Source organism: Pseudomonas sp. DCB_AW (genome assembly GCF_026240895.1).
In the GTDB taxonomy this organism is placed as follows: domain Bacteria; phylum Pseudomonadota; class Gammaproteobacteria; order Pseudomonadales; family Pseudomonadaceae; genus Aquipseudomonas; species Aquipseudomonas kermanshahensis.
The window spans coordinates 1-48,757 of the sequence record NZ_JAPFCE010000038.1 but is presented as its reverse complement, the minus strand read 5'-3'; the positions used below and the strand labels follow the sequence as shown (position 1 = coordinate 48,757).

The following is a 48,757-nucleotide window of genomic DNA, read 5'->3' as shown; positions in this document are numbered from 1 at the left end:
CCGGCCGCCCCCGCCGGCCACAGCGCAGCCCCCGGCTGCCCCCCCCCCCCCCCCCCCCGCGCCCCGCCCGGCCAAACGCCCGGGCCCGCGGCCGGCCGCGGCGCCGGGCCAGACCCGCCAGTAACGCCCGGTAGGCGCAGCCTTGCGCTGCGAAGAGGCCAGTGAAAGCACTGTAGATCTCCGCTGCCTTCACCGGCCTCTTCGCAGCACAAGGCTGCTCCTACACAAAGCTCAGCCGTGGCACGGCAGGTCAAGTCGCCTGGCACGCTGACTGTTGCGGTGCCGTTCTAGATCAGCACATGAGCCACTGTAGGAGCAGCCTTGTGCTGCGAAGAGGCCGGTGAAAACACAGTAGATCTTCGCTGCTTTTACCGGCCTCTTCGCAGCGCAAGGCTGCTCCTACACAAAGCGCGTATGACAAGGCAGCACGCTACATCCACCCCGCCAGCACAATCGGCAACCAGGCGAATGACAGCACCGTGGAACACATCACCAGGTTCGCCACCTGCTCCGGCGAGCGGTTGGCGCGCACGGCCATGAGGTAATTGAACACCGCCACCGGCATCGCCGATTGCACCATCAATACCGCACGCTCCAGGGTATCCACGCCCAAGGCCACGCCAACCGCCCACCCCACCGCCGCGCCCAGGCCGATACGCAAACCACCCAGCAGCATGCCGCTGCCCACATGGCGCAGGCGAATGCTGGCCAGCGAAACGCCCAGGGTCAGTAGCATCAGCGGGATGGTCATGCCGCCGAGCAGGTTCACCGTGTTGGCCAACCAACGCGGCAATTCGAAATCCAGAAAGATGATCGGCATCGCGCCCGCCAGGCTGATCACAATGGGGTTGCGGACCAGCGCCTTGAGCGAAGCTGCCGTGCCGGAAATGGCCATGCCGACCGTGAACTGCACGATCGACAGGGTCAGGAAAAACGCCACCGCCAGGGCCAGGCCGTGCTCGCCGAAGGCATACAGGCTGATCGGCAGGCCCATGTTGCCGGTGTTGGGGAACATGAACGCCGGCAGTAGCACACGCCAGTGTTGCCCCGAGGCACGGCTGACCAAAAGGCCTGCCAAGGCCATGCCCAACGTGCACAACAGGCAGGCCAGCGCCATGCTGGTGAATGCCGTTGGGTCCAGTTCCGTGCGGCTCAAGGTCGACAGCACCAGCGACGGTGTGCCGACCGTCATCACCAGCCTGGCGATAAACTCAGTGGGGTAGTCCAAGCCTTTGCGGGCCCAGGCAAAACCAATGCCGGCAACGATGAACACAGGTGCCAGAACGGCGAACAACGATGCCAGCATGAGCCTTACCTTCCTGGTGTGCGAAAGGCGTCAGTATGCCGCAGTCCTACGCTGCTTCAACCCGGAAACATAAATGGGTTGATACTGCTACGGGCAAAGCCTTGCCCTTCAAGCTCGGCATCCAGCTGCAAGGAGGCCAAGTCATCGGCGACAGGCTCCAGTGCCGGGTCGTGCTCGTAATAGAAGGCCTTCAGGTAGCTTTCGCAGTCACCGCAGCTTTCCGCCTTGACCGCACTGTCCTGACGCTCCAGCGACCAATAGTCCAGCTTACCGGTGTGCTCGCAGTTGCTGCACTTGACCCGCACCATGTGCCAGCGACTCTCGCACAGCCCGCAGTGCAGGTAGCGCAGCCCAGCACGCTTGCCAGTGAGGATGACGCTGGCCACCGGCGCGCTGGCGCACACTGGGCAGAACTGGCGATGCTCGCCCACCGCCGCATGCGCATGCGCTGGCAAGGCCGCAGCCAGTTGCACGAAGTACAGCCCCAGGGCGGCCCACAAAAACACCGCCTCGCCGCTGTTCACCTTGCCATATTGGCCCTGCAGCAAGTCTTGGGCGCAGGCTTCGCGCTGATCGGCGCTCAGCGCGGCGAGCCTGTCCAGGGCCGCGCATACCGGGTCGCTGGCTTCAGTGCGCAGGTCCTCGAGCAGATGCTCGAGCATTTGCTGCCAGTAACCTGAGTGCAACTGCGTCGATAATGGCGCCTCTGCGCCCAGCCGCTCAGTCAGTGCCTCAAGCTCGTTGGCCGGCACGGGAAAACGATCGAGCAAACGCTGCTGGGCCTGCGCGATGGTGGCGGCGAACTCCAGATAGTCGGCTTGCTCATGCCCCTGTGCCAAGTGACGCAAACGCGCCGCGCGCTTGGCGAAGTGCTGGTCCAGTTGCGGCAGCAACAAGGCGCTGATGGTGCCCACGCCCCCGGTGGGCTGCTCGACCGCCGTCAGTTTGATGCTGCTCATTTCTTCTCGCTCTTGCTGTTGATCTGCTGATACCAGCGATCGTGGTGCGACTTGGCCCAACTGCGTGAGACATAGCCGGTGATCATGCCGCGAATCGAACCTTTCACCCAGAACGCCAGGTACGCATGGCCGATGATCAGCAGGATCAGTGAGATGCCTGCCAGTGCATGGGCAAACAGGGCAATTCGGATCAGCGGGATGCTGAAGTAGTCGGCAAACCAGGGCCGCCAGATGATCACGCCACTGAGCATCAGCAAGGTGATCAGGCCCATGATCCCCCAGAACAGGACCTTCTGGCCGGCGTTGTATTTGCCGATGCGCAGCGGCTGGCTGTGGTCGCCTGCCAACACGCGCTTGACGTTGCGAAACCAGATGCCGTCTTCACGCTCGGGCAAGTTGTACTTGACGAAGCGCACGAACAGGAACATCAGCACCACGAACACCACCACCCCGAAAAACGGGTGAAGGATGCGCGCCAGCTGCGGTGTGCCAAACACGCCATTCAGCCAGTTCAACGACGGGAAAAACCACGACAGCCCCGACATCGCCACCAGGAAGAAACAGATGACCATGAACCAGTGGCTGGCCCGGTCGATGAAGCGCGTGCGCAGAATCAATCGGTCCTTGTTCATACCAGGGTCTCCTTGTCGTCTTCCTCGACTTCGTTGGGGCCAACGCCGATGTAGTGGAACACCGTGCCCGCCAGGGTGGCGAAGAATGCCGCGGCGGCCACCGGTTTGAGCCAGCCTTTCCAGCCCTCGATCGCACTGCTGATGCGCGGGTCTGGGTTGAGCTTGTGGTACAGCTGCGGCTTGTCGGCGTGTTGCAGCACGTAGAACACATGGGTGCCACCGACGGCCTGCGGGTCGTAAATGCCGGCACCGGCGAAGCCGCGGCCTTGCAGTTCACTCACGCGTTCTTCGGCCTGCACCAGCATGTCAGCCTTGCTGCCGAAGTTGATCGCGCCGGTCGGGCAGGTTTTCACGCAGGCCGGTTCCTGGCCGACGCTGACCCGATCAACGCACAACGTGCACTTGTAAGCCTTGTTGTCCTTCTTGCTGATGCGCGGTACATCGAACGGGCAACCGGCCACGCAGTAGCCGCAGCCGATGCAATGCTCGGACTGGAAATCGACGATACCGTTGGCGTACTGGATGATCGCCCCCGGTTGCGGGCACGCCTTGAGGCAGCCCGGGTCGGCGCAATGCATGCAGCCATCCTTGCGGATCAGCCATTCCAGCTTGCCGCTTTCGTCCTGGTGCTCGTCAAACCGCATCAGCGTCCAGGTGTCTGGCGTGAGGTCGGCCGGGTTGTCGTACACGCCGACGTTGTGGCCTACCTCGTCACGCAGGTCGTTCCATTCGTTGCAGGCCACTTGGCAGGCCTTGCAGCCGATGCAGATGCTGACGTCGATCAGCTTGGCCACCTCGGCCTGGTGATCGCGGGCTCGCGGCGCTGGGGTGAAGGCGTTGGTCGCCGAACGGCGAATGATGTCTTGGGATTGCAGGGACATGTGCGTCGCTCCGTCAGGCCTTTTCCACGTTCACCAGGAACGCCTTGTATTCCGGGGTGTTGGTGTTGGAGTCACCCACCCCCGGGGTCAGCGTGTTGGCCAGGAAGCCTTTGCGGGTGGCACCCTCGAAGCCCCAGTGGCACGGGATGCCGATGGTGTCGACCATCTGGCCGGCGACCTCTAGCCGCTGGACCCGCTTGGTCACTACCGCCTTGGCCTTGATGTAGCCGCGCTTGGTGCTGACCCGCACCAGGTCGCCCTGGACGATGCCTTTTTCCTTGGCCAGCACTTCGCCGATCTCGATGAACTGCTCGGGCTGGATGATCGCGTTGAGCCGCGAGTGCTTGGTCCAGTGGCGGAACAACTCGGTGATCGAGTAGGTGGTGGCCACGTAAGGGAACTCCTCACGGCTGCCCATCCGCGCACGGTCGCTTTCGTACAGGCGTGCGGTCGGGCTCTTGCTGACATTGGGGTGCAGCGGGTTGGACGCCAGTGGGCTTTCGATCGGTTCGTAATGCTCAGGGAACGGCCCATCGTTCATGGCGCCAACCGAGAACAACCGGCCTACGCCTTCGGGCAGCATGATGAACGGGTTGACGTTGCTGCCTGGCGCGGCGGTTACCGGATAGTCCGGGACATCGCTGCCGCTCCAGCGGCTGCCATCCCAGGCAATGATCTGGCGCTTGGGGTCCCAGGCGTTGCCCTGCGGATCGGCCGAGGCACGGTTGTAAAGAATGCGCCGATTCTGCGGCCAGGCCCACGCCCAACCTGGGGTGCAGCCCAGGCCGCTGTCAGCGTTGTCGCGGCGGGCCATCTGGTTGCCGGCCTCGGTCCAGGAGCCGGCGAACACCCAGTTGAAGCACGCGGTGCTGCCGTCATCGCGCAATTGGGCGAAGTTGTCCAGCAACTGGCCTTTACGCAGCACCAGGTCGCCCTTGTCATCATGCAGGTCCGCCAGGGCGTAGCCGTTGGACTCTTTGGCGACTTCTTCTGGCTCTGGATCGTAGGGGTTCTTGTAGTCCCATGCCATGTTCAACACAGGCTCGGGGCATACGCCGCCCTCGTCGCGGTACAGCTCGCGCAGCTTCATGAACAGGTGGCCGAGGATCTTGCCATCGTGCCAGGCCTCACCGGGCGGGGCCGCCCCGGCCCAGTGCCATTGCAGCCAGCGGCTGGAGTTGACGATCGAGCCGTTCTCCTCGGCAAAGCAGCTGGAAGGCAGGCGGAAGACCTCGGTCTGGATCGCCGCGGGGTCGACGTCGTTGGACTCTCCGTGGTTCTGCCAGAAGCTCGACGTCTCGGTCGCCAGCGGGTCGATGATCACCAGGAACTTGAGCTTGGCCAAGGCCTCGGCGGCCTTGTTCTTGTCCGGGAAGGCCGCGATCGGGTTGAAGCCCTGGGCAATGTAGCCGTTGACCTTGCCTTCATACATGCGGTTGGAATAGTTGAGTACGTCGTAGCTGTCGTCCCACTTGGGCAACCAGTCGAAGCCCCAGTTGTTCTCAGGGGTGGCCTTGTCGCCCCACAGGCTCTTCATCAGGCTGATGAAAAATTTGGGCGTGTGCTGATAATAGTTGACCTGCCCGGGCAGCTGGGCGCTGGGCGTGGTTTCTTTCAGGTAGGTCTCGACCGTGGTCTGGTTGTCGGACGGCAGGTTCATGTAACCCGGCAGGCGTTGCGACAACAGCCCCAGGTCGGTGTAGCCCTGGATGTTGGAGTGCCCGCGCAGGGCGTTGACGCCGCCACCGGCCATGCCGATATTGCCCAGCAGCAGTTGGATCATGCCCGAGCCGCGGATCATCTGGGCGCCCGTGGTGTGGTGGGTCCAGCCCAGGGCATAGAGGAAGGTGGCGGTCTTGTCCGGTGCGCTGGTACTGGCAAGGATCTCGCAAATCTGCAGGAAGTCGTCCTTTGGCGTACCGCACAGCTCGCTGACCCGCTCCGGCGTGTAGCGGCTCACATGCTGCTTGAGCAGGTTGTACACGCAGCGCGGGTGGCTGAGCGTCACGTCACGTTTGGCAAAGCCCTGCTCGTCGAGTTCATAGGCCCACGAGCTGCGATCGTAGCGCCGGGTGTTGGCGTCGTAGCCGCTGAACAGGCCGTCGTCGAAACTGTAGTCGCTGCGCACGATAAGGCTGGCATTGGTGTAGGCGCGCACGTACTCGTGCTGGATACGGTCATGGCTGATCAGGTAGTTGACCACCCCCATCAGGAAGGTGATGTCGGAGCCTGCGCGAATGGGCGAATACAGGTCGGCCACTGCAGCGCTACGGTTGAAGCGCGGGTCGACGACGATCACCTTGGCACCGTTGCGGATCTTCGCCTCGATCACCCACTTGAAGCCTACCGGGTGTGCCTCGGCGGGGTTGCCGCCCATGATCATCACGACGTTGGCGTTCTTGATGTCTACCCAGTTGTTGGTCATGGCGCCACGGCCAAAGGTGGGTGCCAGCGCCGACACCGTCGGGGCGTGGCAAACCCGCGCCTGGCTGTCGGTGCCGAGGATACCCAGGGCACGGGTAAAGCGCTGGTCGAGCGAGCCGGTTTCGCTGCTGGCCGCCGAAGAACACAGCATGCCGGTGGACAGCCAACGGTTGACGGTAACGCCCTTGGCGTTTTTCTCGATGAAGTTGGCATCGCGGTCAGCCTTCATCAAGCGGGCGATGCGCTCGATGGCATGGTCCCAGGTAATCCGCTGCCACGTTTCCGAGCCTGGCGCGCGGTACTCCGGGTACAGCAGGCGCTGTTCGCTGTGGATGTAGTCCACCAGCCCTGCCCCTTTCGGGCACAGCGAACCTCGGCTGACCGGGTGGTCCGGGTCGCCTTCGATGTGGAAGATGCGTGCCTTGGCGTTTTTCGCGCCGTCGCCCAGGCTGTACATGAGGATGCCGCAGCCTACCGAGCAGTAGGTGCAGTTGTTGCGGGTCTCTTTGGCGCGCAACAGCTTGTATTGGCGTGACTGGCTGGCATTGGCCACTGCCGGGGCAAAGCCCAGCGACACGGTGGTCGCTGCCGCCGCACCGGCCGTGCACAGTTTGAAAAATTGTCGTCTGCCAAGTGCCATGGGATCTCCTCATCTCGGCCCGGTTAAATACCGGGCACACAGGCGTTACTTATCAACGGGTGTTATCGGCTGATCGTTCTAATTCGGTGACGGGCACACGTCAGGGGCAATAGAAATCTACAGCGCGTTATTAAAACGCAACTTCTTTTGCAACTACTAAATGGACCGCAGCATCACACGTTTATCGAGGCGCCCCTTGCGGGCCGCGCCCGCCATTGTAGTGGCAGGATGCCGCAGGGACCAATTGAGCGGCTTGATTGCTTGATAAGTTCTGTCGATCAACAGGCTGATACGGTAATTAATTACATACCTGTATTGATCCAGATCAACAAATAGTCACTGCCAGCCACCAAAACAATGAATCAATACGACTAAAGTTATTTTTCTATACGAATTATTATTAAGCGGGCTAATTAAGCCTCTACGTCGCGACACCCTGCGGCGTCTCGTCGCAGGCCAATGCCCCTTGGGCAAAAGGTTGCAAGCACGTAGAATCGCGGTTCCTTTTCGCCCGTCGCCTTGAACGGTGGCAACCGGCAGCAATGACAGAGTCCGCGCCTGAACACATGACCGCCCATGTGAAATAGGCTCAACCGACCCCGCCCGGCCCAGCTCCCTTACGGCCCAGCGGTTGAGTCTTGCCCAGGTCGCATCCAGCCCAGGCACATCCGTGCAGCCTCTTGGCCCCCTTTCGGGCCCAGCTGGCGTGCGCGTCCGAAGAGGCGCTCATTCCGCTCATCTAACTTGAGGTACGTATGTCTCCGCGTTTGCTGGCCATGGCGCTGGCGCCCCTGCTCGGGCTGTTCATCATTGCCCTGGGCAACGGTTTCATGTCTTCCCTGACCACCCTGCGCCTGGGCGCGGCCGGTGAATCAGCCACCACCATCGGTATCGTGTCGTCCAGTTACTTCATTGGCTTGACCCTTGGCGCGATATTCAATGACCGGCTGATCCTGCGCATCGGCCATATCCGCGCCTACACCAGCTTCGCCTCGCTGATCGCCGCGACCATCCTGCTGCAAGGGCTGTTCTACGACACCACGTGGTGGTCGATCCTGCGCCTGATCAACGGCTGGGCTGCGGTGGGCGTGTTCCTCGTGATCGAGAGCTGGTTGCTGCTGGCCGGCGACGCGAAAATCCGTGGCCGCCTGCTGGCGCTGTACATGATTGCCTTCTACGGCGCCGGCGTTATTGCCCAGGCAGGCCTTGGCGAAATTACCCGCCTGGGCGACACCGCGCCGTTCATGCTCGCGGGTATGCTCGCGGCGCTGTCGGTGCTGCCGATCGTGATCCTGCCGCGGGTGTCGCCACTGCTGGACCAGGTCGAACCGCTGAAGCCCCGCCAACTGCTGGGGGTCGCGCCGTCGGGTTTGGTCGGCTGCTTCGGTTCGGGGGTGGCGATTGCCGGCATTTATGCGCTGCTGCCGCTGTACCTGCAACGTATTGGCCTGGACGTGGGCGAAGTCGGCAGCATGATGGCCTGGGTGATCCTGGGTGCGATGCTGCTGCAGTACCCGGTTGGGCGCTGGTCCGACCGCAAGGACCGCCAGGATGTGCTGATTGCCCTGGCCGGCCTGTGCGTGGTGCTGTCGTTGATTACGGTGTTCTTGCCGTCTGAATCGTCATTGCTGCCCGCAATGCTGTTCCTGCTGGGTGGCGGCGTGTTCGCCCTGTACCCGGTAGCGGTCAGCCACGCTGCCGACCGTGCACCGTCCGACGCGCTGGTGCCGATGATCCAGGGCTTGCTGCTGATCAACTCGCTGGGTTCGGCGCTGGCGCCGCTGGCGATTTCGCCGATGATGACGTCGTTTGGCGAGGCCGGGCTGTTCTGGGCCTTTGCAGTGGTCAACCTGGCCATGGTCAGCTTCTTCCTGTGGCGCCGAGGCAAGCGCCCGGCGGCCGAGCACCCGGCGCCGTTCGCGGCGTCCACCACCTTCTCGCCCACCGGTGCCGAGTTGCGAGTGACTGAAGACCTGATGCATGCCGCGCAGGAGCATCCGCCGCTGGAGCCGGTGCAAGGGACAGGGGCAGCGCAAGCCGAAACCCGATAACCCCACCCCGGTAGGAGCAGCCTTGTGCTGCGAAGAGGCCAGTGATAGCAGCGAGGATCTGCTGTGTGGTCACCGGCCTCTTCGCAGCACAAGGCTGCTCCTACACAGAAAACGCGTGTTCCCTGGCTCTGGGTGACCACCCGTCGCCCAGAGGGCACCGCGCCGCCCTGCTCCAGCCAAACGAATGACAGATCATCCGCACAGGAGATTCATCATGATCCGCATTCGCCCCCTTTCGCTGTGCCTGGCATTGGCCCTGGGCGCCATCACCGGCACCAGCTTCGCTGCCACCGAACCCACCAATACCGACAGCCGCCCACAAACCGACCAGTCTGGCGGCAAGACCGCAGGTGACGGAAGCAGCGTCAACAGCCCCGGCAGCGGCCAGGACAACGACAGCAGCAACACCGGCACCGATGCCGCAGACGGCGCCAGCGGCGGCTCCAACAGCACCGGCGAAGCCACAGGTTCCGGTGCCGGCTACGATGGCGGCACCGCTGAGGACCAGGACAGCCGTTGAGGCGCGGCTGGACTACACTGCGCTCCATTGCCCTGCCAAGGAGTTGCCATGAACGCCAAACCCTGGCTGCTCGCTGCCCTGCTGCCTTTCAGCGTACTGGCCGCCGGGCCGGGCTCTGGCGCATTGTCGATCAGTTCTTCCTCCTTCACCGACGGTGGCGTGATCGCTCTGCAACAGGTCGGGCCAGACCCGGCCTGCGGCGCAGGTGAAGAACGCACCCCGCAACTGAGCTGGGACAACCTGCCCGCCGGTACGCGCTCGCTGGCGCTGGTGATGTTCGACCCCGATGGCGGCAAAGGCCTCGGGGTGGTGCACTGGGTCGCCTACAACATCGACCCGGGCCTGGATGGCTTGAAAGAAGGCGTGGCCGGGCTGACCAGCCCTGCCGTGACGGTGGGGCGCAACTCCCGCGGTACCGCCAGCTACCGTGGCCCGTGCCCGCCCGCCGGGGACAACCCGCACCACTACGCGCTGACGTTGATTGCAACCGACCTCGAACCCGGCATCCTGCCAGCAGACCTGGACCGCAACGGGCTGCTGCAGTTGCTCCAAGACCATGCCTTGGGCGCACAAACCCTGGTGGGGCGCTACGGCCATTGAATGGGCCATTGCCCGCCATTACCGACAATGATCAACGTCACAGCATTTACCCATTGAACGGCGCGCCTGATCTGAAGTAAGCTCGGGCTCATTCACTGGAGAGCAACATGCCGAAACGCACCTGCAATCACGCCAACCACACCGGTCGCACCTTGCGCCCTGTGCTGGCCGTTGCCGGTTGCAAGGCCCCTGCCAGCTTTTATTTTGGGTATTGGTTTAGCCACTAGGCGCCGCTGATACCCACACGGCGCCCACTTTCGAGGGGCCGCCGAACATGAGAATACTCAAACCCCCGGTCGGCTCCCCGACCGGGGGTTTTGCTTTTCAGGCCTTTGAACATTACCGATTTACCTTGAGGACAGATTCATGAACTACGCCACTTATTACTGCGCAAACACCTATGCCTGGCGATTTAGCCAATCCCGTTCGGGCCAGCCTGCCGCCTCCGTTCGGTCCTTCAAGGGTGGCAACGCTGCAGCCAACACACCTACAACGATCTGTCGAACACCTCGATAGGGCCGACGACGCGGGCCAGAACCCGCCGTCCGCCCAGGGAAAAACGCCATGCAAGCCTCGAACCTCGCCCTGCCCCTGAACCAACCGCAAGCTGCCAATACGACCGTCAGCCAGCGCCTGCCCAGCCCCCACCTGCTCAAGCAGCAAATGCCGCTGTCCGCTGAGCTCACCCAGCAAGTCCACGCCCACCGCCAGGCCATACGTGCCATTCTCGAAGGCCGCGACCAACGCCTGTTGGTAGTGGTAGGCCCCTGCTCGATTCACGACCCTCGCTCGGCCCTGGAATACGCCGACCGCCTGGCCGCGCTGAGCCGCGAAGTGGATGACAAGCTGCTGCTGGTGATGCGCGCCTACGTCGAAAAACCCCGCACCACGGTGGGCTGGAAAGGCCTGGCCTACGACCCGCACCTCGATGGCAGCGATGACATGCACGCCGGTATCGCCCTGTCGCGCGGCCTGATGCTGAACATGATCGAGCGCGGCCTGCCCATTGCCACCGAGCTGCTGCAGCCGATGGCCGCGGGCTACTTCGACGACCTGCTGGGCTGGGCCGCGATCGGCGCACGCACCACCGAGTCGCAGGTGCACCGTGAAATGGTCAGTGGCCTGGAACTGCCTGTGGGCTTCAAGAATGGCACCGACGGCGGGATCGGCATCGCCTGCGACGCCATGCGCAGCGCCGCACACCCGCACCGCCATTTCGGCATGGATGCGCAGGGCTACCCGGCCATCATCGAGACCCTGGGCAACCCCGACACCCACCTGGTGTTGCGCGGCGGCCATAAAGGCCCGAACTACGATGCCACGAGCATCGCCCAGGCCCGGCAGGGGTTGGCCAAGGTGGGGTTGCAGGCGCGGATCATGGTCGATTGCAGCCATGCCAACAGCGGCAAGGACCCAGCGCAGCAGCCCGCGGTATTCGAGGACGTGCTGGCACAGCGCGTGGCCGGTGACCGTTCGATTGTCGGCGTGATGATCGAAGGGCACCTGTTCGATGGCTGCCAGTCCCTAGGCAAAGGCGCACTGAAGTACGGCGTGTCGATAACCGATGGCTGCCTGGGTTGGGCGTCAACTGAAACCCTGTTGCGCGAGGCGGCACAAAAACTGTAGGAAGCCGCTAGCAAGCCTTGCGAGACATTTCCCGAACAAGTGCGCTAGGCTTGCGTTTTTACCCTAAGGAGCAGTACCCATGGCACGTGCCACCGCCCGCCACATCCTGGTCAGCAGCGAAGACAAATGCAACGAACTGAAAGCCCAGATCGAAGCTGGTGCCGATTTCGCCGAAGTCGCCAAGGCCAATTCCACCTGCCCATCCAGCCGCCAAGGCGGCGACCTGGGCTCGTTCGGCCCGGGCCAGATGGTGCGTGAGTTCGATACCGTGGTCTTCAGCGCGCCGCTGAACGTTGTCCAGGGCCCGGTGAAAACCCAGTTCGGTTATCACCTGCTGGAAGTCACCAGCCGTCAGGACTGATACCAGGTTGTTCCTCTGGAACGACTCAGCCTCTGTAGGAACAGCCTTGCGCTGTGAAGTGGCCCGGCCGGGCAATTTCGTTGACCGTGCTGACGCCTTCGCAGCACAAGGCTGCTCCTACAAGGGCTTGTTTCGCCTGGGCTGGCTGGTTTTGTTTCTGTGCTTTTGCGCCAACACCCACGCTGCACCCACCCATGCGTTGACTGTCTACGGCGAAGCCCCCCGCTACAACCAAAGCTTCCACCATTTCGACTACACCAACCCCAACGCCCCCAAGGGCGGCATATTGCGCCGCTCGGCCATGGAGATTGGCCAGTTCGACCATATTCTGCCGTACATCGACAAAGGCACCGGCGTCAACGAAGTCGATGGTTGGCTGTACGCGCCATTGGCCGTGCGCTCATTCGATGAACCCTACACTGTCTACGGCCTGATTGCCCGGCGCATGGAACGTGGCCCGGACGATGCCTGGCTGCGCTTCGAGATCGACCCTCGCGCCACCTTCGCCGACGGCAAGCCGGTGCGCGCCGAAGACGTGCGCTTTACCTTCGAGCTGCTGATGAGCAAAGGCAGCCTCAAGTACCGCACCCAGTTCGCCGAGGTCGCTGGGGTTACCGTAGAGGGCCCGCATCGCGTGCGCTTCGACTTCAGGCAACCCCATGGCCGCACCCTGCCCTTGGACTTGGCCAGCCTGCCGGTGCTGCCCGAGCATGACTGGCAACAACGCGATTTCGCCAACGGCGCCGGCTTCGACAAACCGGTCGGCAGCGGCCCGTACCGCATCGGCCAGATCGACAATGGCCGCAGCATCAGCTTTGAACGTGACCCAACCTGGTGGGCCAAAGACCTCCCTGTCAGCCGTGGCCGCTACAATTTCGACACGCTGCGCATCGAATACTTCGGCGACACCGAAGTGGCGCGGCAGGTGCTAAAAGGGGGTGGCTACGATTACAACCGCGAGTTTTCCGCCACGGCCTACACCCTCGGCTACAACGGCGCGCAGCTGGACGACGGCCGCCTGCAGCGCGCGCACCTGGGCCCGGCCAAACCGCAGGTTGCCCAAGGTTATGTGTTCAACCTGGACAAGCCGCCGTTTCGCGACCGCCGCGTGCGCCAGGCGCTGGGCATGCTCTGGGACTACGAGTGGAGCAACCGGCAGATGATGCGCAACCTCTACATCCGCCAGCAGAGCGTGTTTTCCAACACCCCACTGGCCGCCCGCGCATTGCCCGACGCCAGCGAACTCGAACTGCTGGAGCCGTTGCGCGGCAAGGTGCCGGATGAGGTCTTCGACCGCGTGTTCACGGCCCCGGTCACCGATGGCACGGGCATCGTCCGCACGCAACAGCTGCAAGCGTTGGCTTTGTTGCAGCAAGCCGGCTGGCACCCCGAGGGCGACCGCCTGGTCAACGCCCAAGGCGAGCCATTGGAATTCACCTTCCTCAACGGCCAGGCCGGCCTGGAGCGCCTGCTGCTGCCGTGGAAGCGCAACCTGGCGCAGATCGGCGTCACCCTGAACATTCGCAATGTCGACTCGGCCCAATACGTCAACCGCCTGATGGCGCGTGACTACGACATGATCGTGACCGGCTACCCGGTCACGCTGTCGCCGGGGGCCGAGCTGTACAACTACTTCGGTTCGGCAGCGGCCCACGACCCCGGCTCGAACAACCTGATGGTGCTCCAGGACCCTGCAGTGGACAGCCTGATCGACGGCCTGGTACGCGCCAGCACGCAAGCCGACATGCTGCGCCATGCCAATGCCCTGGACCGCGTGCTGCAGTGGAACTACTACTGGATCCCCAACTACTACCCGCCCGGCAGCTCCACGGCCTGGTGGAACCGCTTTGGCTTGCCCAAGGTTCAGGCCACCTATGACGAAGGCCTCGACACCTGGTGGGAAGTCAGCCCTACCCCGCTGACCAACGCGCAGATGGCCGAACGCCTGAAGGCCTCACCATGACGGCCTATATTCTGCGGCGCCTGTTGCTGATCATTCCGACGCTGCTGGCGATCATGCTGGTCAATTTCGCGATCGTCCAGGCGGCGCCTGGTGGCCCGGTGGAGCAAGCGGTGGCGCGGCTGCAGGGTATCGGCGGCGGCGCACCAGGCGCCCGGGCCGAGGTGGCGCATGGCGAGTCACGGGCCACCCGCGGCCTGGACCCCAAGCTGATCGAGGCGATCAAACACCAATACGGTTTCGATAAATCAGCCCCCGAGCGCCTCTGGCTGATGCTGAGCCAGTACGCCCGCCTCGACTTCGGCCAGAGCTTCTTTCGTGGGGCCAAGGTCACCGACCTGATCCTCGACAAGCTGCCGGTCACCTTGTCGCTCGGCTTCTGGGCCACGCTCATCACCTACCTGGTTTCTATCCCCTTGGGCATCCGCAAGGCAGTGCGCCATGGCAGCCGCTTCGATGCCTGGAGCAGCGCACTGATCGTGATCGGCTACGCCCTGCCCTCGTTCCTGTTCGCCCTGTTGCTGATCGTGCTGTTCGCCGGCGGCACGTCGCTGAACTGGTTCCCGGTGCGCGGCCTGGTGTCGGAAAACTTCGACCAACTCAGCCTGCTGGGCAAGGTCGCCGACTATTTCTGGCACCTGGTGCTGCCGGTCGGCGCATTGGTGATCGGCGGCTTCGCCACCCTGACACTGCTGACCAAGAATGCATTCCTTGACGAGATCTCCCGCCAGTACGTGGTCACCGCCCGGGCCAAGGGGCTGAGCGAGCGGCGCGTGCTGTACGGCCACGTGTTGCGCAATGCCATGCTGCTGGTGGTGGCCGGGCTGCCCCAGGCACTGATCACGGTGTTTTTTGCAGGCTCGCTGCTCATCGAAGTGATCTTTTCCCTCGATGGCCTTGGCCGGATGAGTTACGAAGCCGCCGTGTCGCGTGACTACCCGGTGGTCTTCGGCACGCTGTTCATCTTTACCCTGGCGGGCTTGTTGATCCGTCTGATCGGCGATGTGTGCTACACCCTGCTCGACCCACGCATCGACTTCGACACGAGGGCCAACTGATGCTCTCACCCGTGTCGCGCCGCCGCCTGCAACGCTTTCGCCGCAACCGCCTCGGCTGGGTATCGCTGTGGCTGTTCGCAGCGCTATTGCTGCTGAGCCTGGGCGCAGAGTTGGTGGCCAACGACAAGCCCTTGCTGCTGGGTTACAAGGGCGAGCTGTATACCCCGGCGCTCAAGCGTTACACCGAACAGCAGTTCGGCGGCCAATTGCCGTTCCAGCCAGATTACCGCAGTGCCTACGTGCGCCAGTTGATCGAGGGCCAGGGCGGCTGGATGCTGTTCGCCCCCATCCCCTTCAGTGCCGACACCCCTAACTATGACCTGCAAGTGCCCACCCCCAGCCCACCCAGTACCAGCAATTGGCTGGGCACCGACGACCAGGGGCGCGATGTGCTGGCGCGGGTGCTGTACGGCACCCGAGTGTCGCTGCTGTTCGCCTTTGCCTTGACCGTGGTCAGCGTGCTGATCGGTTTGACTGCCGGGGCCTTGCAGGGTTACCACGGCGGCTGGGTCGACCTGCTGGGGCAGCGCCTGCTGGAAGTCTGGTCGGGGTTGCCGGTGCTGTACCTGTTGATCATCCTCAGCGGCTTCGTCGAGCCTGATTTCTGGTGGTTGTTGGGGATCATGGCGCTGTTCTCGTGGCTGGCCCTGGTCGATGTGGTGCGCGCCGAATTCTTGCGCGGGCGCAACCTGGAATACGTCAAAGCCGCGCGGGCGCTGGGCCTGCCAGACAGCCAGGTGATGCTGCGGCACATTCTGCCCAACGCCATGAACGCCACGCTGACCTATGTGCCGTTCATGTTGACCGGGGCCATTACCACCCTGACTGCGCTGGACTTCCTGGGCTTCGGCATGCCGGCTGGCAGCGCCTCGCTGGGCGAGCTGGTGACCCAGGGCAAGCAGCACCTGGAAGCGCCCTGGCTTGGCTTTACTGCGTTTTTCGCGTTGGCGGTGATTCTGTCGCTGCTGGTGTTCATCGGCGATGCGCTGCGCGAAGCGTTCGATCCACGTGGTTAATGCACGACCCCTGTAGGAGCAGCCTTGCGCTGCGAAGAGGCCAGTGAAAACCCTGTAAATCTTAGCTGCTTTCACCGGCCTCTTCGCAGCACAAGGCTGCCCCTACAAAAATACCCACAACCTGCACTGGGAGCATTCGCATGACCCTCAAAGGCAAGACTGCACTCGTCACCGGTTCTACCAGCGGTATCGGCCTTGGCATCGCCCAGGTGCTGGCCCGTGCCGGGGCCAACATCCTGCTCAACGGTTTTGGCGACCCGGCGCCGGCCATCGCCAGCATTACCAGCCACGGCGTGAAGGCTATCCACCACCCCGCCGACCTGTCGGATGTAGCGCAAATAGAGGCCCTGTTCGCTGTGGCCGATCATGAATTCGGCGGTGTCGACATTCTGGTCAACAACGCCGGTATCCAGCACGTGGCGCCGGTCGAACAATTTCCCGTGGAGAGCTGGGACAAGATCATCGCCCTCAACCTGTCGGCGGTGTTCCATGGCAGCCGCCTGGCCCTGCCCGGCATGCGCGCACGCAACTGGGGGCGGATCATCAACATCGCTTCGGTGCACGGGCTGGTCGGTTCGACCGGCAAGGCCGCCTACGTGGCGGCCAAGCATGGCGTGGTGGGCCTGACCAAGGTCGTGGGCCTGGAAACGGCCGCCAGCAATGTCACTTGCAACGCCATCTGCCCGGGCTGGGTGCTGACCCCACTGGTGCAAAAGCAGATCGACGACCGCGCCGCCAAGGGTGTAGACCCGCAGCAGGCACAACACGACCTGTTGGCCGAGAAGCAGCCTTCGTTGGCCTTCGTCACCCCCGAGCACCTGGGCGAGCTGGTACTATTTCTGTGCAGCGAGGCCGCAAGCCAGGTCCGTGGTGCCGCCTGGAATGTCGACGGTGGCTGGCTGGCCCAGTGAGGGCCGGCCACGACCTGGCAATGGTCTTGCACCCTTTTCAACTGCAAGGAGGCCTACATGCGCCCACTCCCACTGTCCGCGATCCTGACCTTGACCCTGGCTGCCGCCGCCCCGGCGATGGCTGCCAGCTTGAAGGATGTCGCGCCCTATCCCGAGGCGGAAAAAGGCTTCACCCGGCAGGTCATCCACCTGCCGGCCCAGGCTGACGAGTCGGCCTATAAACTGGAAATACTCGCGGGCAAGACGCTCAAGGTCGACTGCAACCGCCAACGCCTGGCGGGCAGCCTCGAAGAACGCACTCTCGAAGGCTGGGGCTACAGCTACTACCGCCTGGACAAGGTCGGCGGCCCTGCCAGCACCTTGATGGCCTGCCCGGATGGCAAGAAGACCGATGCGTTCGTGCCGGTGGTCGGCGAAGGCTTCATGCTGCGCTACAACAGCAAGTTGCCAGTGGTGGTGTATGTGCCCAAGGACGTCGAAGTGCGCTACCGCGTGTGGTCGGCCTCGCAAGACGTGCAGAAGGCTAAAGTGGAATAAGAAGCTCGCATCACGCTGACAGGTAGGAGCAGCCTTGTGCTGCGAAGAGGCCAGTAATAGCAGCGAAGATTTACTGTGTTTTCACTGGCCTCTTCGCAGCGCAAGGCTGCTCCTACCCCCCTCCCGCAACAACTGGAGGTTCGCCATGAACGACGTACTCTGGAGCCCCTCCACAGCGCAGATCGAGGCCAGCCGGATGGTTGCGTTTCGCCGCTGGGTCAACCTGCGCTACAACCTCGAATTAAACGACTACCAGGCACTGCACCGCTGGAGCATCGAGCAGCGCTCAGCCTTCTGGCAGAGCCTTGCCGAGTACTTTCACGTTAACTGGCACCAACCACCGAGCCACGTGCTGCGCGAAGGCCCGCAAATGCCCGATGCCCAGTGGTTCACTGGCGCCACCCTGAACTACGCCGAACACCTGCTGCGCCGGCGCGACGACCGCCCGGCATTGATCGCCGTACGCGAAGACGGCCAGCGCCGAGTGCTGAGCCATGCGCAGTTGGCCGCCGAGGTCGCGGGGCTGCAACGGGCATTCGAGGCCTCCGGTGTGAAGCCGGGCGACCGCATCGCTGCCATCATGCCCAACACCTGGGAAACCCTGGTAGCCATGCTGGCCTGCACCAGCCTCGGCGCAATCTGGTCCAGCGCTTCACCCGAGTTCGGCGTGCACGGCATCATCGACCGATTCGGCCAGATCAGCCCCAAATTGCTGATCGTCTGCGCCGGTTACCACTATGCCGGCAAGGTCATCGAACAGGTCGACAAGGTCAACCAGGTCTGCGCCCAATTACCAGGCCTTGAGCAACTGATCGTGGTACCCCATACCCGCAGCGGGACCCGCGCCGACGAATTCCACGCGTCCCGTGTCGACCTGTGGGAGGGCTTTTTCCAGCCCGGGGGCATGCCTCGATTCACCCCGCTGCCGTTCGATCATCCGCTGTGCATCCTCTACTCCAGCGGCACCACCGGCGTACCCAAGTGCATCGTCCACCGCGCCGGTGGGGTGCTGCTGCAGCACCTCAAGGAACACGGCCTGCACAATGACCTCAAGGCCGATGATGTGCTGTTCTACTACACCACCTGCGGCTGGATGATGTGGAACTGGCTGGCCAGCGGCCTGGCGGTAGGTGCCACACTGGTGCTGTATGACGGCTCGCCCTTCCACCCCGGGCCAGCGCGGCTGCTGGACTTGATCGATGCCGAGGGCATCCATGCCTTCGGCACCAGCGCCAAGTACCTGGCTGCACTCGAACAGGAAGGCCTTGAGCCTGCCGCCACGCACCGCCTGACCAGCTTGCGCCTGCTGCTGTCGACCGGCTCGCCACTGTCGCCGCACAGTTACGATTACGTTTACCGCAAGATCAAGGCCGATGTATGCCTGGCCTCCATGTCCGGTGGCACCGACATCGTCGCCTGCTTCGTGCTGGGCAACCCGACGCTGCCGGTGCATCGCGGCGAAATCCAGTGCAAGGGGCTGGGCATGGCGGTGGAGGTCTGGAACGCGCAAGGCCAGAGCGTGTATGACGAAAAAGGTGAACTGGTGTGCCTGCAGCCGTTTCCGTCCATGCCGCTAGGCTTCTGGCACGACCCCGATGGCAGCCGCTACCACGCGGCCTACTTCAGCCAGTTTCGGGGAGTCTGGGCCCAGGGCGACTACGCCGAGCAGCGTGCCAGCGGCGGCCTGATCATCCACGGCCGCTCCGATGCCGTGCTCAACCCTGGCGGGGTGCGCATTGGCACAGCAGAGATCTACCGCCAGGTGGAGAAAGTCGAAGAGGTGCTGGAAAGCGTCGCCATCGGCCAGGACTGGCAAGGCGATGTACGAGTGGTGCTGTTCGTGCGCCTGCGCGACGGCCTGCAGCTGGATGACGCCTTGCGCCAACGCATTCGCCAGGTGATACGCCAGTACACCACGCCGCGCCATGTGCCTGCGGTGATTGCCCAGGTCAACGACATACCGCGCACCATCAGCGGCAAGCTGGTGGAGCTGGCGGTACGTGATGTGGTTCATGGCCTGCCGGTGAAAAACACCGACGCCCTGGCCAACCCGGAGGCGCTGGAGCAGTTTCGCGACCACAACGCGCTGCACAATGAGGCATAATGGCGCCCTTTTTTTTACCCCGAAGCACAGGTGTCCCATGAAAGCTCAAGCCCGCCACATCCTGGTCAAGACCGCTGACGAAGCCGAAAAGCTCAAGCAGCGCATCGCCAATGGCGAGGCCTTCGACGTGCTGGCGAAAAAGTTTTCCACCTGCCCGTCGGGCAAGCGCGGCGGTGATCTGGGTGAGGTACGGCCCGGCCAGATGGTCGGCGCCATCGACCAGGTCATCTTCAAAAAGCCGCTGCGTGTGGTGCATGGACCGATCAAGAGCAAGTTCGGCTACCACCTGGTGCAAACCTTCTACCGCGACTGACAGCGTCAGGGTGGCAACAGGCCACCTAGCATTATTGCCAGTTGTTCAACGTCAGGCCTTTCCCTACAACTCAGGCAGGACCGAGGTGGTGCGCCTAAGCGCCGCGTCAGGTAGTGGTCCCCCTCTGAGGCCCCGGAGACCTGCCGATGCGTTATCACCGCCTGCTTGCCCCTGCCGCGTTGCCACTGCTCGTACTGCCGACGCTTGGCTACCCTGATTTACTGACCGTCTTGCCGGGCGACAGCCTGGGGGCGATCTCGCAAACCCAACAGGTCGATACCTTCACCATGAGCGGGGGCACGGTCCAGTCGCTGAACCAGGGCCAAGGGTTCGATAATTTCACAATGTCGGGCGGGCGCATTATCGGTGCGTTCGAGGATGGCGATCATGCAGTCTTTTCGGGCGGCCAGATAGGCCGAGTCGACTTGAAGCTCGCTGACAACGAATTCGAAATGTCCCAGGACACCGCCGTTGCAACCGAGATTGACGGCAACCTGGTGAGCGGCTTTGGCAATGACAAGATTCTGCTACGCGGGGGCTCGATTGGCGGCAATATCAGCACCAGTGGCGGCCAAGACCGCATTACCATCAGTGGTGGTTCGCTAAAGGGCAATGTACTCGCCAGCGCCGGCAACGACACCTTCACGTGGTCCGGCGGCAGCATCGGCGGCCGGGTCGATATGGGTATTGGCGATGACTCGGCGACAATCGACAGCCTCAATGGCAAGGCCTTGAACATCAGCATCGACGGCGGCGCTGGCAATGACACCCTGGTGTTCAAGCGCAGCCAGGTGACGCGCGGGGCGTTGTACGCCAACTGGGAATCCGTGGCGTTGACCAACGCCAGCCGATTCACCCTTGACGACACCCTCACCTTGGGCGACCTAGGCACCGACACGCTCCCCGCGACCGGTACAGGCAGCTTCAAAATCGATGCGAGCAGCGCGCTGATCGCACGCCAAGGCAGCATCGTGAGTATCCAGAACGGGAACAAGGTGTCGGTCGAAAACGCCGGCACGATAGACCTGTCACGGGGCAACGATGCCCAGGGGCGCCTGAGCATTCAAGGCGATTACACCGGCAACAACGGCACCCTGCGCGTGAACAGCGTGCTGGCCGGGGATGGCGCGGCCTCCGACCGCCTGGTCGTCAGCCGCGGGGTTATCGCTGGCCGCACTGGCCTGCTGGTCAATAACCTGGGTGGTGCAGGCGCGCTGACCACACAAAACGGTATCCAAGTGGTCGAAGCCCGCGACGGCGCGACCAGCAGGAACGACGCTTTCGTCCAGACCCAGACGCTTTCGGTCGGTGCCTATGACTATCGCTTGTTCAAGGGTGGCGTGACGGCCGGCAGCGAAAACAGCTGGTACCTGCGCTCTAACGTGGTCGCCCCGCCCGCTCCGGCCCCTGCACCGCAACCGGGGGAGCCACCCGTGATCGAACCGGCAGCGACCCCGCCTGTGGTTGCGGCGGCGCCCGGGCAAGCTGAGCTGCCTGCGCCCGTGCAGGGCAAGCCCTTGGCGCTGTACCGCCCCGAGGTCCCGGTGTACGCCGCTGCCCCCAGAGGCGCCGCGATCATCGCCCGCCAAGCCTTGGGTACCTTTCACCAGCGCCAGGGCGATCAGCAGTTGCTTACCGGCCAAGGCGGGCTCCCCGCCAGCTGGGGCCAGGCCTACGGCGGCACGCTGCGCCAGCAATGGACAGGCACGGTCAGCCCCAGCCTGGACGGCGACCTGTATGGCTTCAAGGTCGGCCAGGACGTGTATGCCAAGGTCAATGACAGCGGCTATCGCCAACAGGTCGGCGTGTATGTCAGCCACAGTCGCCTGGACGCCGACGTCAAAGGGTTTGCCCTGGCCGTACAAGACCGCAGCGTCGGTGACCTGAAGCTCGATGGCGACAGCGTCGGCGCTTACTGGACACTGGTCGGGCCGCAGCGCGGGTACCTCGATGCCGTACTGCAGTACACCGCCCTGGATGGCCGGGCGCGCTCGCACCGTGGTGACAAATTGAACATCAATGGCCATGCCTGGACAGCGTCGCTGGAGTCCGGCTACCCCATAGTCCTGTCGCAACGCTGGGCCGTGGAGCCGCAAGCCCAGTTGATCGCCCAGAAGGTCTCGCTGGACACCGCCCGTGACAGCGTCTCGCGCGTCAGCCATGACGCCCAGGTTGAACTGACCGCGCGCTTGGGTGCGCGCCTTGAAGGCACCTTCACGGGCACCCGTGGACGCCTGCTGCAACCCTATGCGCAGGTCAACTTGTGGCACGGCGACGGTGGCCGCGACACGCTGACGTTCGATGACCTCGACACGATCAAGACCGACTACCGCTACACCTCGGTGCAACTTGAAAGCGGTGTGGTCGCGCAAGTGAGTGAAGCGCTTAGCCTGCACGGCGGCGTGCAGTACAGCGCCAACCTGGACAGCCGCCAGCAGGAAGCCAGCGGCGTGAACCTGGGTGTGCGCTGGCAGTTCTAGCGGCGCGCTGCCAGCAGACCGAGGCCAGCGCAGCCCAGCAAGGAGGCGCTGACCCGGTTGAACATCCGACGCGGCCCAGGCTGGCTGAACCAGCGCTGCATATAGGCGCCAAGGCCCGCATAGATGGCGATGGCGGCCCACTCCAGCAGCAGGAACAGCACCCCCAGCCACAGGAACTGCTCACTGACCGGGGTAGCACCACCGACCGAAACGAACTGCGGCAGGAAGGCCGTGAAGATCAGGATCGCCTTCGGGTTGCCCGCTGCCACCCAGAACTCTTGCCGCGCCAGGCGCCAGGTGCCGCGTGGGTGATCACCCGCCACCACGGCTTCACCAACAGGGGCCCGCCACAACTGCCAGGCAATGTAGAACAGGTAGGCAGCACCAATCACCTTGATGGCGAGGAACAGGTATTCACTGGTATGCAGCACCACCGCCAGGCCCATGGCCGCCAGCGCAATCATGCCGCTGAAAGCAACAATGCGCCCGCCACCGGCCACGCAGGCCGTGCGCAGGCCGTAGCGGCTGGCATTGTGCAACGACAGCAGGTTGTTGGGCCCGGGCGCCATGTTGAGGGCGAAGCACGCGGGGATGAACAGCAGCAAACTGGCAAGATCCATTATTATTGTCCTCTGACATCAAGCGCTTATTTCGACCGCAGACGCGCACAGGGTCAAGTTACAGCCAGCCGAAAAAACTGTACGGGTCCCCTGCTACTGGTAAGCTTTTGCTCCTGTCGAGGACCCTTTTCATGCCCCGCTCACAAGCCCGCGTCTGGCGCGATACTGCCCTGCCCTTCGTCGAAAGCCGCCGCGCCTGCCATAGCCGCGCCTGCTACAAGGCGCATAGCCATCCGACCTTTTCCATGGGCGCAGTGGATGCCGGCTTCAGCCTGTTTACCGGCGCAAGCGGTGGTCAGCAACGCCTGACACCCGGCACCTTGGTGATGGTCCCGGCAAAGCGTGTGCATGCATGCAATCCGGCGCCAGGCCAGGCCTGGAGCTACCAGATGCTGCACGTAGATGCCGATTGGCTGTCGCAACTGCGCCTGGAGTCTGGGCTGAGCGGTGCGCAGGCGGGTGAACCAGCACGTATCAGCCATGTGCCCGCCTTGTACGGCCAGTTCTGCGCGCTGAATGCCTTGCTGTTCTCCAGTGCGAGCAACGGCGAGAAAGAGGCGGCGCTGATTGCCTTCATGGGGGACCAGGACTTCTGCGCGCACCCGACGCTGGAGGCGGCACCGGCGCTGGGCGCCTCCCTGCTCAGTGGCCTGGTCGAACGGATCGAGGCTGAGGACCCTGCGCAACTGAGCCTGACGTTGCTGGCCCAGGAAGCGGGATTGGGGCGTTATCAACTGATTCGGGCGTTTCGCGCAGCGACCGGCCTGACGCCCCATGCCTACCTGCTCAATGCCAGGGTCAATCGCAGCCGGCTTCTGTTGAACCAGGGCCTGGCGCTGGCAGAGGTCGCCTACCAGCTTGGGTTTGCCGACCAAAGCCACTTTCAGCGGGTGTTCAAGGCGCACGTGGGCGTGACGCCCGGGCAATACCGAGGCCATTGAGGCCCCGCGCAATAATCTTCAATACGGGCTCCAGGCTCGACGCCAGACTGCGGCTTTCCCTTGCCGGAGTCCTCCCGCCCATGGAGCAGTTCCTGATCGTCGCCCTCGCCCACTTCCTAGCCCTGCTGTCACCCGGCCCGGACTTTTTCCTGGTTGCCCGCACCTCCATCAGTGGCGGTTGGCGCACCGCCAGCGGCGCGTGCCTGGGTATCGCGTTGGCCAATGGCGCCTTCATCGCCATGGCCTTTACCGGCCTGTCGATTTTGCGCGAAGGCAGCACGTTGTTCATTGCTTTGCAGCTGGCCGGTGCGGCCTACCTCTTGTACATCGGCACACAATTCTTGCGCTACGCCGGGCATTCCAACCTGGCCGCAGTGGCCGGCAATGGCGCTGTACCAGGTGGGTGGCGCAGCCTGGCGATGGGCTTTTTGTCGGGCATTCTCAACCCCAAAAACGCGCTGTTCTACGCCAGCCTCGCCAGCATGGTCGCCAGCAGCAGTGTCGGCTGGAAGGTGGTGTATGCGGGCTGGATGTTCTGCATCGTGCTGCTCTGGGACCTGCTGGTCGCCGTGGCCATCGGCAACCAGCGCGTGTTGCAGCGCTTCGCCCGCGCCTTGCCCTGGCTGGAGCGGGCTTCGGGGGTCATGCTGATGGTGTTGGCCGGGGCGTTGCTTGTGCACCTTGCGCGGGGCTGACCAGTTCAAGGGTGGCCAGGTCGAGCAGGCTGAAATGGCCGCTGGCCCAGCCGCCGGTGTCCAGGTGCCAGACATTGCCCAGCTGTTTGACCTGCAGCACCGGTGTATGCCCGACCAACAAGGCACGGATGCCGTGCACAGGCCGGGTGTCGCCCTCCTTCAGCCGGCGCCGCGACCATTGGCAGACTTCGCGTACCTCGGGGTCGTCATCCAGTTCCAACCAGCTACGTAACACGGGCCAATCGGCGAAGGGGCTGTCGGCATGCAACAGACCGATCAGGCCCGCTGCACTTTCAACTTCCATACCGATCGGCAATTGCTCGAAGCGTTCGGCAAAGCGCCGCTGCTCAGCCTTGGGCAGCTCAAGAAACCAGCCACCACCGGCGGCGTGGTACATCTCCAGGTCGAGCCGGCCACCGCGCAGGTAGGTAACCGCCAGCGCCTCATGGTTACCCTGCACGGCATGAAACCAGGGCAGGTCTAGCCATGCCAGCGCCGCGTGGCTGAGCGGACCGCGGTCGACCAGGTCACCGACGCTGAACAGGCGGTCCACTGCGGGGTTGAACCCAACCGCTTGCAGGCACCGAACAAGGCGCCCGAAGTGCCCGTGGATATCACCCACCGCCAGGTCTCGACCCAGGGGGTTGGCGGCTACCCGCCGAAACCGACTCATTACAAACTTCCTCTGCGGGTGCTGTCATGGCAGGCGTAGAATAAAAGGACACGTCTTTCACCTTGGAGGTGCATCATGCGTACCGCCCTCGTGTGTGCCGTGCTCGTGGCGCTGTCATTGAACAGCATGGCACAAGGTGCTCCGGCTGCGCAGGTCGAGGTGCGATTCGACCATCCCGAAAAATTTCGCGATGCCAGCCTCGACAGTGCCGGCTACGAACGGGGTGCCGATGCCTATGTCATGAAGGCCCTGACCGAGTACCTGCAGAAGCTCGGCCAGCGTTACTTGCAAGCAGACCAGCAGCTGGTTATCGACATCCGTGACATCGACCTGGCCGGGCGCTTCGAGCCTTGGCACAGCAATGCCTACGATGTGCGCTTCATGCGCGAAATCACCTGGCCGACCATCGACCTCAGCTACACCCTCAGCCAGCCCGGCAAACCTGCCCAGCAAGCGCAGGAACGGGTCAGCGACAAGATGTACCTCAGCCGCCCGGGGCGCGTGACCAGCAGCAGCGACCGCCTGTATGCCGAAAAGGCCATGCTGAACGACTGGTTCCGCCAACGCTTCGCACCGTACGCGGCTTCCTGAAAAACCCTTCACTGGTACAGGTGTTGCGGCCAGGCGTATGCTCGGCCCTTGACTCGTACCAGGGAAGGAGCTGTTGATGAAGATCTGCGCCGTGCAACTGGCGTCGCTCAAAGGCGATATTCAGGGCAACCTTGCGCGTCACCTGTATTGCATCGAGCAGGCTGCGGCGCTGGGTGCTGAGCTGGTGGTGTTTCCTGAACTGTCACTGACCGGCTATGAGCCGACCTTGGCCCGCGAGCTCGCCCTGCCGTTATCCTCCCCACGGCTGGAGCCACTGCAGGCACTGTGCGACCAACATGCTCTCACAGTCGCCGTGGGCCTGCCCTTGCCAACGCCTGACGGCATTCGCATCGGCATGCCGATCCTGAGCCCAGGCATGCCCCGCCAGGCGTATGCCAAACGGTGCCTGCACGGCGATGAACTGCCCTACTTCGCCGCAGGCGATCAACCGTTGGTACTCGAGGTGGCCAAACACCGGGTAGCGCCAGCCATCTGCTACGAGTCGATGTTCATCGAACATGCTGCAGAGGCGCGGGCACAGGGTGCGCAGGTGTACCTGGCCAGTGTGGCGAAAACGGCCAAGGGCATTGGTGAGGGCTACGAGCATTACCCGGAGGTCGCTCGCACGCTGGGCCTTACCGTCTTGTTGGCCAACTGCGTGGGGCCTGCCGATACGTTCATCGGCGCAGGTGGGTCTGCGGCCTGGGATAGCCAGGGTCGGCTGCTGGCCAGCCTGGATGACACCTGCGAAGGGCTGATTCTGCTGGATACCACCCACTCCAGCGCGACCGCTGTGCCACTGAGGGTGCTGACTGCGTGAAGTATCTGTTGTTGACGCTGGCGAGCTACGCATCCACGCATTACCTGGTCGGGCTGTTGATCCAGGGTCAATTGGCCGAAATCGCCGAAGGCCTGCGCCATCGACCGGGTGCGCCCACCCCTGGCGAATACTTGCGAGAGGTCCGGCCCCATGCACGGCGGGCCCACAGGCAGTACACCTTGATGGCCGGATCAGCGCTGGCGCTGGTGGCCTGCCTGGTCGCCAGCTGGATCCTTTAGGTTTGCCTGACTCAGAGCGCCAATGCCAGGCTTTCTCTGCCTTCCAGCGCCAGCAGGTATTGCTTCGCCTGAAGCCCTCCGGCAAAGCCGGTGAGGTTGCCTGAAGCACCAATTACCCGGTGGCACGGCGCAATGATGGAGATCGGGTTACGGCCATTGGCCGCGCCTACTGCACGGACTGCGCTGGGGTTGCCGATCTGCCGGGCAATGTCGCCGTAACTGCGGGTTTCACCGAAAGGGATGGTCAGCAATGCAGCCCACACCTCGCGCTGAAACGGCGTACCGACAAAATCCAACGCTAGGTCAAAGCGTCGCCGCGTGCCGGCAAAGTACTCGCCCAGCTGGCGGGCGGTGTCCAGCAGGACTGGGCACCGGTCATCTCGGTGGAGCTCACCGAGCCGCACGCGGTTTTCCCGCTCCTCTTCCCAGAGCACGGCTGCCAGCCGATCGCCGCGGGCGACCAGCGTCAGCGTGCCAACGGGGGATTGCATGAAGGTGAAGGCGCTGGACATTGGGGGCTCCTGCAGGGTGCGAGATGGTCAGCGCACTCTACGCAGACGCAAGGCCACACGCACCCGCTTTCTTGCTCAACCAATCCCACAGCCGGCAATCCGCCTGGCTTCTGACAGGTTGACCTTGGGGATCAGTTCGGCCGGGATGCGCGACGCCGCCGACAGGTTGTAGACGTGAAAATGATCATTGACCACTTGCCGCGCCATCAATGTCAGTGACGGCAGGATGCGGCTGTCCCAATGCTGGTCCAGGCCGCACGGTGAATGTTGCCCTTCTTCGGTCTCGTAGAAGCGCCCCACCGTCTGGTCAAGGTCGACCCCCACCAGCAGCACCTCTTCGAACCCCAGGTGATAAGCCAGTTGCAGCGCCACGTAGGCGACTGTGCGGGCATCGAAAAAACCCTGCGACAAGTCTTTGCTGAAGGCGATCGACCGTGCCCGTTTGCTCCACAGTGCGCGGCTGCAGACGCAACTGTCACCGTGCCCGCGCACACCGTCGAGCAGGCCGGGTGTGTGCGCCTTGTGCAAGGCATAGCATTCGCTGGCAGCTGGTATGTCGGCACCCTCGAATTGCTCTGGCCACAGCGCGAGCCGTTGGCTGTCACTCAGGGCGGTGGCAAATAGATCAGGTTGCTGCAGGCCGAAGCTTTTGTCGGTGCACACGTAGAAAAACGGTTTCACGCCATGCTCTGCTGTCATGGCGACTGAACCGTTCATGGCAATGATGGGCAGGTGGGCAAAATCAGCCAGCGGGAAATGCCTGGCTGAAGCACCCGAGGCCAGAATCACCACGGGGCCTTGCTGGGTATTGCGACACGCCTCGAAACTGGAGAACGCCCCGCGTTCAGCACTGGGCTGCGACGGAAGTGTGTTCATCGTTTGCTACTTTGGACTGGACAGTACAAAACACGATACCGGTCCTTGTATGCACAACGGACGCTTTTACAAAAACCTTACACAAAGCGACTGCTGGGTCTAAATCTGTCCAAAAGTGGAAGTAATGACAGCGCCCTTCTCCACATAAGCGCAGTGTTTCTACAGACCCGTACTCCCGGTCGTTGTTCACCCGCCTGCAGGTCTGGCAGGCGCTTTGCCCCCATTGCACCGACGAACGGGCGTACTGGAAGCGGTGTCACGCACCGGGCTATTCGTCGCTTGCCCATGAGCCTGCTTGATGGTTACCAACTGCCCGACTAATACTTAGGTCTCTGCCTGGGGAGGCACGAAACATGCAACCAAGATTCGTTATCGTTCCGGCGGTACCCATCGAAAAGGAGTCTTTCCGCGTCGGTAGCCGTTACTACGCAGCCACCGTATGCGGCGGGTTCGACATTTACGACAACCTGGCGAAGGAGCGGCTCAAACCCAGTTACCCGAACAGGACCGATGCAGAAGTGCAATGCCAGCGGATGAACACAAAACTCGAAGCACGGTGAGGGGAAGTCGCCGAAGCGGGTGCGCTCAAATGACGTGTGAAGTACTTGCGGCCTCACCTCATGACCCTGGCCCGATTAATACCAGTCAGTTACGGCCAAGGGGGCCGCTGCGCGGCCCATCGCAGCCCCATTCACCGCCGATGACGCTTAACTGACTGGCAAGCCAGCTACCAACATTGGCGGTATGGGCGGCTCAGGTTACTGAGCTCATTCCAGGCACTCTCTTGCAGCCTGGCGCAGTTTGTCGCCCGAAAGGAAGCTGCCTTTGTAGAACGTGGCGCGGCTGCCGTCGCGCGACTCAACCACCTCGAGGACATCGTCAGAGGCCACTGCGCTTGGCGCGGTCAATCGATAGCCGTGGGCGATCGATTTCTGGTTGGCGAGGGGCGCCAGTGCTTGCCACTTGGGCATTACACAGGCGGCATATTGTGCCGGGGTTTTGGAGGTCAGCTTACTGGCTGTGGGGTTACCCGGTGTTGCGCAACCGGCAAGGCTGGCAGTCAACAAGGTGCAAACAAAGATACGAAATGTAGGCATTTGCAATTGACCATTAGGGATACGGGGCATTCTACCCAGCGTTGCAACTTGGTTCCAATCAACCAAGGTCGTGGTGCATTTTGCTTATGAGTGAACATTCTATTGAAGTTTCACTAAAGCGGGCACCTGTTAATTCTGCTAGTAGCCAAAGCCGTGAAGCGGGTAGAGAGTGGCCGTGCGGATACACATTATCTTGAAGCACCACAAGGAGCGCTCCACATGCCACCCACTCGCACGCTTTTTTTCTACCAGAGTGATAACCTGAGCACAGTGAAAACAGGTGAAGAAAGCCGCGGTATCTTTCGGGGTGTAGCAAACATCGCGCATGCAGAACTGCACACTGACAATGCACAAAGTGCCTTGTTGGCAACGGACGATAAAGGTTCAGTCTTGCAGGTGCAAAGTAACGAAGGCGGCAAGTCGGACACAGACCAGCCTTAGCATGAAAAGCTTCACTTGCATGTCCACTTGCTGGTTGTGTCATGATGCGCTGAACAGGTACTACCGTGCAGGATGCCCATGCCTCAGTTTGATTGGCTCGCGAACCACATGAACCATTGCAACGCCTTCGCTCAGTGGATTCATCAGCAATTCACGTATGAGTTCGACGGCATCGACCTCTCGCGATGGCAGCACGAGTTCGCAGAAGGCCAGGGCAATGGTGACTGGCAATGCCTGATTGCCCTGGAGCAAGGCCAGTTGTTGGGCGGAGCCGCTCTAGCAGCCCAAGACCTGCCTTCCCGTCCGGACCTCGGCCCTTGGCTTGCCTGCGTGTTCGTTGACCCGACAGCCAGAGGAGCCGGTATCGCCGAGGACCTGATTGAGCGCCTATGTGCCCATGCGCGCACTGCCGGCCTCGAAACCTTGTACCTGCACACCCATGATAAACAGGCTTACTATGCCAAGCGTGGCTGGACGGTGATTGAGCAGTTCGAAGCGTGGGGCAACCTGCAGTGGCTGATGTCACGCACGCTTCGCTGAACAGCCGGACAGGGTTGTAGACGCACACTTCAAGGAACGCACTCACGCTCATGGAACCGCTTCATACCATCAAAGCCGATCTCGTCAAAACCGCCGACCACCTGAATGAACTCAGCAAAGCCATGACCGGGCACGCCAAGTTCATGGAAGCGCGGGCGACCTCAGACAGCGAGATCGATGTACGCGCTCATATCAAGTCCATCGATGGGGTTGCCAGTGAGTTGAGGTCCGTCGCAGCAAAGATCAAGGATGAGACCTGACCCACGCCCAACCCACGGCAACCTTCAGAGCTCGCTACTTAGCGCAGGCGAACTGTTCGGTCACGGGAATCGCATCGCTTGCTATCCGCCGCGCCCTGCCCACGCCCCACGCCAAGGCACGGGTCATCGACTCGCCTGGACGCGAATCGAATGCTTCTTCGTGAATGGCCATGCCACTGGGGGCATAAACCCCGATGAACATCTGCGTATTGCCTGTTCGCGACAGTCGCACCTGGACATCGATGTAGCTGCCGTCACTTAACGTTTCGTCGTGAGTCCGATGGTGAAGCGTTGGGTCAGCCCAGCCCCAGAAAACGTCGCCGCGAATCCGCATGTCGCCCCTCCTACGACTTTAGTTGTATACCTAAAGCCACCATAGCCAAAGGCAAACGGCGCGCAACTGTACTCAGTCGAAATGTGAGCTGAATCGGACAACTGGCAATCACCTGTAAACAAAGCGTTATTCGTTTGTCTGCGCAGGCCATCACGTCGTGCCAAATCAAGCACCGACAGTCGACGCCAGAGGTCGCTTGCACGGTGAATTTATGGCAATCTGCCGCGAAATCAAAAACGCAAAATCATGGAAACTAAATTTCAAGAGCACGCTAATGCCAGAAATTTCAGCAGATAACGCCAGCCTTATTCACAGCATTGCTACAACAACCGCCATCATTGCCGCCTTAGTCTCGGCCTGCGCGGTCATCCTGGCGCACCTGACGTCCGAGGTGCAAAGTAGCGAGTCAGACAGGTCCATGGCCGAGGCCAGCCAACTGATCGCCACAGCTAACCAGTCCGCCGCCCAGTCCCAGTTGAAAATCGAAGAGCTCCTGCAACAGAACGCGGCGTTGACGGCACAACTGGACGCCGCGAAAAAAGAGCGCCAGGCCATTGAACATCGCCTGCGGCCCAGAAAGCTGACAGCGCAGGCACAGGCCGCGTTCCAGGCATTGGCGGCAGCGCTCGCCAAAGACAAAGTAGCCCCAACCGTACTGCTCAATATCGTCAGAAACGACGACGAAGCGTTGGCGTTCTCCAAGCAGATCGCCGTTGCCCTGACCAAAGCGGGCGTGCGGGTACAAATAAAGCAGTTGATGCTCACCAAAGAGGCCACGGGCGTTCAGGCAGTGCTGTATGACAGCCCGGGAAGCCAGCAAATCGAACGTGCGCTGAGGGCCGCTAATTTTGCAACGGACATCAGTCGATCGTCGCAAACACCGAAGATCAATATTGATGATGACGACAAGCCTGCTATTAGTGCGTTTATCAACGTGTTTCCAAAAGAGATGTCGTTAACGGACACTGCAGCGCCGCACGCAGACTAAAACTAACGATCATGACTGGCCACCCATCCAGCATGGACGCAAAGCCAGTAACTAACACGCCCGGCTCCGTAGTAGCGTTGCGCATTCTACGAACTTCCAGGTCCGTTAACCGCAAGCCCACGGACCTGGGCGATTCAGACCAGGAGGTCCAATGCGTGTTGAGGTGATAGACCAAGCGGCGATAGATTCGGCGCTGATTGCGTTTGCCCGCTATAAAATCGGAGAAACAAAAATCTTCGACCTAGAGCGTGCAATGAGCTTTGAAGTGGGTGAGGCTTTGTCCAAGAGCGGACTGGTGAGGTTCACCATTACACAGTCAGTGTCCGGGCGCTACCGCATCAGCGATGAAGGCGAAAACGCCATCACGGACGCTGGGCGGGCGCGCCTTAAGGTGATCCGAGGGTAAGCCCGCTTTCATTACTCAGAACAGCCAGCCTAACCAAATAGATTAGGCGCCGCCCGCCAGCACCTCAGCATTTATCGTGAAGCTCGGCGGGCCAAGCGCTGAAAAAGCCATTCATTCCAGGCCCCCCACGTAGCGCCAGAGAGTGCCCCAATACTCGATCAGCCCAAGGATCTTTACAACACTTGAAGGGCGTCAGTTCACTTCACGTGGATGTCTCTTAGCGCTGTGATCATTCTGTTTGGATAGATTACAACCGCGCAATCTAAACATCAGCATAAGAGCAATTACGAACGCACACCCATTACAACCTGAAGACAGTAGGAAGTAATTATATACAATTAAAACAATCAAGCGCTTGATGCAGATCAAAACCACACTACGCTAAGGAGGCTATGAAAAACATCGCTTCTAATTTTCAAGGAGAAGAAAATGCCAGCACAAAGTTTGGTTCTTGCTCGCAATGATTTCGAGAGCATAATCGATGACATGGCCGCTCACTTTAAAAGCGACAGCAGGGCTCAGAGTTACAGCACTGAGTCAAAAGTACTGAATGAATTGTATGGCGGCTTGGAGCCTGTGTCACTGGCCGTTAGCTCGCTGAGCGACAGTGGTAACGATCAAGTAATCAGCAAGTTTACGGGGGATTGCAAGGCCGATCTGAATACTGACAGCGCTGCCTTCCACAGCAAGACGTCGGACTATACGACTGCGCTGCAGTCCTCGCAGAACCAGGATGAATTTAGCCGAAGAATTGATGAAATGGCTGACAAAGCCAAAAGGGATAATGCCTCGGCCATTGACCGCTGGCGCGAAAAAGCCAAGCAGATCAACAAGGAAAACCCTGGGGCCGGCAATGCTATTCTTATCGCTTTCGAAAGCGTGTGCGCGTTGGCCAACAAAGTGTACAGTGCAATTGTTGATTTCTTCACCTCCATCGTCCAAAGCGTTGTTAAGTGGTTAGCTAACGCTTGGTCTTCGATTAAAAACTTCTTCTCTGATGTTTCGCACTTAATTTCAGGTTGGTTCTAGTTATCTACCGTTTGCCCTCGCGTATTTTTACGCGAGGGCAAACCTTTGCAAAATAGGCGGCCGTACCGCTTCTCAGGTAAACACGTTAAAAAAAGGCACCGGTGCTCTCCATCATCACCGGGCAGCCTACTCGACGAGCGGGCCCTTAACGCCATCAAGCAAGCCCTGCAGTTAGCAACGCTCCAAACGCATGGCGTGCAAGTCCGTGCCCCCTGCCAGACCTTTCGTGGTCCAACCAAGCAAAGGTGGGCTGTGGAGCTGCGATCCAAGTGTTACAATCCGCCCATTCAAATCAGCGCTCAAGCGCTGGACATCCGTGATCGCCGTCAGTACGACACCCGCCACACCTACGCAACCCTGTGCCTGATGCCTGGGATGAACCCTGCGTTCATCGCGAATCAGCTCGGCCATAGCGTTGAGATGTTGCTCTCTACCTACGCGAAATGGATCAGCTCCTCCTCGGACTGGAGGGAGCTGGAGAAGCTGCCGCCCCGCGTCGAATTGGCCCAAAATTGGCCCAAAACTGACACGAGGGCCTAAATACACCTCTGGAACCCCCGCAGGACAAGCACTTGATTTCTACCGCCAACATCACCATGCAGTTCGGCTCCAAGCCGCTGTTTGAAAACGTTTCCGTCAAATTCAACAACGGCAACCGCTACGGCCTCATCGGCGCCAACGGTTGCGGTAAGTCGACCTTCATGAAGATCCTCGGTGGCGACCTTGAGCCGTCCGGTGGCCAGGTCATGCTCGAGCCGAACACCCGCCTCGGCAAGCTGCGCCAGGACCAGTTCGCCTACGAGGAATTCACCGTGATCGATACGGTGATCATGGGCCACGGCCAGCTGTGGAAGGTCAAAGCCGAGCGCGATCGTATCTACTCGCTGCCAGAAATGACCGAGGAAGACGGCATGGCCGTCGCCGAGCTGGAAACCGAATTCGCCGAGATGGACGGTTACACCGCCGAATCGCGCGCCGGTGAACTGCTGTTGGGCCTGGGTATCCCGCTGGACCAGCACTTCGGCCCGATGAGCGAAGTGGCGCCGGGCTGGAAGCTGCGTGTGCTGCTGGCCCAGGCGTTGTTCTCGGACCCGGACGTGCTGCTGCTCGACGAACCGACCAACCACCTGGACATCAACACCATCCGCTGGCTGGAAACGATCCTCACGGCGCGCAACAGCACCATGATCATCATTTCCCACGACCGGCACTTCCTCAACAGCGTCTGCACTCACATGGCCGACCTGGACTACGGTGAGCTGCGCCTGTTCCCAGGCAACTACGACGAGTACATGACCGCCGCGACCCAGTCGCGCGAGCAGTTGCTGTCGGACAACGCCAAGAAGAAAGCCCAGATCGCCGAACTGCAGACCTTCGTCAGCCGCTTCTCGGCCAACGCCTCCAAGGCCAAGCAGGCCACCTCGCGCGCCAAGCAGATCGACAAGATCCAGCTGGCCGAGGTCAAGCCGTCGAGCCGGGTCAGCCCGTTCATCCGCTTCGAGCAGACCAAGAAGCTGCACCGTCAGGCCGTCGTGGTCGAGAAAATGGCCAAGGCCTTCGACGACAAGGTTCTGTTCAAGAACTTCGACATCACTGTCGAAGCTGGCGAGCGCGTCGCGATCATCGGCCCCAACGGTATCGGCAAGACCACCCTGCTGCGCACCCTGGTTGGCGAAATGACGCCGGATGCGGGCTCGGTGAAGTGGACCGACAGCGCCGAAGTGGGCTACTACGCCCAGGACCACGCCCACGACTTCGAGGACGACCTGAGCCTGTTCGACTGGATGGGCCAGTGGACCTCCGGTGAGCAGGTGATTCGCGGCACCCTCGGGCGCATGCTGTTCTCCAACGACGAGATCCTCAAGTCGGTGAAGGTGATTTCCGGTGGTGAGCAAGGCCGCATGCTGTTCGGCAAGCTGATCCTGCAAAAACCGAACGTGCTGGTGATGGACGAACCGACCAACCACCTGGACATGGAATCGATCGAAGCACTGAACCTGGCGCTGGAAAACTACCCAGGCACGCTGCTGTTCGTCAGCCATGACCGTGAGTTCGTGTCCTCGCTGGCCACCCGCATCATTGAGCTGTCGCCGGACGGTGTCGTGGACTTCAGCGGCACCTATGACGACTACCTGCGTAGCCAGGGCGTCGTGGTCTGATGTAGTGCGCTCCGCCTGGTCGCGTTGAGTCGACCAGGCGGATCCCATGAAGGGGCATTCACCCGGAATAATTCGTTAGCCTGCTTTCATTTCCTTCGCGCAACGGCCATGATGAAACAACGCCCAACCGCCCGCCCGCGAAAGAGCCCATGACCGCGCAACAGTCCGCCCCCGCCAGCAATACCTCCAATATCACCCTGCAGATCCTGTCGATCGTCTTCTACACGTTCATTGCCTTCCTCTGCATCGGCCTGCCGATTGCGGTGTTGCCCAGCTATGTGCATGACCAGTTGGGCTTCGGCGCGGTTGTCGCCGGGGTGACGATTGGCCTGCAATACCTGGCCACCCTGCTGAGCCGCCCCTTTGCCGGGCGGGTGGCGGACACGCTGGGCGGCAAGCAAGCGATTCGTTTCGGCTTGCTCGGCATTGCCAGTTGCGGGGTGCTGACGCTGTTGTCGGCCTGGACCCTGAGCGTGCCGTTACTGAGCCTGGCGCTATTGCTGGGCGGGCGCCTGCTGCTGGGCATCGCCCAAGGGCTGATCGGCGTGGCCACCTTGAGCTGGGGCATCAGCCAGGTTGGACCGGAGCACACCGCCCGGGTGATCTCGTGGAACGGTATCGCGTCTTACGGCGCCATCGCCATTGGTGCACCGGTCGGTGTGCTGGCGGTGGATGGCCTGGACTTCAGCGTGCTGGGGCCAACCTTGCTGGTGCTGGCGCTGCTGGCCATGCTGGTGCTGCGCAAACGCCCGGACGTGGTGGTGGTACGGGGCGAACGGCTGCCCTTCTGGTCTGCCTTCGGCCGCGTTGCGCCCTGTGGCCTGGGGCTGACATTGGCGTCGATCGGCTATGGCACGCTGACCACGTTCGTCACCCTCTATTACCTGGAACGCGGCTGGGCCGGTGCAGCCTGGTGCCTGAGCGCCTTCGGCGTGTGCTTTATCATTTCGCGGCTGTTGTTCGTCAATGCGGTCAACCGGTTTGGCGGCTACAACGTGGCAGTGGTGTGCATGGCCACCGAGGTGATTGGCCTGGGGCTGCTGTGGCTGGCACCCTCGCCGCCTTGGGCGTTGGCAGGTGCCGGGCTCACTGGGTTCGGCTTGTCGCTGGTGTACCCGGCACTGGGCGTAGAGGCCATCAAGCAGGTGCCTAGCAGCAGCCGCGGCGCTGGGTTGGGGGCTTACGCGGTGTTTTTCGACATGGCCTTGGCCATCGCCGGCCCGGTGATGGGCGCGGTGGCAGTGCACCTGGGCTATGCCTCTATCTTCTGCGTTGCCGCCCTGCTCGCCTTGGCAGGCGTCGGCTTAACGCTGCTTCTGGCGCGGCGAAGCCGACGCAGCTGAGCGCTCATCCGGTAGCGGTGCGCTGAGGGCCTGGCTGAAGAACGCTGCGGTGTCGCGTTGCAACGAGTGATGAATATGGCGGCGGTCAACGCCTTCGGCATCCTTGCACAGCGCCGGCATGCGGGCGTGTTGTTCTTCGTCGCAGCGCGCCATGAACACGAAATGCCCTGCGCCGGCCAGCAGACGGTAATCCGGCGTGACTGGCAGCTTGCGTGCTAACGCTTCGGCATTGCGGTCCACAGCCACCAGTTGGTCGCGGTCGCCGCTGTAGATCAGCACCGGGATGTGCACACTGGCCAGCGCATGGCGGCCAAACAGCAGGCTCAGCGGCGCCATCAGCATCGCCGCGCCCACCCGTGAATCGGCCTTCGGTGCCAGCTCGCTACGGTCGGCAATCAGCACGCCATGGGTCTTGCAGGCGTCGCCATCGCTAGGGCGCTCGAGGCAGTACTGGCGCAGGCGGTCCAGGTCGGGTTGCGCACCCGAGACGATCAGCGCCGTTTCGCCCCCGGCCGAATAGCCGATGACACCTACCTTGCCATCATTCAGGTAGGGCCCAAGCAGCGCGTCGTCACGGGCAGCCGTGATCGCGGCGCTGACTTGCAGCGGCCGGCCATACAGGTTGCTCAAGGTACCCAGGCGACTGTGATCGCGGGCGTTGTCCCCCGGGTGCACCACCGCCACGACCACAAAACCCTGCCGTGCCAGCGCAGTAGCCAAGTAATGCAAGGCCAGCGGGCTGCCGGTATTGCCGTGGGAGAGCACCAGTAAAGGGAACTGCCCCACGGCCACCGGCGCCTCTTCGGCGACGTCGAGCGGGTAGCCGTCGATGCGCATGTTATGGGGCACACCTGTCGCCGGGTAAAACGCCAGCGCTTGCATCGGGCGATCATCGACAGGGTCGGCCAGGGTCATGTGGTGCAGGCCGGCGACCCAAGGCGCGGCGTGGGCGTGCGCCAACAGGCCGCCGAGCAGGACCAGCGCCAACACGCTACGAGGGATGTTCATCGCCAGCCGTTCCGTGCAGGGTCAGAGATAGCGCCAGCATAGAGCCGCCGACGCCAAGGGCAGATGAAAACTGGATGAAACCCTGCATGCACGCAACGCCCGCGCCCAATGCAATTGCGCTTTTCCGAGAACCCATGGCATAGATGCAGGTCAATCGCTTTACCTGACCCTTTCGCGACCTTGAAGGAGCACCCTGCATGAGCAAGCACCCTTACGCCCCACCCAAGGTCTGGCGCAATGACGCAGCCTCCGGTGGCCAGTTCGCCAGCATCAACCGCCCGGTAGCCGGCCCGACCCATGACAAGGCGCTGCCAGTGGGCAAGCACCCCTTGCAGTTGTATTCGCTGGCCACGCCCAACGGCGTGAAGGTGAACATAGCCCTTGAAGAGCTGCTCGCCCTGGGCCACAGCGGCGCTGAATACGACGCCTGGTTGATCCGCATCGGCGAGGGTGACCAGTTTTCCAGCGGCTTCGTGCAGGTCAACCCCAACTCGAAGATCCCTGCCCTGCTCGACCGCAGTGTCGAGCCACCGGTACGGGTATTCGAGTCGGGCTCGATCCTGTTGTACCTGGCGGAAAAGTTCGGTGCGCTATTGCCCACGTCTGCCGCTGCACGTACCGAAAGCCTGAACTGGCTGTTCTGGCAGATGGGCGCGGCGCCGTACCTGGGCGGCGGCTTTGGCCACTTCTACGTGTACGCCCCGGAAAAGTTCGAATACGCCATCAACCGCTTCACCATGGAAGCCAAGCGCCAACTGGATGTGCTCGACCGCCGCCTGGCCGAAAGCCGTTATTTGGGCGGCGATGAATACAGCATCGCCGATATCGCCGTGTGGCCTTGGTATGGCGAGCTGGTGCGCGGCAATCTTTATGGCGCAGCAACGTTTCTGGCGGTGCACGAATACACCCACGTGCAGCGTTGGGCCGAAGAGATCGCCCAGCGGCCCGCCGTGCAACGTGGGTCACGGGTCAATCGCACCTGGGGCGATGAAGCCAGCCAAGTACCAGAACGGCACTCGGCGGCCGACCTGGATTGACCGTTCGGGGCCGCCTCGCGGCCCCGACAATGCTCGCCTGCATAAAACCATTTGCCCCTGCGCAAACCTGCGTCCGGCAATGCCTTCTTGTACACTCCTCGCACTAGCCCCCACCTGCAAAACTTTTTGGTGAACGCATGATCGAGGTAACCGAGGTTTCCATTGCCGAGCTGCGCGACGCACTCGAGTCGGGCCGCACGACGGCGGTCGAGCTGGTCAAGGCCTACCAGGCGCGCATCGACGCCTACGATGGCGCCGACACCGCTACCGCACTGAACGCCGTGGTGGTACGCAACCCAGACGCACTGAAGGAGGCTGAAGCCTCCGACGCCCGCCGCGCCAAGGGCCAGCCCCTGAGCCCGCTGGACGGCATCCCCTACACAGCCAAGGACAGCTACCTGGTCAAGGGCCTGACTGCGGCTTCCGGCAGCCCGGCCTTCAAAGACCTGGTCGCCCAGCGCGACGCCTTCACCATCGAGCGCCTACGCGCCGCCGGTGCTGTGTGCCTGGGCAAGACCAACATGCCGCCCATGGCCAACGGTGGCATGCAGCGTGGCGTCTATGGCCGCGCCGAAAGCCCGTACAACGCCGCCTACCTGACTGCGCCCTTCGCCTCTGGCTCGTCCAACGGTGCCGGCACCGCGACGGCCGCCAGCTTCAGTGCCTTTGGCCTGGCCGAGGAAACCTGGTCCAGTGGCCGTGGCCCTGCATCGAACAACGGCTTGTGCGCCTACACCCCTTCGCGTGGGGTGATCTCGGTGCGTGGCAACTGGCCGCTGACCCCGACCATGGACGTGGTGGTGCCTTATGCCCGCACCATGGCCGACCTGCTGGAAATCCTCGACGTGGTGGTTGCCGACGACGCCGACACACGCGGTGACCTGTGGCGCTTGCAGCCGTGGGTAACCATCCCGGCCGCCTCTTCGGTGCGCCCAGCGTCGTACCTGGACCTGGCTGTGGATGCCAGCGCGCTCAAGGGCAAACGCTTTGGCGTGCCGCGCATGTACATCAATGCCGATCCAGAAGCTGGCACCTCCGAGAAACCGGGTATCGGTGGCCCAACCGGCCAGCGCATCAACACCCGCGACAGCGTCATCGACCTGTGGCAACAAGCGCGCCAGGCGTTGGAGGCTGCAGGTGCCGAAGTGCTCGAAGTGGACTTCCCGCTGGTCTCCAACTGCGAAGGCGACCGCCCTGGCGCCCCGACCGTGTACAACCGCGGCATCGTCAGCAAGGCATTCCTCCATGACGAACTGTGGGAGCTGTCGGGCTGGGCCTTTGACGACTTCCTGCGGGCCAACGACGACCCCAAGCTCAACCGCCTGGCCGATGTCGATGGGCCGAAGATCTTCCCGCACGACCCCGGCACCCTGCCCAACCGTGAGGATGACCTGGCTGCGGGCATGGACGAATACGTCAACATGGCCAAGCGCGGCCTGAAGACCTGGGACCAGATCGAAACGCTGCCCGACGGGCTGCGCGGCCTGGAGAAAACCCGCAAGCTGGACCTGGAAGACTGGATGGACACCCTGGGCCTGGACGCGGTGCTGTTCCCCACCGTGGCCGATGTAGGGCCAGCGGATGCTGACGTCAACCCGGCTTCGGCCGACATTGCCTGGAGCAACGGCATTTGGGTGGCCAACGGCAACCTTGCGATCCGCCACCTGGGCGTACCGACCGTCACCGTGCCCATGGGTGTAATGGCTGACATCGGCATGCCGGTAGGGCTGACCTTCGCCGGCCGCGCCTATACCGACAACCACCTGTTGAGCTTCGCAGCGGCCTTCGAGGCCACTGGCTCGCGCCGCATGATTCCACCGCGTACGCCAGCACTGGGCAAGTAAACGCGCCCGTCACATCGCCATTTTCAACGTATTGTGTAAAAATGCACAAACCGTTGAATTTGGCGATGCATTCATGCCGCTCTCTCCCCCTGAAGAACGTCAGCTCACCCTCACCGTTCTCAAGGCCGCTATCCAGGCTTTGGGCAGCGTTGCCGCGCGCAACATGGAAATCCTCCTGCACGACCTTGACCACCCGGAACACTCCGTGGTGGCAATCGTCAACGGCCACCTCTCCGGCCGTGTGGTCGGCAGCCCAATCCTCGCCGCGCCGGAACAGGACCTAGGCTTCAAGGCCCTGATGCGGGCCACCGTGGAACAGCGCGGCTGTGCGCCTGTGGTCTTGCCGGATTACCCGACCACGCTCAAGGGCCGCACCCTGCGCAGCGCCACGGCCATTTTCCGCGACAGCACCGGCCACCCGTTCGCCAGCCTGTGCATCAATACCGACGTTACGGGGCTGGACGCTGCGATGAATTTTCTGCAGCAGCTACAGCCCCTGAGCGACTCGCCAGCGGTCAGCGAACCCGCCGACATGGCGCTGTTGATGAGCGAAATCATCCAGGGCGCGCTGCAACGCAGCGGCCAAGGCCGGATGACCAAGCAGGCCAAGGTCGACGCGGTGCGGGTGATGCAGGAGCGTGGCTTGTTCATCGTCAAAGGCGGCGTGGAAAAGGCTGCCAGCGCCCTTGGGGTGACCCGCTACACCGTTTACAACTACCTGGAGCAGTTGCGTGGCGAACAGCCGGCAGCGGCCCGTGAAGACTGACGCTTGGAGCTAACGATGACTTTGCATATACAGACGCCGCTGATCGAATCCCGCCCGCTTTCGCTGGCGTCAGGCTGTACCGTTTGGCTCAAGCTTGAGGCAGTGCAGCCTTGTGGCTCGTTCAAGCTGCGTGGCGTGGGCCATGCCTGCGAAGTCCACCATGCCAGGGGCGCGCGCCATTTTGTGTCGTCGTCCGGGGGCAATGCCGGGCTGGCGGTGGCGTATGCCGGCCGCAAACTGGGGGTGCCGGTGACCGTGGTGGTACCCGAGACCACCACCGAGCGCGCCAAGCAACTGCTGCGCCTTGAAGGCGCCAAGGTGGTGGTGCATGGCAGCTCCTGGCAGGAGGCCAACGAGCTGGCCCAGACCCTGCTCGGCAGCGGCGATGCGTTCATTCACCCCTTCGACGACCCATTGCTCTGGGCCGGACATGCCAGCCTGATCGACGAAGTTGCCGCGGCCGGGCTTAGGCCCGATGCGGTGGTGCTGTCGGTCGGCGGAGGCGGATTGCTCAGTGGCGTAGTCGAAGGGCTGAAACGCAATGGCTGGGATGATGTACCCGTGCTGGCGGTGGAAACTACCGGTGCCGCCTCGCTGCACGCAGCGGTGCAGGCTGGCCACCCGGTTGAACTTGAGCGCCTCGCCTCGGTGGCCACCTCCCTGGGTGCGAAGCGCGTTGCTGATCAGGCATTGGAATGCGCGCGTAACCATCCGCTGCACAACCATCTGGTCAGCGACCGTGCCGCGCTGGAAGCCTGCGAACGCTTCTTGCTCGATCATCGGGTATTGGTGGAGCCCGCGTGTGGGGCTGCATTGGCGGTAGCTTACGAAGCCGAGAAATTGGCCGAGTACAACAATGTGCTGATAGTGGTTTGCGGGGGCGCCACGGCGACACTGGCGCAGATTCAGGATTGGTTGAAGCAGGTCGATTGAGGTTGCCTGTTCCGGCCCTTTCGCGGGCAAGCCCGCTCCCACAGGAATAACTTTGCCCTGTAGGAGCAGGCTTGCCCGCGAAGGGGCCGGGGCAGTCAATCGAGCAAGGGAATGATGTTGGCGACTAACGCTTCTCCCTCTATTTCAATCACCGCCACCGTCACGGGCAATTTGAACCGTCGCGGCCCGGCGCTTCCGGGATTCAGGTACAGCAGCCCGTCCCGCCAGTCGATCAGCGGCTTGTGCGAATGCCCGGTGATCACCACCCGCACAGCCTCATCGAGCTTGGCCGGCACATCGGCGATGTCATGCACCAGGAGTGCCTGCCAGCCCCCCATGTCGAAGCGCAGTTGATCGGGCAAGTCCGCCGCCCAAGGCCATTTCAGGTCATTGTTGCCGCGCACTACCCGCACCGGCGCCAGGGCCTCCAGCACCTCCAGTACGTCCGGTTTGCCGATATCACCGGCATGCACGATCAGCGCACAACCGACCAGCGCATCCACCGCCTCTGGGCGCAATAAACCGTGGGTATCGGCGATTACGCCAATTTTCATGCCTGCGTTCCTGGTCCAATGGAGTGGAGAGAAAAACGCCCGTGAGATCAGGATAGTCACACAGGCCTGTTCTAATGAGCCTCACGCACCTGGGAAAATTCCAGCGAGCCTGACGAAAAGCGCATCTCGCCCTTTCGATCTGTAGCGAGTGAAGGCACAATGCGTGTCCTTTTTTTGGCCGGCCTTGCCGGGGGCCTTTAAATGATCAAGACGCCGTACTACCTCATCGATAAAACCAAGCTGCTGGGCAACATGGAGAAGATCGCGTATGTGCGCGAGAAGTCCGGTGCCAAGGCGCTGCTCGCCCTCAAATGTTTCGCGACCTGGTCGGTGTTCGACCTGATGCAGCAATACATGGACGGCACCACCTCTTCGTCGCTGTTCGAGCTCAAGCTCGGCCGCCAGAAATTCGCAGGCGAAACCCACGCCTACAGCGTTGCCTGGGCCGATGACGAAGTCGAGGAAATGCTCGAGAACTGCGACAAGATCATCTTCAACTCGATCGGCCAGCTGCAACGCTTCGCCGAACAGTCCGAAGGCAAGGTTCGCGGCCTGCGCGTCAACCCGCAAGTCAGCAGCTCCGACTACCTGCTCGCCGACCCGGCACGCCCGTTCAGCCGCCTCGGTGAGTGGGACCCGGAGAAGATCGAGAAGGTCATCGAGCAGATCTCCGGCTTCATGTTCCACAACAACTGTGAGAACGGTGACTTCAGCCTGTTCGACAAGATGCTCACGCACATCGAAGAGCGCTTCGGCCACCTGCTGCACAAGGTCGAGTGGGTCAGCCTCGGTGGCGGCATCCACTTCACCGGTGAAGACTATGCAGTCGATGCGTTTTGCGCGCGCCTTAAAGCCTTCTCGGAAACCTACGGCGTGCAGGTGTACCTGGAGCCGGGCGAAGCCGCCATCACCAACAGCGCCTCGCTGGAAGTGACCGTGCTCGACACCCTGTACAACGGCAAGCACCTGGCCGTGGTCGACAGCTCGATCGAAGCGCACCTGCTCGACCTGCTGATCTACCGCCTCAACGCCAAGATGGCCCCCAACGATGGCGAGCACACCTACATGGTCTGCGGCAAATCGTGCCTGGCCGGTGACATCTTCGGCGAGTACCAATTCGATCGTCCGTTGGCCATTGGCGACCGCCTGTCGTTCATCGACACGGCCGGCTACACCATGGTCAAGAAAAACTGGTTCAACGGTCTGAAAATGCCATCCATCGTGGTCAAGCAGCTCGACGGCAGTGTCGAGGTGGTGCGCGAGTTCGGTTTCGAAGACTACGTTTCCAGCCTGTCGTAAGACCGGCTTTCAGTAAGGAGCAAGGGATAAATTGAAGAAGAACGTTCTTATCATTGGTGCAGGAGGTGTCGCCAAGGTGGTGGCCCACAAGTGCGCGCAGCATAACGACGAACTCGGTCGTATTGCCATTGCGTCGCGGAACATCTCCAAATGCCAGGCCATCATCGACAGCGTCAAGGCCAAGGGTAGCCTAAAGGTACCCGCCGACATCCAGGCCTTCTCGCTCAACGCCCTCGATGTCGAGGCGACCAAAGCACTGATCCGCGAGACCGAATCGCAGATCGTGATCAACGTGGGCTCTGCCTTCCTCAACATGTCGGTGCTGCGTGCCTGCATCGATACCGGTGTCGCCTACCTGGACACCGCGATTCACGAAGAACCGGGCAAAATCTGCGAGACGCCGCCCTGGTACGGCAACTACGAGTGGAAACACCTCGAAGAGTGCCAAGAAAAGAACATTACCGCCATTCTCGGCGTCGGTTTCGACCCGGGTGTGGTGAACAGCTACGCAAAACTTGCGCAGCAGCAATACTTCGACAGCATTGATTCGATCGACATCCTCGACGTCAATGCCGGTTCGCATGGCAAGTACTTCGCCACCAACTTCGACCCGGAAATCAACTTCCGCGAGTTCACCGGGCAAGTATGGAGCTGGCAGAACAGCCAGTGGACCAGCAACACCATGTTCGAGGTCAAGCGTACCGACGACCTGCCCGTAGTAGGTTCGCAAAACCTGTACCTGACCGGCCACGATGAAGTTCACTCGATTTCGAAGAACCTCAACGTGCCGAACGTGCGCTTCTGGATGAGCTTCGGCGAGCACTACATCAATGTGTTCACCGTGCTGAAAAACCTCGGCCTGCTCTCCGAGCAACCGGTCAAGACCGCCGAAGGCCTGGAAGTGGTGCCATTGAAAGTGGTCAAGGCCGTGCTGCCAGACCCAGCCTCCCTGGCCCCGGGCTACACCGGCAAGACCTGCATCGGTGACCTGGTCAAGGGCACCAAGGACGGCCAGCCGCGCGAAGTGTTCATCTACAACGTGGCGGATCACGAAGAAGCCTTCGCCGAGACTGACAGCCAAGGTATTTCCTACACCGCCGGTGTACCGCCAGTGGCTGCCGCCCTGCTGGTCGCCCGTGGCGAGTGGGATGCCAAGCGCATGGTCAACGTCGAAGAACTGCCAGCCGAGCCGTTCCTCAAGGCGCTGGACGTGATGGGCCTGCCGACCCGCGTCAAAGATGAGAAAGGCGATCGTCCTTGGGACGCTGAAGCCTAAGCAACATAAAACAGGGCGCCTATCAGGCGCCCTGTTTTTTTGGGATGTGCCGGTGGTACCTGCGGCAGCGCCCGAACGACTCGACCCCTGCCGCCTGCTCGCGTACGCTTGCCGCTTTCCTTCCGTAGCAAGGCAAACGCGCCCATGGCAAACACAGACATCATCTACACCCCCGATCCGGACGCCGATTCCATTTCATCCGACGTCGCCGAATACAACGGTGTGTTGGTCTCCACCCAGATCCCCACCCGCGCCGATGGCAGCCTCGAGCTGGGCGACATCGTTGCGCAGAGCGAATGCACCCTGCAGGCGCTGAAAGTAGCCCTGGAAAAAGCCGGCAGCAGCATGGACCGCGTGCTGCACCTGACCATCTACCTCACCGACATGGCTGAACGTGCAGCGTTCAACGAGGTGTACCAGCGCTTCTTCAGCAAGCCATGGCCCGTGCGCGCCGCCGTTGGCGTGGCCTCGCTGGCGGTCGAAGGCATGCGCGTGGAAGTCACCGCGATGGCTGCCAAACGCTAATCCCGCCAGCTCACGCATGCCCTATTGTAGGAGCGGCCTTGCGTCGCGAAAGGGCTGCGAAGCGGCCCCAAATTCGGTGCAGTCACAAAGACAGCTGGGGCCGCTCCGCGACCCTTTCGCGACGCAAGGCCGCTCCTACATCTCCAGGTCGCGCCGCCTCTGGGCAGCGTAGGGATGCCACCAGCCCGTTTCACCGCTACAATGCCCGCCTAAACCGTGACCGCCCGAAACTATAACGACATGTCCCTTCCAAAGAATCACCTGGAACTGCTCAGCCCTGCCCGTGACGTGGCCATCGCTCGCGAAGCGATCCTGCACGGCGCTGATGCCATCTATATCGGCGGCCCGAGCTTCGGCGCGCGCCATAACGCCTGCAACGAAGTCAGCGAAATCGCCGAACTGGTCGAGTTCGCCCGTCGCTACCATGCACGCGTGTTCACCACCATCAACACCATCCTCCACGACAACGAGCTGGAGCCGGCGCGCAAGCTGATCCATCAGCTCTACGACGCGGGCGTCGACGCCTTGATCGTGCAGGACCTGGGGGTGATGGAACTGGACATCCCACCGATCGAGCTGCACGCCAGCACCCAGACCGACATCCGTACCCTGGAGCGCGCCAAGTTCCTCGATCAGGCGGGCTTCTCGCAGCTGGTACTGGCCCGTGAGCTGAACCTGCAGCAGATCCGCGCCATTGCCGCCGAAACCGACGCCGCCATCGAGTTCTTCATCCACGGTGCGCTGTGCGTAGCGTTCTCCGGCCAGTGCAACATCTCCCACGCCCAGACCGGGCGCAGCGCCAACCGTGGCGACTGCTCGCAAGCCTGCCGCCTGCCCTACACCCTGAAGGATGACCAGGGCCGCGTGGTGGCCTTCGAGAAGCACCTGTTGTCGATGAAGGACAACAACCAGACCGCCAACCTGCGCGACCTGGTCGACGCTGGCGTGCGCTCGTTCAAGATCGAGGGCCGCTACAAGGACATGGGCTATGTGAAGAACATCACTGCCCACTACCGCAAAGAGCTCGACGCCATCCTCGAAGACCGCCCGGGCCTGGCCCGCGCGTCAAGCGGCCGCACCGAGCACTTCTTCGTCCCCGACCCGGACAAGACCTTCCACCGCGGCAGCACCGACTACTTCGTCAGCGACCGCAAGATCGACATCGGCGCGTTCGACTCGCCAACGTTCACCGGCTTGCCGGTGGGCGTAGTGGAAAAGGTCAACAAACGCGACATGCTGGTCACCACTGACGTGCCACTGACCAACGGCGACGGCCTGAACGTGCTGGTCAAGCGCGAGGTGGTGGGGTTCCGCGCCAACATTGCCGAACCCCGTGGCGAGTTCGAGGAAGACGGCCAGAAGCGCTATCGCTACCGCGTCGAACCCAACGAAATGCCTGACGGCCTGTACAAACTGCGGCCAAATCACCCGCTGTCACGCAACCTCGACCACAACTGGCAACAGGCCTTGCAGCGCACGTCGGCCGAACGCCGAGTGGGTGTGGAATGGCACGCGGTGCTGCGCGAGCAGCGGCTGATGCTCACCGTCAGCAGCGAGGAAGGCGTCAGCGTGCAAGTGGCCCTGGACGGCCCGTTCGGCGTGGCCAACAAGCCGCAACAGGCGCTGGACCAACTGCACGACCTGTTGGGCCAACTGGGTACCACCCAGTACCACGCCAACGCCATCGAACTGGATGCCCCGCAGGCGTATTTCATCCCTAACTCGCAGCTCAAGGCCCTGCGCCGCGAAGCCATCGAGGCGCTGACCGCTGCTCGGGTCAAGGCGCATCCGCGCGGCGGTCGTAAAGCTGAAACCACGCCGCCTCCGGTGTACCCGGAGTCGCACCTGTCGTTCCTGGCCAACGTTTACAACCAGAAGGCGCGCGATTTCTACCACCGTCACGGCGTGCAGCTGATCGACGCGGCCTACGAGGCCCATGAAGAGCACGGCGAAGTGCCGGTGATGATCACCAAGCACTGCCTGCGCTTCTCGTTCAACCTGTGCCCCAAGCAGGCCAAGGGCGTGACCGGCGTGCGCACCAAGGTGGCGCCGATGCAGCTGATTCAGGGCGACGAAGTGTTGACCCTGAAATTCGACTGCAAACCGTGTGAAATGCATGTGGTCGGCAAGATGAAAAGCCACATCATCGACCTGCCGACCCCCGGCAGCGCGGTGGCCCAAGTAGTTGGCCATATCAGCCCGGAAGACCTGCTCAAGACCATCCCGCGCGCACCGCATTGATCGCCCCCTTGTAGGAGCAGCCTTGTGCTGCGAAGAGGCCGGCGGCAGCATCCGAAATCTTAAGTGCTGCCACCGCCCTCCCTTGTAGGAGCAGCCTTGTGCTGCGAAGAGGCCGGCAGCAGCATCCGAGATCTTAAGTGCTGCCACCGCCCTCCCTTGTAGGAGCAGCCTTGTGCTGCGAAGAGGCCGGCAGCAGCATCCGAGATCTTAAGTGCTGCCACCGCCCTCCCTTGTAGGAGCAGCCTTGTGCTGCGAAGAGGCCGGCAGCAGCATCCGAGATCTTAAGTGCTGCCACCGCCCTCCCTTGTAGGAGCAGCCTTGTGCTGCGAAG

General features: G+C 62.2%; 48 protein-coding genes. 35 read left to right on the top strand and 13 right to left on the bottom strand.

The features are described from left to right. Positions 1-430 precede the first annotated feature (430 nt). The 5 genes from OO306_RS19145 to fdnG are packed head-to-tail and all read right to left on the bottom strand — an operon-like array spanning position 431 to position 6,842. A complete protein-coding gene (locus OO306_RS19145) occupies positions 431-1,306 on the bottom strand; it encodes an AEC family transporter (protein ID WP_265969614.1) in 876 nt (291 codons plus the stop codon). Positions 1,307-1,362: 56 nt separating this feature from the next. Beyond that, positions 1,363-2,265 carry a formate dehydrogenase accessory protein FdhE gene (gene fdhE / locus OO306_RS19140; RefSeq protein WP_099454003.1) on the bottom strand — a complete coding sequence of 301 codons (903 nt, stop codon included), beginning with the start codon at positions 2,263-2,265 and terminating at the stop codon, positions 1,363-1,365. Beyond that, positions 2,262-2,897, bottom strand: a complete 636-nt coding sequence (locus tag OO306_RS19135) for a formate dehydrogenase subunit gamma (protein WP_265969613.1) — start codon at positions 2,895-2,897, stop codon at positions 2,262-2,264. Before OO306_RS19135 ends, fdhE begins: the two co-directional genes overlap by 4 nt. Next, positions 2,894-3,778, bottom strand: coding sequence for a formate dehydrogenase subunit beta (gene fdxH / locus OO306_RS19130; RefSeq protein ID WP_027596742.1), 885 nt, complete (start codon positions 3,776-3,778; stop codon positions 2,894-2,896). The genes OO306_RS19135 and fdxH overlap by 4 nt, the downstream gene beginning before the upstream one ends. 13 nt (positions 3,779-3,791) lie before the next feature. After that, positions 3,792-6,842 carry a formate dehydrogenase-N subunit alpha gene (fdnG, locus tag OO306_RS19125; RefSeq protein WP_265969612.1) on the bottom strand — a complete coding sequence of 1,017 codons (3,051 nt, stop codon included), beginning with the start codon at positions 6,840-6,842 and terminating at the stop codon, positions 3,792-3,794. A 755-nt stretch (positions 6,843-7,597) separates the two neighbouring features. Between fdnG and OO306_RS19120 the strand changes: the two genes are divergently transcribed. The 13 genes from OO306_RS19120 to OO306_RS19060 all read left to right on the top strand — a co-directional run bounded on the left by OO306_RS19120 (position 7,598) and on the right by OO306_RS19060 (position 22,379). Next, positions 7,598-8,893, top strand: a complete 1,296-nt coding sequence (locus OO306_RS19120; RefSeq protein ID WP_027596740.1) for an MFS transporter — start codon at positions 7,598-7,600, stop codon at positions 8,891-8,893. Between the two features lie 214 nt (positions 8,894-9,107). Further along, on the top strand, positions 9,108-9,413 hold the full coding sequence (locus OO306_RS19115) for a hypothetical protein (RefSeq protein WP_027594870.1): 306 nt from the start codon (positions 9,108-9,110) through the stop codon (positions 9,411-9,413). A gap of 48 nt (positions 9,414-9,461) precedes the next feature. Next, positions 9,462-10,013, top strand: a complete 552-nt coding sequence (locus OO306_RS19110; protein WP_027594869.1) for a YbhB/YbcL family Raf kinase inhibitor-like protein — start codon at positions 9,462-9,464, stop codon at positions 10,011-10,013. 564 nt (positions 10,014-10,577) lie between these two features. Beyond that, positions 10,578-11,639 carry a 3-deoxy-7-phosphoheptulonate synthase gene (locus OO306_RS19105; RefSeq protein WP_099429472.1) on the top strand — a complete coding sequence of 354 codons (1,062 nt, stop codon included), beginning with the start codon at positions 10,578-10,580 and terminating at the stop codon, positions 11,637-11,639. A gap of 79 nt (positions 11,640-11,718) precedes the next feature. Beyond that, complete coding sequence (locus tag OO306_RS19100) at positions 11,719-12,000, top strand: peptidylprolyl isomerase (protein WP_027594867.1); 282 nt, start codon at positions 11,719-11,721, stop codon at positions 11,998-12,000. Between the two features lie 127 nt (positions 12,001-12,127). Then, positions 12,128-13,963, top strand: a complete 1,836-nt coding sequence (locus tag OO306_RS19095; protein ID WP_265969615.1) for an extracellular solute-binding protein — start codon at positions 12,128-12,130, stop codon at positions 13,961-13,963. Continuing rightward, the gene (locus OO306_RS19090; RefSeq protein WP_265969611.1) at positions 13,960-15,018 is read left to right on the top strand and encodes a microcin C ABC transporter permease YejB; all 1,059 of its coding nucleotides are present in this window, start codon (positions 13,960-13,962) and stop codon (positions 15,016-15,018) included. Before OO306_RS19095 ends, OO306_RS19090 begins: the two co-directional genes overlap by 4 nt. After that, positions 15,018-16,034 carry an ABC transporter permease gene (locus OO306_RS19085; protein WP_265969610.1) on the top strand — a complete coding sequence of 339 codons (1,017 nt, stop codon included), beginning with the start codon at positions 15,018-15,020 and terminating at the stop codon, positions 16,032-16,034. Before OO306_RS19090 ends, OO306_RS19085 begins: the two co-directional genes overlap by 1 nt. 140 nt (positions 16,035-16,174) lie before the next feature. After that, on the top strand, positions 16,175-16,945 hold the full coding sequence (hbdH, locus tag OO306_RS19080) for a 3-hydroxybutyrate dehydrogenase (RefSeq protein WP_265969609.1): 771 nt from the start codon (positions 16,175-16,177) through the stop codon (positions 16,943-16,945). 57 nt (positions 16,946-17,002) lie between these two features. Then, the gene (gene eco / locus OO306_RS19075; protein WP_027594862.1) at positions 17,003-17,482 is read left to right on the top strand and encodes a serine protease inhibitor ecotin; all 480 of its coding nucleotides are present in this window, start codon (positions 17,003-17,005) and stop codon (positions 17,480-17,482) included. Between the two features lie 145 nt (positions 17,483-17,627). Then, positions 17,628-19,586: an acetoacetate--CoA ligase gene (locus tag OO306_RS19070; protein WP_265969608.1), complete on the top strand. Its 1,959-nt coding sequence runs from the start codon at positions 17,628-17,630 to the stop codon at positions 19,584-19,586. A 37-nt stretch (positions 19,587-19,623) separates the two neighbouring features. Continuing rightward, the gene (locus OO306_RS19065; RefSeq protein WP_009686637.1) at positions 19,624-19,899 is read left to right on the top strand and encodes a peptidylprolyl isomerase; all 276 of its coding nucleotides are present in this window, start codon (positions 19,624-19,626) and stop codon (positions 19,897-19,899) included. A 146-nt stretch (positions 19,900-20,045) separates the two neighbouring features. Next, positions 20,046-22,379, top strand: coding sequence for an autotransporter outer membrane beta-barrel domain-containing protein (locus OO306_RS19060; protein ID WP_265969607.1), 2,334 nt, complete (start codon positions 20,046-20,048; stop codon positions 22,377-22,379). Here OO306_RS19060 and OO306_RS19055 read toward each other — a convergent pair. After that, positions 22,376-22,999: a LysE family translocator gene (locus OO306_RS19055; protein WP_027594859.1), complete on the bottom strand. Its 624-nt coding sequence runs from the start codon at positions 22,997-22,999 to the stop codon at positions 22,376-22,378. The genes OO306_RS19060 and OO306_RS19055 overlap by 4 nt on opposite strands. A gap of 131 nt (positions 23,000-23,130) precedes the next feature. Here OO306_RS19055 and OO306_RS19050 point away from each other — a divergent pair, with 131 nt between their 5' ends. Together OO306_RS19050 and OO306_RS19045 are read left to right on the top strand one after the other, a co-directional pair. Next, complete coding sequence (locus OO306_RS19050; protein ID WP_265969606.1) at positions 23,131-23,940, top strand: AraC family transcriptional regulator; 810 nt, start codon at positions 23,131-23,133, stop codon at positions 23,938-23,940. An 80-nt stretch (positions 23,941-24,020) separates the two neighbouring features. Then, a complete protein-coding gene (locus tag OO306_RS19045) occupies positions 24,021-24,635 on the top strand; it encodes a LysE family translocator (protein WP_099429479.1) in 615 nt (204 codons plus the stop codon). On the opposite strand, the gene OO306_RS19040 is transcribed toward OO306_RS19045, so the two are convergent. After that, the gene (locus OO306_RS19040) at positions 24,583-25,308 is read right to left on the bottom strand and encodes a metallophosphoesterase (RefSeq protein ID WP_265969605.1); all 726 of its coding nucleotides are present in this window, start codon (positions 25,306-25,308) and stop codon (positions 24,583-24,585) included. The two genes, OO306_RS19045 and OO306_RS19040, sit on opposite strands and share 53 nt — an antisense overlap. 75 nt (positions 25,309-25,383) lie before the next feature. On the opposite strand from OO306_RS19040, the gene OO306_RS19035 reads away from it, so the two are divergent. From OO306_RS19035 to OO306_RS19025, 3 genes are all read left to right on the top strand, one after another. Beyond that, a complete protein-coding gene (locus OO306_RS19035) occupies positions 25,384-25,899 on the top strand; it encodes a DUF3016 domain-containing protein (protein WP_265969604.1) in 516 nt (171 codons plus the stop codon). Positions 25,900-25,975: 76 nt separating this feature from the next. Further along, positions 25,976-26,719: a carbon-nitrogen hydrolase family protein gene (locus OO306_RS19030; protein WP_265969603.1), complete on the top strand. Its 744-nt coding sequence runs from the start codon at positions 25,976-25,978 to the stop codon at positions 26,717-26,719. Then, positions 26,716-26,958 (top strand): hypothetical protein, encoded by a 243-nt coding sequence (locus tag OO306_RS19025; protein ID WP_027594853.1) that lies wholly within the window; start codon positions 26,716-26,718, stop codon positions 26,956-26,958. The genes OO306_RS19030 and OO306_RS19025 overlap by 4 nt, the downstream gene beginning before the upstream one ends. An 11-nt stretch (positions 26,959-26,969) precedes the next feature. On the opposite strand, the gene OO306_RS19020 is transcribed toward OO306_RS19025, so the two are convergent. Together OO306_RS19020 and OO306_RS19015 are read right to left on the bottom strand one after the other, a co-directional pair. After that, positions 26,970-27,470, bottom strand: coding sequence for a methylated-DNA--[protein]-cysteine S-methyltransferase (locus OO306_RS19020; RefSeq protein WP_265969602.1), 501 nt, complete (start codon positions 27,468-27,470; stop codon positions 26,970-26,972). Positions 27,471-27,545: 75 nt separating this feature from the next. Next, complete coding sequence (locus tag OO306_RS19015; protein WP_265969601.1) at positions 27,546-28,346, bottom strand: lipopolysaccharide biosynthesis protein; 801 nt, start codon at positions 28,344-28,346, stop codon at positions 27,546-27,548. A 353-nt stretch (positions 28,347-28,699) separates the two neighbouring features. Between OO306_RS19015 and OO306_RS19010 the strand changes: the two genes are divergently transcribed. Then, positions 28,700-28,906 (top strand): hypothetical protein, encoded by a 207-nt coding sequence (locus tag OO306_RS19010; RefSeq protein WP_027594850.1) that lies wholly within the window; start codon positions 28,700-28,702, stop codon positions 28,904-28,906. A 207-nt stretch (positions 28,907-29,113) separates the two neighbouring features. Here OO306_RS19010 and OO306_RS19005 read toward each other — a convergent pair whose 3' ends face one another. Beyond that, entirely contained in the window at positions 29,114-29,473 is a 360-nt protein-coding gene (locus tag OO306_RS19005; protein ID WP_099429483.1) for a hypothetical protein, read from the bottom strand. A 189-nt stretch (positions 29,474-29,662) separates the two neighbouring features. Here OO306_RS19005 and OO306_RS19000 point away from each other — a divergent pair, with 189 nt between their 5' ends. The 3 genes from OO306_RS19000 to OO306_RS18990 all read left to right on the top strand — a co-directional run bounded on the left by OO306_RS19000 (position 29,663) and on the right by OO306_RS18990 (position 30,684). Then, positions 29,663-29,884 (top strand): hypothetical protein, encoded by a 222-nt coding sequence (locus OO306_RS19000; protein WP_085273402.1) that lies wholly within the window; start codon positions 29,663-29,665, stop codon positions 29,882-29,884. Between the two features lie 78 nt (positions 29,885-29,962). Continuing rightward, positions 29,963-30,424, top strand: a complete 462-nt coding sequence (locus tag OO306_RS18995; RefSeq protein ID WP_238211879.1) for a GNAT family N-acetyltransferase — start codon at positions 29,963-29,965, stop codon at positions 30,422-30,424. Positions 30,425-30,474: 50 nt separating this feature from the next. Then, positions 30,475-30,684: a hypothetical protein gene (locus OO306_RS18990; protein ID WP_027594847.1), complete on the top strand. Its 210-nt coding sequence runs from the start codon at positions 30,475-30,477 to the stop codon at positions 30,682-30,684. 34 nt (positions 30,685-30,718) lie between these two features. Here the strand turns inward: OO306_RS18990 and OO306_RS18985 are convergent, their stop codons facing one another. Beyond that, a complete protein-coding gene (locus OO306_RS18985; RefSeq protein ID WP_027594846.1) occupies positions 30,719-31,018 on the bottom strand; it encodes a hypothetical protein in 300 nt (99 codons plus the stop codon). 211 nt (positions 31,019-31,229) lie between these two features. On the opposite strand from OO306_RS18985, the gene OO306_RS18980 reads away from it, so the two are divergent. The 5 genes from OO306_RS18980 (at position 31,230) to OO306_RS18960 (ending at position 36,943) form a co-directional block, all read left to right on the top strand. Continuing rightward, entirely contained in the window at positions 31,230-32,006 is a 777-nt protein-coding gene (locus OO306_RS18980) for a hypothetical protein (protein ID WP_256577423.1), read from the top strand. Between the two features lie 151 nt (positions 32,007-32,157). Further along, complete coding sequence (locus OO306_RS18975) at positions 32,158-32,412, top strand: hypothetical protein (RefSeq protein WP_027594844.1); 255 nt, start codon at positions 32,158-32,160, stop codon at positions 32,410-32,412. 429 nt (positions 32,413-32,841) lie between these two features. Continuing rightward, positions 32,842-33,441 carry a hypothetical protein gene (locus tag OO306_RS18970; protein ID WP_265969600.1) on the top strand — a complete coding sequence of 200 codons (600 nt, stop codon included), beginning with the start codon at positions 32,842-32,844 and terminating at the stop codon, positions 33,439-33,441. A 572-nt stretch (positions 33,442-34,013) separates the two neighbouring features. Further along, complete coding sequence (locus tag OO306_RS18965; RefSeq protein ID WP_027594842.1) at positions 34,014-35,600, top strand: ABC-F family ATPase; 1,587 nt, start codon at positions 34,014-34,016, stop codon at positions 35,598-35,600. Positions 35,601-35,749: 149 nt separating this feature from the next. Continuing rightward, the gene (locus OO306_RS18960) at positions 35,750-36,943 is read left to right on the top strand and encodes an MFS transporter (RefSeq protein ID WP_265969599.1); all 1,194 of its coding nucleotides are present in this window, start codon (positions 35,750-35,752) and stop codon (positions 36,941-36,943) included. Here OO306_RS18960 and OO306_RS18955 read toward each other — a convergent pair. Then, on the bottom strand, positions 36,905-37,951 hold the full coding sequence (locus OO306_RS18955) for a dienelactone hydrolase (protein ID WP_265969598.1): 1,047 nt from the start codon (positions 37,949-37,951) through the stop codon (positions 36,905-36,907). The two genes, OO306_RS18960 and OO306_RS18955, sit on opposite strands and share 39 nt — an antisense overlap. A gap of 197 nt (positions 37,952-38,148) precedes the next feature. Here OO306_RS18955 and yghU point away from each other — a divergent pair, with 197 nt between their 5' ends. The 4 genes from yghU to OO306_RS18935 all read left to right on the top strand — a co-directional run bounded on the left by yghU (position 38,149) and on the right by OO306_RS18935 (position 42,531). Next, complete coding sequence (yghU, locus tag OO306_RS18950; protein WP_099429495.1) at positions 38,149-38,988, top strand: glutathione-dependent disulfide-bond oxidoreductase; 840 nt, start codon at positions 38,149-38,151, stop codon at positions 38,986-38,988. Between the two features lie 137 nt (positions 38,989-39,125). Continuing rightward, the gene (locus OO306_RS18945; protein WP_265969597.1) at positions 39,126-40,832 is read left to right on the top strand and encodes an amidase; all 1,707 of its coding nucleotides are present in this window, start codon (positions 39,126-39,128) and stop codon (positions 40,830-40,832) included. A gap of 73 nt (positions 40,833-40,905) precedes the next feature. After that, entirely contained in the window at positions 40,906-41,598 is a 693-nt protein-coding gene (locus tag OO306_RS18940) for a transcriptional regulator (RefSeq protein WP_027594837.1), read from the top strand. A gap of 15 nt (positions 41,599-41,613) precedes the next feature. Continuing rightward, a complete protein-coding gene (locus tag OO306_RS18935) occupies positions 41,614-42,531 on the top strand; it encodes a pyridoxal-phosphate dependent enzyme (protein WP_265969596.1) in 918 nt (305 codons plus the stop codon). 95 nt (positions 42,532-42,626) lie between these two features. Here the strand turns inward: OO306_RS18935 and OO306_RS18930 are convergent, their stop codons facing one another. Further along, positions 42,627-43,085, bottom strand: a complete 459-nt coding sequence (locus OO306_RS18930; RefSeq protein ID WP_265969595.1) for a metallophosphoesterase family protein — start codon at positions 43,083-43,085, stop codon at positions 42,627-42,629. Positions 43,086-43,286: 201 nt separating this feature from the next. Here OO306_RS18930 and OO306_RS18925 point away from each other — a divergent pair, with 201 nt between their 5' ends. The 4 genes from OO306_RS18925 to OO306_RS18910 all read left to right on the top strand — a co-directional run bounded on the left by OO306_RS18925 (position 43,287) and on the right by OO306_RS18910 (position 48,426). After that, positions 43,287-44,384, top strand: coding sequence for a carboxynorspermidine decarboxylase (locus OO306_RS18925; protein ID WP_027594834.1), 1,098 nt, complete (start codon positions 43,287-43,289; stop codon positions 44,382-44,384). 31 nt (positions 44,385-44,415) lie between these two features. After that, positions 44,416-45,660, top strand: a complete 1,245-nt coding sequence (locus OO306_RS18920) for a saccharopine dehydrogenase family protein (protein WP_027594833.1) — start codon at positions 44,416-44,418, stop codon at positions 45,658-45,660. Positions 45,661-45,804: 144 nt separating this feature from the next. Further along, positions 45,805-46,185, top strand: coding sequence for a RidA family protein (locus tag OO306_RS18915; RefSeq protein WP_265969594.1), 381 nt, complete (start codon positions 45,805-45,807; stop codon positions 46,183-46,185). A 240-nt stretch (positions 46,186-46,425) separates the two neighbouring features. Next, on the top strand, positions 46,426-48,426 hold the full coding sequence (locus tag OO306_RS18910; RefSeq protein ID WP_265969593.1) for a U32 family peptidase: 2,001 nt from the start codon (positions 46,426-46,428) through the stop codon (positions 48,424-48,426). The last annotated feature ends 331 nt before the right edge of the window (positions 48,427-48,757 follow it).

Excerpts from the sequence above, each read along its gene's own strand:
- OO306_RS19100 (WP_027594867.1), top strand. The coding sequence starts at position 11,719 with ATGGCACGTGCCACCGCCCGCCACATCCTGGTCAGCAGCGAAGACAAA.
- fdnG (WP_265969612.1), bottom strand. The coding sequence starts at position 6,842 with ATGGCACTTGGCAGACGACAATTTTTCAAACTGTGCACGGCCGGTGCG.
- OO306_RS18980 (WP_256577423.1), top strand. The coding sequence starts at position 31,230 with ATGGCAATCTGCCGCGAAATCAAAAACGCAAAATCATGGAAACTAAAT.
- OO306_RS19145 (WP_265969614.1), bottom strand. The coding sequence starts at position 1,306 with ATGCTGGCATCGTTGTTCGCCGTTCTGGCACCTGTGTTCATCGTTGCC.
- fdxH (WP_027596742.1), bottom strand. The coding sequence starts at position 3,778 with ATGTCCCTGCAATCCCAAGACATCATTCGCCGTTCGGCGACCAACGCC.
- OO306_RS18945 (WP_265969597.1), top strand. The coding sequence starts at position 39,126 with ATGATCGAGGTAACCGAGGTTTCCATTGCCGAGCTGCGCGACGCACTC.
- OO306_RS19085 (WP_265969610.1), top strand. The coding sequence starts at position 15,018 with ATGCTCTCACCCGTGTCGCGCCGCCGCCTGCAACGCTTTCGCCGCAAC.
- OO306_RS19005 (WP_099429483.1), bottom strand. The coding sequence starts at position 29,473 with ATGCCCCGTATCCCTAATGGTCAATTGCAAATGCCTACATTTCGTATC.
- OO306_RS18995 (WP_238211879.1), top strand. The coding sequence starts at position 29,963 with ATGCCTCAGTTTGATTGGCTCGCGAACCACATGAACCATTGCAACGCC.
- yghU (WP_099429495.1), top strand. The coding sequence starts at position 38,149 with ATGAGCAAGCACCCTTACGCCCCACCCAAGGTCTGGCGCAATGACGCA.
- OO306_RS19135 (WP_265969613.1), bottom strand. The coding sequence starts at position 2,897 with ATGAACAAGGACCGATTGATTCTGCGCACGCGCTTCATCGACCGGGCC.
- OO306_RS19060 (WP_265969607.1), top strand. The coding sequence starts at position 20,046 with ATGCGTTATCACCGCCTGCTTGCCCCTGCCGCGTTGCCACTGCTCGTA.
- eco (WP_027594862.1), top strand. The coding sequence starts at position 17,003 with ATGCGCCCACTCCCACTGTCCGCGATCCTGACCTTGACCCTGGCTGCC.
- OO306_RS18990 (WP_027594847.1), top strand. The coding sequence starts at position 30,475 with ATGGAACCGCTTCATACCATCAAAGCCGATCTCGTCAAAACCGCCGAC.
- OO306_RS18940 (WP_027594837.1), top strand. The coding sequence starts at position 40,906 with ATGCCGCTCTCTCCCCCTGAAGAACGTCAGCTCACCCTCACCGTTCTC.
- OO306_RS19015 (WP_265969601.1), bottom strand. The coding sequence starts at position 28,346 with ATGAACACACTTCCGTCGCAGCCCAGTGCTGAACGCGGGGCGTTCTCC.
- OO306_RS18935 (WP_265969596.1), top strand. The coding sequence starts at position 41,614 with ATGACTTTGCATATACAGACGCCGCTGATCGAATCCCGCCCGCTTTCG.
- OO306_RS18930 (WP_265969595.1), bottom strand. The coding sequence starts at position 43,085 with ATGAAAATTGGCGTAATCGCCGATACCCACGGTTTATTGCGCCCAGAG.
- OO306_RS19020 (WP_265969602.1), bottom strand. The coding sequence starts at position 27,470 with ATGTCCAGCGCCTTCACCTTCATGCAATCCCCCGTTGGCACGCTGACG.
- OO306_RS19050 (WP_265969606.1), top strand. The coding sequence starts at position 23,131 with ATGCCCCGCTCACAAGCCCGCGTCTGGCGCGATACTGCCCTGCCCTTC.
- OO306_RS19030 (WP_265969603.1), top strand. The coding sequence starts at position 25,976 with ATGAAGATCTGCGCCGTGCAACTGGCGTCGCTCAAAGGCGATATTCAG.
- OO306_RS19055 (WP_027594859.1), bottom strand. The coding sequence starts at position 22,999 with ATGGATCTTGCCAGTTTGCTGCTGTTCATCCCCGCGTGCTTCGCCCTC.
- OO306_RS19010 (WP_027594850.1), top strand. The coding sequence starts at position 28,700 with ATGCAACCAAGATTCGTTATCGTTCCGGCGGTACCCATCGAAAAGGAG.
- OO306_RS18960 (WP_265969599.1), top strand. The coding sequence starts at position 35,750 with ATGACCGCGCAACAGTCCGCCCCCGCCAGCAATACCTCCAATATCACC.
- OO306_RS18985 (WP_027594846.1), bottom strand. The coding sequence starts at position 31,018 with ATGCGGATTCGCGGCGACGTTTTCTGGGGCTGGGCTGACCCAACGCTT.
- OO306_RS18955 (WP_265969598.1), bottom strand. The coding sequence starts at position 37,951 with ATGAACATCCCTCGTAGCGTGTTGGCGCTGGTCCTGCTCGGCGGCCTG.
- OO306_RS18970 (WP_265969600.1), top strand. The coding sequence starts at position 32,842 with ATGCCAGCACAAAGTTTGGTTCTTGCTCGCAATGATTTCGAGAGCATA.
- OO306_RS18910 (WP_265969593.1), top strand. The coding sequence starts at position 46,426 with ATGTCCCTTCCAAAGAATCACCTGGAACTGCTCAGCCCTGCCCGTGAC.
- OO306_RS19105 (WP_099429472.1), top strand. The coding sequence starts at position 10,578 with ATGCAAGCCTCGAACCTCGCCCTGCCCCTGAACCAACCGCAAGCTGCC.
- hbdH (WP_265969609.1), top strand. The coding sequence starts at position 16,175 with ATGACCCTCAAAGGCAAGACTGCACTCGTCACCGGTTCTACCAGCGGT.
- OO306_RS19065 (WP_009686637.1), top strand. The coding sequence starts at position 19,624 with ATGAAAGCTCAAGCCCGCCACATCCTGGTCAAGACCGCTGACGAAGCC.
- fdhE (WP_099454003.1), bottom strand. The coding sequence starts at position 2,265 with ATGAGCAGCATCAAACTGACGGCGGTCGAGCAGCCCACCGGGGGCGTG.
- OO306_RS18975 (WP_027594844.1), top strand. The coding sequence starts at position 32,158 with ATGCGTGTTGAGGTGATAGACCAAGCGGCGATAGATTCGGCGCTGATT.
- OO306_RS19070 (WP_265969608.1), top strand. The coding sequence starts at position 17,628 with ATGAACGACGTACTCTGGAGCCCCTCCACAGCGCAGATCGAGGCCAGC.
- OO306_RS19035 (WP_265969604.1), top strand. The coding sequence starts at position 25,384 with ATGCGTACCGCCCTCGTGTGTGCCGTGCTCGTGGCGCTGTCATTGAAC.
- OO306_RS19040 (WP_265969605.1), bottom strand. The coding sequence starts at position 25,308 with ATGAGTCGGTTTCGGCGGGTAGCCGCCAACCCCCTGGGTCGAGACCTG.
- OO306_RS19120 (WP_027596740.1), top strand. The coding sequence starts at position 7,598 with ATGTCTCCGCGTTTGCTGGCCATGGCGCTGGCGCCCCTGCTCGGGCTG.
- OO306_RS19115 (WP_027594870.1), top strand. The coding sequence starts at position 9,108 with ATGATCCGCATTCGCCCCCTTTCGCTGTGCCTGGCATTGGCCCTGGGC.
- OO306_RS18915 (WP_265969594.1), top strand. The coding sequence starts at position 45,805 with ATGGCAAACACAGACATCATCTACACCCCCGATCCGGACGCCGATTCC.
- OO306_RS18925 (WP_027594834.1), top strand. The coding sequence starts at position 43,287 with ATGATCAAGACGCCGTACTACCTCATCGATAAAACCAAGCTGCTGGGC.
- OO306_RS19000 (WP_085273402.1), top strand. The coding sequence starts at position 29,663 with ATGCCACCCACTCGCACGCTTTTTTTCTACCAGAGTGATAACCTGAGC.
- OO306_RS19090 (WP_265969611.1), top strand. The coding sequence starts at position 13,960 with ATGACGGCCTATATTCTGCGGCGCCTGTTGCTGATCATTCCGACGCTG.
- OO306_RS19110 (WP_027594869.1), top strand. The coding sequence starts at position 9,462 with ATGAACGCCAAACCCTGGCTGCTCGCTGCCCTGCTGCCTTTCAGCGTA.
- OO306_RS19045 (WP_099429479.1), top strand. The coding sequence starts at position 24,021 with ATGGAGCAGTTCCTGATCGTCGCCCTCGCCCACTTCCTAGCCCTGCTG.